Origin of the sequence: Adlercreutzia wanghongyangiae (assembly GCF_035989245.1) — a bacterium.
Taxonomy (GTDB): Bacteria; Actinomycetota; Coriobacteriia; order Coriobacteriales; family Eggerthellaceae; genus Adlercreutzia; species Adlercreutzia wanghongyangiae.
In genome coordinates, this window is the sequence record NZ_JAYMFF010000006.1 from 1 (window position 1) to 57,671 (window position 57,671).

The window sequence follows — 57,671 nt, forward strand, 5'->3', positions numbered from 1 at the left end:
CTGAGCGACTGAGTACTACCCGAAAGTCCGATCTCGAGGAATCGCAACCTACTTTTTCTTACTGCCGATCTTGTTCTCGGTGCCGGTGCGCAGGCGACCGATGTTGGCGCGGTGGGCCCAGACGACCACGCAGGCGGTGGCCAGGATGATCAGCCACGGCACCCACTGGCCCCCGTAGTAGTACAGACCGAGCAGCGGGCACACCACGGCGGCGGCGATGGAGCCCACCGACACACAGCGCGTGAGCGCGATGCCGGCGGCGAATACCGCGATCTCGACGAGGAAGCCCACGGGCCCGTAGACGAACAGAAGGCACGCGGCGGCCACGGCGATGCCCTTGCCGCCCTTGAACTTGAGCCACGGGCTGAAGATGTGGCCCAAGGTGCAGCCGGCGAAGGCCAGGACCATGGCAAGCGCCGCCGGGTTCACGCCCGCCGAGCCGAAGGCAGTCAGCAGCGCCTGGCCGTCGGCCGTGGTCGCGTCGACCTCCACACCGGCGATGGCCGGCACGAACACGTAGGCCGCCAGCGCTCCGGCGGCGATGCCCTTCCCGAAGTCGAGCACGAACACCGCCGCTCCTCCGGCCTTGCCCAGGGTGCGCATGGCGTTGGTGGTGCCGATGTTGCCGCTCCCCTCGTCGCGCAGATCCTTCTTGAAGGCCAGCTTCGACACGATGACGCCCCAGGGAATGGAGCCCAAGAGGAACGAGACGACGAAGGCAAGCGCCAGCCAACCGATAACCGCGGCCATGGGCTAGTCCTTCTTCTTGAACTTCAGGCGGATGGGCGTGCCCGTAAGCGGGAAGGTCTCGCGCATGCGGTTCTCCAGGTAGCGCTCGTAGTTGTCGTCCACCACGTCGGGGCGGTTCACGAAGAATGTGAAATGCGGCGGGCAGGTGCCGGTTTGCGTGAGGTACTTCATACGCAGGATGGCCTTGCCCTTCGATACCGTGTGCCCCGTCTCGCGGATACCGGCGAGCCAGGTGTTCAGCTGGTTGGTGGGGATGGTGCGGCTGTAGTTCTCGTACACCTCGTCGATGGCACCCCAGATGCGGTCGACGCGCTTGCCGGTGAGCGCCGAGATGGCCACCACCGGCGCGTAGCCCACGAACGTCATGCGGTCCTCGATGCGCTCGCGAATCTTCTCCTTGGCCTCGGGGCCCTCCACGATGTCCCACTTGTTCAGCACGATCACCATGGCACACCCACGCTCGGCGGCGTATCCCGCCACGCGCTGGTCCTCGTTGGTAAGGCCCAGGGTGCCGTCGATGACGAGCAGGGCCACATCGGCTCGGTCGATGGCACGCATGGCGCGCACGAAGCCGTAGTACTCCACGTCCTCGTCGATCTGGCTCTTGCGGCGCAGGCCAGCGGTGTCCACGATGCGGTACATCTGACCCTCGTGCTCCACCAGGGTGTCGATGGCGTCGCGGGTGGTGCCGGCCACATCGGACACGATGGAGCGGTCGTTGTTGGTGAGCTTGTTGGTGAGCGAGCTCTTTCCCGCATTCGGCCGGCCGATGATGGCCACGTTGATGGCCTGCACCTCTTCCTCGGGCTCGTACTCAACCTTGCGCAGCTCGGCCACCACCTCGTCCAGCAGGTCGCCCGTGCCGTTGCCGTGCTGGGCGCTCACCGGCCACGGGTCACCCAGACCTAAGGCGTAGAACTCCCACACCTCGTCCATGCGAGCCGGATTGTCCATTTTGTTCACCGCCAGGAACACCGGCTTGTTCGACTTCTGCAGGATGCGCGCCACTTCCTCGTCGTCGGTGTTGATGCCGGTCTTGCCGTCCACCAAAAAGATGATGACGTCGGCCTCGCGCGCGCCCTCGAAGGCCTGGGAGCGGATGGAGCCCTGGAAAGCGTCGTCGCCGCCCATCTCGATGCCGCCGGTGTCGATGAGCATGAACTCGACGCCGTTCCAGTCGGCCTTGTGGTAGCTGCGGTCGCGGGTGACGCCGCGCATCTCGTGCACGATGGCCTCGCCCGTTTGGGCGATGCGGTTGACCAACGTCGACTTGCCCACGTTCGGGCGGCCGACGATGGCGACAATAGGCAGTGCCATGATGGTTCCTCTTCTATTACGCGCGGCGGGGCGGCCGCGCTCGCGGGCCCTTGCGGGCTATGAAACGTCTTCGCGCTCGGCCAGCGCGATGATCTCGGGCAGGTAGTCGAGCGGGTTACAGGATACCACGTGAACGGGCGCTCCGACCGCGTTTTCGATATCCTGCACGGTCATGTCATCCAGCGTCACGCCGTTATCGTTCAAGATGACGCTCGGAATGAGGAACAGTTGGCCGCAGCTCTCCGCGTCGCGGGGGCGGGGCGGAGGCACGTGCTCAAGCAATGGCTCGCTCGGCGAAACAGTCCACTGGACTGTTTCGTTCGCTGCGCAACCTGCGCGCGAGCCCCCGCCCCGCCCTCGCGCAAGCGTGTCGCCCACTGTTTCAGATGCCGCGGAACTCGCTTGGTCAGAGCACCCCGCACCTGCCCCCTGCCCAACCTTCGTCGAGTGGCCCTCTTCCTCGCTGGGGGCGGGTTCCGTCCCTACCGCATTCCGAATGGCAGCGGCGATGTCGCAGGCGCACAGCAGGCCGGTGACGTTCACGTTGCCGCCGAAGTAGTCGTTGCGCACCGTGAGGGGCACCAGGCGACCGGCCAGGGGGCTCTCCTCGATCATGGCGTCCAGAAAGGGCTGCATGGCCTCTCCGATGATGTAGCGGGCCACGAGGTTGCGGGAGGCCAGCTCCTCGGCGGCGCGGGCGGCCAGGCCGCTCTCGCAGGCCTCGGCGAACTCGTCCACGTAGGAGCGCACGATGCCGATGCCGTCCTCGAACATGTCGTAGTCGCCGTAATCGCTCGCCGGCGGAATGCGCTCGGGGGTTTCCGCGCCGTAGGCGTTCACGTAGAACTCGTCGGCGGCGAAGACCCAGGGCGTCCCCCGCTCGGCGCGGGCGCGCTTCTGGAAGGGGGCGATCACCTCGATGACACCGCGGGCGGACTCGGGGCTCGTGAAACTCTCGTGCAGGGCCGTCTGGTGCTTGGTGAAGCCCAACGGTACGATGCCGATGCCGCTGATATTCGGGCGCGCCCAGGCCCATTCCAAGGTCTCGCGCAGGGCGTGGCCGTCGTTGACGCCCGGCATGAGCACGATCTGCGCATGGGCCTTGATGCCCGCAGCCAGCAGGCGCTCGAGGGCCGCCAGGCCGTGGTCGGCATGACGGCCGATTATGCGGCGGCGCAGATTCGGCTCGCTCGCGTGCAGGCTCACGCGCAAGGGGCTGATGTGCTGCTCGACGATACGGGCCTCGTCTTCCGGCTTCAGGTTCGTGAGCGTGACGAAGGTACCCGACAGAAAGCTCAGGCGGAAGTCGTCGTCGCGCAGCACGAGTGAGGGACGCACGCCCTCGGGCAGCTGGCGCATGAAGCAGAACACGCAGGCGTTGCGGCAGAGCTTCACCGCATCGAACAGCACGCCGTCGAACGCGAAGCCCCAGTCCTCCCCCGGCTCGCGCTCGAGCTCCACTTCCCCGGCCTCGCCGTCCAGATCGATGTAGCCCACGGCAATGACGTCGTCGGAGGCGAGCCAGCGCCAGTCGATGATGTCGCGCAGGGGATGCCCGTCCACGGTCGTGAGATAGCAGCCGGGCGCGAAGCCCGCGTCGTCGGCGGGGCTTTCCGGCTCCACGGCGATAATGCGCGCCACCGGGCCCTCCCAGGCCGCAGCCGCCGCATCGGCCGGCGTTGCCGGAGTCGCACAAAATTGCGGCGGCTCGGCGGCCGAGGCGGTTTCCTCGGGTTGGGAGGGGCGACTGAAGTCGCCCCCTACGGAATCGGTCACGGCGATTGACGCATGGGGGACGACGGAATCGGTCCCAGCGATTGACGCATGGGGGACGACGGAATCGGTCACGGCGATTGACGCATGGGGGACAAAACCCGTAGGGGGCGACTTCAGTCGCCCCTCTTCAGCCGCGTGCCTCGCAGCCTCGCGCTCAATATCTTTTCCGGGGTAGGTGGCCACCGTGCGTTCCTACAGCGTGCGCAGAAACGCCTCCACCGAGGCGATCTGGTTCTCGGGCGTGGATGCGCCGGCAGTAAGCCCCAAGCGCTTGCAACCCGCGAAGGCAGCAGCGTCCAGCTCGTCGGCGCTTTCGATATGGAAGGTGCGCGGGCACGCGTCGGCGCATACCTCGGCCAGCCGCGTGGTGTTCGACGAGTTGCGGCCGCCGATGACCACCATGGCATCCACGCCCGCGGCCAGCTCGGCGGCGGCCTCCTGACGCTGGCGCGTGGCCGAGCAGATGGTGTTCCTCACGATGGGATCGAGCCCCGCCTCGCGCAGGGCGCCCACCACAGCCTCCAGGTTCTCGCGGCGCTGGGTGGTCTGGGCCACCACGCCCACCGGGTCGTACAGGCCCGCGGGAATCTCGTCGGGACCGGCCACCACGTCCACCTTGCCGCCGGCCTGACGGGCCCAGGCGGTCAGGCCCTCCACCTCCGGATGCCCCGCCTCGCCGAGCACGATGACGCGGCAGCCTTCTCGCGCGAGCTCGGCGGCGGCCGCCTGGGCGCGGGACACATGCGGGCAGGTGGCGTCCACTACCGCGAAGCCACGCCCGCGCACGGCATCAAGCACCTCGGGCGTCACTCCGTGGGAGCGGATGACCACGGCCGGGGCGGCCGATACGCCCTCGACGGCGCCTTCCGCAGCGGCCTCCCACGCGATGTCGTCCACCGAGCCCACGGCCTCGGCGCCCCGGGCGGCCAGGTCGGCCACCACCTGCGGATTATGGATGAGCGGCCCCAGCGTGTAGGCGCGGTTTCCGCCCTCGATGACCTCGTCGGCCATATCGAGCGCCCGCTGCACCCCGTAGCACGCCCCGGCCCGCTTCGCGCGAATCACTTCCACGGCTACTCCTTCCCCGCCTTGGCGGCCTTAGCTGCGGCCTTGGCCTCCTTCTCGGCCCGGGCCTCGCGGGCGGCGGCTGCCAGCTCCTCGCTCGTGTGGCGTGGGATGGGATGCTCGGCGAACACCGGCGCGTAGTCGCGCGTCTCGGGGAACAGCGCGGCCATATCCACGTTCTCGGGGACCGTGTTGTAGAACAACGCGAAGCATTCGCGCATGGCGTACCAGGTGCAGGCCTCCACGCGCTCGTCCTTCGGCAAAAAGTCGAAGTCGCCGACGAGGATGGGATCGCCGTAGTCCACGGTCACCTTCGGCAAGCGCACGCCCCGGCCCTTCTGCTTGATGCGCTCAACCCCGCGCACGGTCATGGGCAAAATGGGCACCTTCGCCATGCGGGCGATCACCGACACGCCGGCGTGGATGGAGGGCACCCGGTCGGTCTTGCCGCGGCGCGTGCCCTCGGGCAAAATGCCCACGAGCTCGTCGTTTTTCAGCATGCGCACGGCGCGCTTGATGGAGGCCATGTCGGCCGTGTCGCGCTTCACGGGGAAGGCGCCCACCCGCGAGAGGATCTGGCCCAGAAGGCCGCCGGCGTTGTCGAAGAGCGAGTCGCGACCCATGAGGCGCACCCACTGCTTCGGACGCGCGGCCAGGTACATGAACACCACGTCGAAAAACGACGTGTGGTTGCAGATGACGAGCGCGCCGGTGGCATCCTGGAAGGCACGCAGCTTGTCGCGGTTGTCCACGCGGTAGCGGAACAGCAGCTTGCACAAACCGCCGATGACGATCCACGCCAGGTTGCCGAACCAATGGGGAATCTCATGGGAGCGGTCGCGGCCGCCCAGGTCCATGTCCCACATGTCGGAGTATTTCAAGAACATGCTTTTGGCCTTCCATTACGTGCGTTTGGTCTTTGCATCTCGCCGAGGTCGGACCATCGGGTAGCACTCAGTCGCTCAAACAGTCCTCGCTCGGCGAAACAGCCCACTGGGCTGTTTCGTTCGCTGCGGAACTCGCTTGGTGAGCACCACCCGATGCTCCTCTACGCATTGCCAAAGTTGAATCAGGAAGAACTACGAGCAAGTTCGCATATCTGCTCGATGACTTCCTCGATGTAGTGGCTCGTGGAATCGATCTGCACGGCATCGTCGGCCGCACGCAGCGGCGCGGTGGCGCGCGACGAGTCGGCCTCGTCACGGCGGCGCAGGTCGGCCAGCACCTCGTCGTAGTCGATGGAGCCGATACCGCGGTCCACATTCTGGCGCACGCGGCGATGGGCGCGCTCCTCGTCGGAAGCCGTGAGGAACACCTTCACGGCCGCATCCGGGAACACCACAGTGCCGATGTCGCGCCCCTCCACCACGTAGTTGCCGCCGTTGCCGATTCTCCGCTGCTGGTCGAGCAGGGCGGCGCGCACCGAGGGCGCGGCCGACACGGGGCTCACGGCGCGGTCGATCTCGGCAGTGCGAATGGCGTCGGTCACTTCCGCGTCCCCAATGAACACACGGCGCGGAACCGGATCGCCCGCCACATGGCCGAAGGCGATGTCGTAGCTGCGAGCCACCTCACCCAAGGCCGCGTCGTCATCCAGCGCGACGCCGTTTTGCAGCGCCTGCCAGGCGATAGCGCGGTACATAGCCCCCGTGTCCAGGCAGGAGAAGCCGAGCTCCTTGGCCACGGCCTTGGCCACGGTGGACTTGCCGGCCCCCGAGGGCCCGTCGATGGCAATGATCATTACTTCACCAGCTCCTTCAGATCGGCGAGGAAATCGGGGTAGCTCACGGCGACGCACGTGAAGTCGGTCACCGACACGGGCACGCGCCCGCAGGCGCCCACAAGCGCCCAGGTCATGGCCAGGCGATGGTCGCCATGGGAATTGAATACGAGGCCCTCGGGCACTGTAAGGTCCGGATTGCCCTCGATGAACAGGTCGTCGCCCTCTTCCCAGGCGTCCACCCCCAGCTGGGCCAGGCCCTCGATGATGGCGGCCAGACGATCGGATTCCTTCACGCGAAGCTCGCCCACCTCGTGGAACACCGTGATGCCGCGGGCATGGGCGGCCACAAGCGCCAGCACGGGAATCTCATCGATGACCGAGGCGATGTGCTGGGAGGGCACCTCGCAGCCGCGCAGGACGGGCGTGTACTGCACGCTCAGGGTGCCGCGGGGCTCCTTGCCCTCGGCACCGCGGTAGGACTCCTCGATGGAGGCGCCCATGCGCTCTAAGGTGCGCACGAACCCGATGCGGGCCGGGTTCAGCGACACGTTCTCGATACGCACCGCGCTGCCGGGAATGAGCAGCGCCGCAGCGGCGATGAAGGCGGCCGAGGAGGGATCGCCGGGCACCACCACGTCGGAGGCAAGCATTTCAGCGGGGCCTTCCACGCCGGCCACGCGGGTGCCAGCTGTGGTGGGCACGTTGAACTCGGGCAGCATGAGCTCGGTGTGGTTGCGCGAGGGCGCGGGCTCGGTCACCGTGGTGGTGCCGTCGGCGAAGGTGCCGGCCAGAAGCACCGCGGTCTTCAGCTGGGCCGAGGCCATGGGGCTCGCGTACTCGATGGGGCGCAGACGCCGCGTGCCGTGCACCGTGATGGGCAGCGTCTCGGGCGTCTCGGGCTCGAAGGAGGCGCCCATCTTCGCAAGCGGCGCCACGATGCGGCGCATGGGGCGCTTCTGCAGGCTGGCATCGCCAGTGATGGTAACGGAAATATCCCACGGCGCCACAATGCCCATGAGCAGGCGCGCCGTGGTGCCGGAGTTGCCGCAGTCGATGGGAGCGTCGGGCTGACGCGGGCCTTCCGCGCCCCAGCCGGTCACCGTGCCCGCCAGCGTGCCGTCGGCCTGCCGGCGCAAATCCACCGAGGCGCCCAGGGCCTCTACGGCGCGAATGGAGGCGCGCACGTCCTCAGAATCGAGCACCCCCTCCACATGGGAGGTGCCGGCGGCCATGGCGGAAAACAGCACCGCGCGGTGCGAGATGGACTTGTCGCCGGGCACATGGCAGGCGCCCGAGAGCGCGCCGCCCAGAGGCTCGATGACGGTGTAGGGAGGCAGGTTCTCAGTCGACATGAGCGTACTCCTTCGGCATAATCGGACTAAATGATACGGAGAAACCGGCGTTGATCAGCTGCAGGGACAGCTGCCCCACGTCGCCCTCGTCCGTTAGGATGAGCGACAGCACGGCGTTGCCCTCGCTGATGTGGTCGATGTCAATGGATTGTATATTGCACCCCACCGACGAGGCAATGGTGCACACCTCGGCCACCACGCCCGTGCGGTTCACCATGGGAATGCGCACCTCCAGAAGCTTCTCGGTGGAGGGCACCCAGGCCGCGGGAAGCGCCCGGCGCGCCTCGGCGGCCTCGGCGAGCAGGCGGGTGAAGGTGTCGCGGTCGCCGGCGGCGAGCGCGGCGGCGAACGACTCCAGAATGGCGGCCATCTCGGCCAGGCCCTCCCCCAGCGCCTCGGCGTTGTCGAAGGCGATGCCGCACCACAGCTTCGGGGACCCGGCGGCGATGCGCGTGGTGTCCTTGAAGCCGCCGGCCGCGAGCCGCATGATGGAACCGGTATCGTCGGCATGGGCGCTTGCCAGCTGCATGAGCGAGGAGGCCACCATATGGGGCACGTGGCTCACAATGGCCACGGCCGCGTCGTGCTCCTCGCGGTGCAGCGACACCACGCGAGCCTCCAGGCCGCGCACGAACTCGTGGAGGTGCTGGAAGTCCTCGGGAGCGGTGCGCTCGTCGGGACAGAGAATCCAGTTCGCGCCCTCGAACAGGTCGGTGCGGGCGCCGGCGATGCCGTTCTGCTCGGAGCCGGCCATGGGATGCCCCGGCACGTAGCGGGCCGGGGCCGGCAGCAGGGCTTCGGCCGCGGCCAGGATATGGCCCTTGGTGGAGATGGTGTCGGTGACCACGCCCGCGTAGCCCCAGTCGCGCAAACGGCCGAGATAGTCGTCCACCGCGGCCACGGGCGTGGCGATGACCACGAGCTCGCACTCGTCCTCCACGAAGGCACGGAAGGCGGGGTCGTCGGGGCCGCAGGCGACGGCGCACCAGCCGCGGTCTGCGGCCGTGGCGCAGGTGGCGGCGTCGGTATCCACCCCGAAGACGCGCACGTCGGGCATCTTGTCGGCAAGCGCCGCCGCCAGCGACGCCCCGATAAGCCCCAAGCCGATAACGGCCACGGAGGAGAAGGGCGCAGCAGCGCGGTCGGCAGCCACGGGATCGGCGCCCGCGGCCGCGCTCAGTTCAGCAGAATCAGTCATGGAAGTGCCGGTTCCTCAATCGATCAGGTACAAGTCGCACCCCATTGTATACGAACGCGCCCCTTCCCAGGCCCGAGCACCCGACAGCGGCGCATTTTCCGCACGTCTCTAGGCATCTGCCGCCAGATCATCGGACCAGAGAATCTCCCGATAGACGATACCGCGGGCGTCCAGCTCGTCGAAGAGTTGCTGCGGCGTGATAGCCTTCACAGAGGAGCGCTCGAAATCCTTCACATTGCGCGTGACGATGTAATCGGCCCCCGCCTTTTTAGCACATCGAGCGACGAGGCAGTCCTCGAAATCGTTCCACTTTTGAGCCAGAGCTGTCGACACATCTTCGGGCAAGACCCCTACAACTTGCAGAAACGACAGATCCTCCTCGATCATGCGCTGCGCCTCGCGACTGCCGAAATCCTTGCGCAGCAGGTAGAAGAGATCGGTGACCATGCTCGCCGAGATGAACGTGCGCGCTTCGCCAACGATACCGAGCAGGCAGGTGCGCCGCGAGAGCTCGTAGAACGGCTCGCGCCGACCGATGTGGTCCAGAACGATGTTGGTGTCAAGCATCAAGTCCATAGCGGCTCCTCAAACGCTCGTCCCGCAACTCGTCATCGGTAAGTGCGAGGGGCTTTTTCGTATGGCAGCGATCGAAGGCGGCGATGCGCCGAGCGATTTCCTCCTGCGACGAAGCATGCGCGTCGCCGAAAGGAAGCGCGTCATTGCGCACAGCGAAATCGAACAGTTCCCGCACGGCTTTCGAAGGCGTGGTGCCGAGCCGCTCCATAACGGCGGAACCCTGCGATTTGACAGCGGGATCCAGACGAACCGTAAGCACGGCGTCCATAGCTCCCTCCTTTCAGTATGACATGTCATACATTATAGCAGAGGTGCTCCTCCCGAACAATGCAGAACGCCTCGCGATGATCGGGAGAACCCGTTGGGAGAGGAGGTGCGCCGTTACTTCCCCACCGCGAACTTCCGCAGATCGACGCCCAACTCCTCGGCGCGCTCACACAGCTCGTGGCCGCCCATGGCATCCACCTCCCCCAGATCGGCCACGGCCGGCCACAGACCGCTCATCATGGCCGTGCCGTAGTAGTCGCGCAGATACTCGCGCAACGCATCAACGTCGATCGTTGCCATGGACACCTCCCGGAAAAAAATTCCACCCCACTTCTAAGACGCATCTTGAAGAGCGCCGCACCATTCGGCGAGCTGCCTATCACTCATGCGCAGACCCAGCTGCTCGGCCCCACCGGCAACGAACGCGTTCAAGTCCTCCAAGTACTCGCAGAAGTCGCCCGTATTCACCTTGCAAAGACCGTTGATGTATTCCATGAGCTTGCGGAAGCCGTACCAGAAGGCCTCGGTGTGGAAAGCGAAATTGTCATCGAGCATGCCGTAGAAGGGCTTCGCGTTGAACTCTTTCATGCGCTCGATGGCGCGGGCCGGGGCGTCACCGCCCTCGTCCTCCTCGAAGGTCACCGGAATATCCCGCCCATCTGGTTCTTCTCCCCCAAGACCGGAAAGCAGATCGGCGCGCCAGTCGTCGAGCCAGCCCATGGACCACCACGGGTCGTAGGAGCAACCCCCGAAGGCGCCGTCGGCAGCGAAGGCGGCAAACAGGCCGTGATCCTGTACCACGCGCTTGAACGTCTCGAACGAGATGCGCACCAGCGCGGAGAGCGCAGACAGCTCATCCGGCGAGTATTCGAACTCCAGCGTTGTGGAGCCATTGAAGGAGGGAAGCCCAGATAGATCGATGGAAGCACCCGCCACCTGCTGGGCATTGCGCGCCTCCTCCGCGGCGACGGCCCCGTCGAGCTCGTCCCCAAGGGAGCGCTTCTCATCCTCGAACTCGCTCTCGGAAACGAGCAGCCCGACGGCCCCGTCCTCGGTAATGGGGACAGCGGCGAAGGCACGGTCGAGCAGACGGTCCAAATCGGACGCCCCTCCCCCTTCTGTCGGAACACCACCCGAGACCGCCGCCCCCTCAGCAGCTCCCAGCGCCTCCTCCATAAGCGGCACGGGCGCTTCTCCCGCCCGCAGCGCAATGCGCGCGGCAATGGTCCCGGCGGCCTCGCGAAAGGCTGCGTCCACATCGAGTTTCGGGGCGAGGTTAAGGATGCGATCGGCCAAATCGAGCGTCTGCTCGAGACGCCCAAACAGCTGGTCGCGATCTTCCATGCGCAGAAACGCCCGATAGCGCTGGCGATAGTTAATGGCCTGAGGCATTCGGGGGTCGCGCGCGAGCTGTCCAAGGACATCCTGCTCGACATCTTGACACATGCATTCAACGGCCCGAGCAGCCCGCCAAGCGCGCCGCTCCCGCTCGCGCTGAGCCCGCGACTTCACCGCGTCGAGCACTGCCACCAGCTCGCGGGCGCGCTGCTGCCGAAGGTCCTGCTCTGCACAGGCCTCTCGAGCCGCCGCATCGCGCTCGACCAGCGCCTCCACCAGCGCCCCCGACTCTACTGCGCGCTCCACATGCTCGTTCTCAGCCATCATGCCCCCTTAAAGCTCCAAGGCCTTCTTGGCCGCGGACACCGCATCCCCGTCTGGATAGAAATCGGGGCTGACGGCACCGATCAGCTCCGAGGAAATGTCCTGTAGGTCGCGTATGGAGCTCATGGGCAGAAGGATGCGCCGCGCTCCGGCGTTGCGGGCCACACGCAGGATGTCTTCCAAATCGCGCAGGTCGCCCATGGTGCCCGACATGCGCAACACGCCCGGAATCACAAGCGCCGGGGCCACAGGTCGGTTCGCCGCCGCCGAGCACAGCCCGACGAACTCAGCCAAGGACACCTCGTCGGAAGGCCCCTTTCCCTGCAGATCATTGAAAAACAGCAGATAGTCCTTGACACCGATATGCATGCCCGGCGCCACGCGGGCCGCATTGTTTTCGAAATAGTTGAACGCCGCCTTGAAGGCCTCCTGCACCGCCCTGGAGCGGCCCAGCCCCTCGGTCTGCAATTTGAACTCACCGGCCACTGCCCGGTTCTCCAGCTTGTAGATAGCGCACTCGCCCGTGACCACCGAATGACCGATGGCAAACACGTGACCCGGCAGAAGGGGCGCATCGGGAACGAGCGAGTCGTCAGACTGCTCCGGAACCGGCACCACACGCACGTCGGCGGGATCGTCCGCGTCGTAGTAGCCCAGGGCCACATCGATGAATTCCACGCCAGCCATGATCTTCAGCTGTTCCTTCACGCGTCGCCGCCCCTCGATGGCGTACTCGAGAATCCAGCGCACGTCGTCTTTGGTCATCTCGCCGTCGGGAAACAGCAGCTTCGCCAGTCCGCTAAAGGTCTTGCGCACGGCTATCTCATCGCGCTTGTTGAAGTCGGAGTTCAACCGGAAGTAGCGGTCGATGAGATGCGTGAAGTCCTTACGGCGCATCTCCTTGCAAAATTCGCTCAAGCAGTCAGTAATCAGCCCGTAATGCTCCGTCAGCAGGTTCGAGCGCATCTTGGGAATCTCCCAACCGGGCAGGTAGTAGTGGATGCGATCGAAAAAGGCGCTATCGTCGTTGAACTCCGGAGGAAAGGGATCGAACAGATGCGTGGTCTTCAGCACGTTCTGCACCGAATCGTTGATGTTGCCCTCCATGACGATGGAGGCGTCAGCGTTGAGCGTATCGCGCCCGCGGGCGTAGCTACCCGAAGCCATGTAGTCCTTCATAATCTGGACGGCATTGGCGTCCTTGAAGTTCATGCCCGCCACCTCGTCGAAGGTAACGCAGTCCCAAAGCCCCACAAGCCCCAGCCGGCTCTCGCCGCGGGCATTCATGCGCCCGAACAGGTTCGCCGTGGTGGTCTGGCCGCCGGACAGCAGAATGGCATAGGGGGAAATCTCTTTGTAGATGTGCGATTTGCCCGTGCCGCGCGGCCCCAGTTCGCAAAGGTTGTAGTTGCGCTCGATAAGGGGCACCATGCGCTCGAGAAAGTGCATGCGCTCCTTCTCGGTTAGGGCCGTGGGCTCATAGCCGGCCGAGCGCAGCAGCAGCTCCTGCCATTGCTCGGTAGTGAAGTGCCGTCGCTGGTCGATCATCGAATCCAGATCGAGATTGGGCATCTGGATGGGATTCAGGCTAATCACGCTGAAGGGCGAATCCTGCGCCCCGCGGCTCTTCTCCTTCTTCTTAGGCGTCGGCTCGTCGAAGATGTCGGCGAAGTCATCGTCCACCGGATGGGTGTACTGAATGCGCATAATGCACCAAATGCCGCCTTGGAGGATTTTCGTGAACTGACGCACATACTCCGCAGGCATGACGAAAGGCTCGATGCGCAGGTTGGTGAAGGAGGCAACGTAGTTGTCGTTGCGTTCGTCCAAGCGCGCAGACACTTTGTCGATGACGGTGTAGGAGCCCAGTTCGCGTATCTTGGACTTGATGACCTCGGACTCATCGGGGCGCACGTAGTTGTTCAGGAGAATGCCCCGAATGCGCTCCAACCCCGCCTCCACCGCCACCGGATCGCTGGTGGAGCAATACATGCCGAGCAGGTATTCCAGCACGAAAGTAGGCACGTTGGCGCCGCGCTTCATGAGGGCCGTCAGGTCTTTGCGCACGATCTTGCCAGGGAAATGATCCACGGCCAGCCGATCCACCTCGTCGGTCTCGAAGAGACCATCGACCGCAGCAACGGCGGACACCTCGTCCATGGCCTCGTTGATGGAGTCGTCAGAGTCGCACGGCCCGTCACCGATTGCCTCGACGGAAGGCGCGACCGCGTCCCTATCACTTGCGGGCGCATCCGGCGCCTCGGCGATGGGATCGGCGAATACCGCGTCGTCGTCCCAGGCCTCGGCTGCCGAGTCGACCGACGACGATGGGGCAAAAAAGTTCTCTTCGTTCTCTCTCACCGTATCCTCCTAGAATCCGAAATCGTCCATCGGCGCGAAGGCGATATCCACCTGGTACTCCTCTTTCCAGGCCATCTCACCCGTATCCTGGTTGCGCGCCACCAGGTAGAAAGGCTCGCCGGGGCCGTAGGAGCGGCCCTCTCGCAGGGCGAAGCGCACCTCCACGATGCGGGCCCGCTCATCAGCGTCGGCCCGATCGGCCACCGCGCGGCGCACATCGCTCACGGGATTGCCCGAGCCATCCGTAAGCACTAACTCGTACGTAGCGGGGGCGACTTTTCCGCTCACCGGCTCGGGCTGGTACAGCCGTACGCCGAAGAGCATCGACGTGATGCGCCGGTTGGTGTCCAGCAACCTCACTTCGGCGGCCACGGCGTTGTCGATGTTCTTCGAACGAGAGCCGCCGTAACGAACGCGAAGCACAGGCACGCAGAGCTCCTGCAAACTGGCGCCCCCATGGGCATAGCGGCCCACGCCCCCCGGGCGGTTGATGCGCACGAAGCCGCGCGGCGCGAGCCCCACGAGCCCCTCTCCCCCCACGGGGTTCAGGGACACCCTCAGAAGCAGGTCGTCTGCCACCCCCGATGGAGCGACGACGTAGCGCTCGCCCACTGCGATGGCCTCATCCCGCAAACCTGCCTGAGAATATTTGTCAGTGGCAGGCGCCGCCTCGCGCGTGTACAGGAATCCATGGTCGGCCGTCACCACAATGCGCGTGGCCTTGAACTGATTGGTGGCGATGCGCACCAGCCCGCAGATGTCGTCGACGGCACGCTGGCACGCGCCGAACACATCGTGCTCAGTCGAGGCGTCCTCGCCGGTGGCGTCCACCGTGTTGTGGTAGAGGTAGATCACTTCCGCATCGCGGACGAGCTCGCGCTGTTCGGCCGACTTCATAGCCAGCACGTCCGCGGCCCGGAAAGCCCTCGAGGCCGGACGCCGCGCCTGCAGCACCGCCTGGCGCTGCTCGGTCGTCGCCGTGGGCGCACCGTCGGCCAACACCGCCAAACCCCGCGCCGCGTCCACCGACAGGGACCGGTGGGGCAGCAGCGCCGCCATGCCAAAGCTCGTGATGGAGGGGAAGGCGCCCTGCACGGCATCGACCGCGCACGACACCCGCTGGCTGCGCTCCAGCACGTCAGCCAGCTCGTGCGCCACCTCGTAGCGCAAGGCGTCGCTCACGATGACCACGACGCGCTTGGCGCCGGCCAGCTCGTTTTCCACCACCTCATCGTAGAAGCGATGCTGGCGGGCAACGCCTTCCACGTAACCCTCGCGATCCCAGTCGGCCTCAGCCGCGGTCGCCCAGCACTCGTTGGCGGAAACGAGGAACCCGTTGGCGTACTGCCGCTCCGCCCAATCGGACAGGGAGTCTGCCGCTTCAGAAAGATCGGGCGCGCCGTGGCGCGCGCAGCGGCGGTGCGCCTCGCAAAAACGGCGGTAGGCGCCGTCCATCTGCCACCAATCCGCAGCGTAGGCATTCCATGCGGCAGCCGCGGAAGACGCATGGTAGCCCTCGCCATGGGCACGCAGGAAGTCCTGCATGGCGCACGCCGCCTCCATCATATCGAAATAGCTGGCCAGATCGCCGTAGTCGGACAATCCGCGCCGCACGCCCGCGGCTTCGCGTACCTCGGCGCGCCGGTCGGCCCCCTGGGCGAGCGACGTCGCCAATTCGCGCACGATGGCATGGCCGACGGCGGGAAACACGTCGGAGGCGATAAAGGCTGCCGCCGGTGCAGCGGCGAAGCGCATCTCCAGGTTAAGATCGCCCTGCACGCGCTCGGCCGCCTCAGTCAAAACCGCCCGCTCTTCCTCGGAAGCCTCGGCCCAATCGTGCACAATGCCCAGGCAAAACTGGCTATGAGCCGCCGAGTATCGGCCCTCTAGCCCCACAAGCAGGTCCTCGGAAACCGTAGCCGCAAAGGCCGACAACAGCAGATGCTCCATCAGGGCTCGCCCGTCGCCAATATCCCCGCCGAACCCTGTGACCCTCTCCACGCAGCGCCGCATCGCCTCGGCGGCTCCATAACGCTCGAGGCGCTCGAGCATGCGCTCCGAGCACCCCTCATCTTCGGCCAAGACGGCCAGAGCATAGGCTCGCACGATGGCCTGGGCAGTCGGAGGGATCTTCCCCAATGCCGCGGCCAGCACACCCGCGCGCACATCGGTCGCGCTTTGGGCCTGCGGCATAACAGCCACAAAGGCCGCTACGCGATCTTTGGCCGCGAAAAAGGGGCGCAGCTCGGCAAGGGCGCCGCGCACCTCGGAGGTGTCGACGGCTCCCACCGTTTGCACGAGCAGCGACAGCCCATCGGCCTGAAAATGCTCAGCGTACAACTCCACGTCGGCGAACAGATCCCCCGTCAAATCGCTGCCGGCCCGACAGCGGTACAGGGCGAAATCGCTCTCGGTATCCTCGCGCGAGAGCATGCGCTTGGCCGAGAACAGCGAACCATCCTGAATCTTCAGGAACCGCAGGGGCCGCACTCCCTGATCAAATCGCCCAGCCTCGGCATCGGCCGTCAAGCCATCGAACGCTTCCTCGAATTCCCCATCCGCATCGTGCCAAATCACGATGCGCCGACGAGCCGCCCCGAAAAGCGGCTCAGCGAATCGCGCCAGAAAGCGCTCCCTCACATCAATTTCGGTCACAAACTTCTCCTCGTGCATTTCACGGTATCTCACCGCATCCCATCGTAGAAAGCGCCGCTAGTCGACGGTCGACCGCGCGTTTCTCTTCAAGATCTTGATAAGGGCTTTATTGCGATGCCGGATTTCCTCATACGCCCTCTTCGCTTCCTTGAGCTCGCCCTTCAACCGCTGCTTTTCCAGCGAGCATCGGCTCAGCTCATTCTCAAGACGCAATATCTCGGCACTCGCCTCGCTCATGATGGGATCGTCAGCCGCCTCGAGCAAATGGCGCTTTGCACATTCGCCGAATGCCTTCCTATCCGCCTTCTTCATGAGGGAGAATCGCATCTGGCTCCATGTGTAGAATCGCTTGGCTCGCGTATCGTCATCAGTGCCCGGCGCGCTTTCCTTGTACACCTGCACCAACCCTGATTCGAGAAGTTCGGGCAGGATAACCTTGCGAAGGGCCTTCGCGCCACCTTCAACATCGACAATCGAGCTGAGCTCGTCGACACTCACACCACCGCCAACCAAGCCGATAGCCTCGAAGACAGCTTTCTGGTCGCCCACAAGCATGGCTTCCCGGTCTGCGAGAGCCTGAAGTCGCAGGGCGCGCTCCGCCTCTTCCCGCTCAGCGCCCTCGTGCAGAAACTCCTCATGCGTGCAGACATCCTCGCGCGTCACTTCCCCGCACGGCGGCTCCTCGCACACGGCCGTCTCCTCACACACGGCCGCCTCCTCACACGATAGCTCGCACGCACCGGTCTCGACTTCGGATAACGCAATCTCTGGGCAGGCAGCCACCTCCAGCACCATCGGATTGTCCTGAGCGCCGAGCACAGGCTTATCCACCCCACCGAGATACCGATCGGCGTCAAAGTTGCGTGCCGCACCGAACATGATTTTGAACGGCTCTCCTCGCACCGATCTCAATATCTGGCGCCAATCCCACAGAAGGCGGGCTACCAAATTGAAGAACTGCGGTATGCCTATGGCAAGACGGGTATCGAAAACAACGCTGTAGGTATCATCCTTCACCGAGACAACCTGAAAAGCGGCGCCGCATGCGGCCAAATTCGCGAACGTGATGCCCGTCAGAGGGCCATCGGGTAAAGCCTGGCAAACACCTGGCGCAATGCGATCGCGCGGGACAACAAAGGCCCCATCTTCCTCCAACTGCCTCATAAAGGCGAGGAAATACTCCACGACCTCGTTAATATCGTCGAAATCGGTGGTGTAGTGATTCCAGAACGGCATGAGTTCATCGACCTGGGCTGCGTTAATCTGAATGCCCGTTATCTCGTGATGCTCTCCGTTCCAGACAATTTCCCCTTCGTTAAAAAACACCCAGTTGCCCGAAAGCAGCGTCAGCATGAGCGCCGGAAAATCAAGGGTCACCACGTTATCCGAGAAACTTTCAGTTTCATCGTCATCCCCGTCTCGACGGGCAGCGTTCTCCTCCTCCATCTCCTGACGTCGCGGGTTTTCCCCGCTGAACCAGCGCATAATTTCGTCGTGGATATCAAGCGGGCCTTCCCCTATCGGCCTCCCGTACTGCTGGATGTCGAGCACCTTCCCATGCTCGTTCTCGCCAATACTCAGAAAGAAGATAACGTACGAATCCACCATATCAAAGGGCCGAGGCGAATAAAGCGCGCCCTTGAACGATAAATTCCCGTGGTAAGCGAGCACCTTGAGAAACAGGATGACGTCGCTCAGGCCGCTCAAGGGCAAACCCGTCACTTCAACTCTCTCTGATATCTCGGTAAAAGGCAGGCTGTCCAAGTTGGTAAAATCCTCAAGAAAGGAATATTCCTCAGGATAAGGCTCACCCGCGTCAAGAAGCCTCTGGACCTTGGACAGAAAATTGCTGGCCGAGTTGAAAGCCTTTTCGTCCCCCTCAAACGTAAGGTCGAGAGTCTGAGCGAAAAGAACGTTGGGGTCGAAATCCATGATCCTATCCTTTCCCTTACTTGATCTTCGCCAGCACATCTTGGAACTTGGCGTAGTTCACCTTCACACCGTCATCCAGATCTATCTCGATCATCTGGTCGGCCAGATGGTGCACCTTCTCCTCGAAAGCAGTGGTCTCGTCCAGCTGGTCGCGCAGCTTCTTCAGCGATTTGCCGATGCGCGTCTTCTCGGCGCCCGATGCCTCATGCTCGGCGTCTTCCAGATGAGCGATCTGCGTGCGGTAGCGCTCCTGCTGCTCGTGCACGTAGTCGGTGCGCAGGCGCGCCAGCAGGTCGGGTCGGTAGCGGTGCATGTACACAAGCGCCTTGAAGCCGTTCTTCTTGCCGGAATCAAACAGCCAGTAGATGGGTCGCTTCTTGTAGGTTTGACAGTGGTCGCGGAAGAAATCCTTCACGAAGTAGTCGCGAATCACCTGGCGCGGGCTGCCCTTGCCGCCGAGCGCATCGGCCACATAGCGCAGGTTCTCCTCCAGCGTCTCGTCGCCGTAGGTCACGCGCACCCATTCCACGAAGTTGCCCACAATGTCGTCGTCGAAGTACTCGTCGTCGGTGATGGGCAGCACGTTGTCCGCATCGGGCGTGAAAGTGGGGTCGGGCACTTGGGCGAGGTAATCGTCCAGCGTGTCGCCCTGGTTCGCCAGAATGAGGCCGTCCTTGTCAAGCGAGTAGCGCCCGAGCATGCAACCCACGGCGTAACTGATAAGCGAGACGATCTCGTCGCGGCGGGTGCGCACGTACTTGTTACCCTTGAACGACTCGGGAATTTCCTCGGCCGTATCGAAGATGCGCGCCACCGAGACGTATTTGTCCTCCACCTCGATGGGCACCTCCCCCACCATGTTGTAAATCTCCGCGAAGATGCGGTTCAGCTCCTCTTCGTTGGCCTTCAGCTGGTCGAAGCGCGCATTAGCCTCAGCCTTCCAGGCCTCGTACTTGTCCGCAATGAGCGTAGCCACTAAGCGGCCCTCCTTTCTTTCAACGCACTGGCCATTCTCGATAACGCCACAGCATCATGTGAATTTTTACTTGCGCAAACATCTACCGCTGTGGTAAAAACAACGTGGTGGTTCTTTCGGGAACTACCTCCAAGAGCCGGGGGCAATCCCCCGGCATTTTTTATCGCAGGCCCCAGCATCCAGCATATTTGGCTCGATCTTTCAGCACACCCCTCACGCAGCTGACGGCCACGCCCATCGCGTAGCACTGTCGGAGGACGAACATGGGAGACCTTTCTGTATTCATAGATGAATCGGGGGACACGGGAAGCGTATCTCGCTACTATCTTGTGACCCTCGTAATGCATGATCAGCGCGATTCCGTTGAAATGCGCGACAAGGCCTACAGGACCCATCTCGCAAACAGCAACCTCCCCGATCTCCCTTTTCATTTTTCTCCGCTCATGAACGGCCATGGCTCTTATGCGGTCGAAAGCCTGGATGTCCGCAAAGCCCTGCTTGCCAAATTTCGAAGATTTGCAGAAGATCTCCCTTTCAAATACCGCACTTTCTCCTACGAAAAGAGTCACTTCGAATCTCCTGAAAGCCTCCAGGAGAAACTCTCCCAAGAATTGACGGGGTATTTGCAGATTAACCTGGCCTACTTTCAAACCTTTAGTCAGATTAAGATCTACTACGATAACGGGCAGAGCATTGTCACCCACGCCATCCGCCGGGCTTTCGTAAAGGCACTGGGAGACAAAGCCGTCATCTTTCGGCTGGTCGACCCGAAATCGTTTCGCCTCTTCCAGCTCGCCGATTACCTGTGCGGTCTTGAACTCGCAGCCCTTAAATACGACCAAAAGCAGCAAACCGCAACTGACGGTATTTTCTTCGGCGGAAGCACCGCATTCAAAAAGAACTACCTGAAGAAGATGCGCAAAAAGCGATTGGAATAAGCTGAAACGGAGATGCCGGCGATCAGGGCCGTGCCCGCAGCACGGGGTTCGCGCCCCGAAACAAAGCCTGACCGCAAGCGCTAGTTTACTTGCGGTCAGCAGAAACATAAACGGCGCTGCCCGCAACTTCGAACACGGGCATCCGCTGGCCGCTATTGTAGCAGTACGGAAATCCACACCGTAAGACAACACGCAAGAGCCGGAGCCCACGAAAATGCGGCCAAACTCTTCCTCGTTAGCCCTCAACCAATCGAAGCGAGCATTGGCCTCGGGCATCCAGGCTTCAGATTTGTCTAAGATTGGCACTAGCAAGATGATGATTCCTTTTCAATATTAATAGTATTGTTTATATAAATAACAAATTATCCTTTTCGTTTTGCAGAGCGGTAGAAAGCCGAGTTGCTCAGTGCCTGCCGCAGCCTTTCAGGACAACCGATAGCCTCAAGCGTTGTCTTTATTGCTTCCTGGGCAATTTCTTTTGGACTCAACCTTTTTGCCTGATCCAAAACTCTCTTTGACTCAACTTCTACCTTCGAGGCATTAATCAGCGATTCCATTAGTCTGGGCAAAGAATCGATATACCCTTCACGTATGCCAGCTAGGGCGTCAATTGAGACATAATTGGTGAAATCCAACGATGAGTGTTCGCCCATCGAGCGCTGAAGGATCAGTATTTCAATCTCGCCGCTATATCGCCATTTCAAACGAGCTTCAAGCTGTTTTTTGAGCCCGACAAAACACTGATCGCTATACCACCAGCTCCTTCCACACACGCTACATACCTCATATGCGTCCTCATACTCGTTGGAGAAGCAGCCTTCGCTAAAACCAGCTGCAAAAATAGAGCAAGCTTCGGCGGAATCGAAATGATAGTAATTAAACTTCTGTATAAGGCTATCAGCCATCTCGTCACTTGGCTTCACGAGCAGAAGAAGAATCGCACGTCTATCCCTCCGCCCCCTCAAGCTGCTTTCTATTCCATTTATATCAAAAATCGGGAACATGCGTCCTCCTACACCATTGAATGATGGGCAAAGCTCCAAGACGTCTCACGGGACTCCTGGTCAGCCATGGCGCTCCGCAAGCATACTTCGCAGCAACTTGAAGCAACAGGCAATTCTCCCGCCATAATTGGCAGCTTCGCCACATCACCAACTTGAAAAGAAATCGTTCCAGCCAAAATGGAAAGCAACTGTTCAGCGGAAGAGCTGTTTAAAAATGCCAATAAATCATTGATTTCCAACGTCTGAGGAAAAAGACTCATTCCGTTTACGTCGAATATGCTGCCCGGCGGTCTATACCTGAATGCCGCCCTACTTCCAGTTAAGCTCCAAGTAATCGAAGGAAGAAAGTAATACGATAGATTTTGTGGACGGGATTTTAGATTGCCGTATTTATCAATGTTATTCTTTATCGCCTCTCCATCATTTTCCCAGTTAACAATATAATCAAAGTTTCCAAACCATTTTCGGGCAGACCCTCCTTTGTTGTAGGGATACCACTTCATACCTGATTTGACCGCTTCTTCCGCCGAAGTGCAATTGAACAACTCTTTGGCTAGTGACACCTCCCACCAACAACGCATGAAACAATCGTTATTTCCTGTTGCGAGCCCTTGCCTAGGAACTGCAAAGCTGTGCAACGGCAACCCGTCTCTAAAAATTTGATGCGTTTTCTCGCTCGCCCAGTAGGCTATGGGGGTGCCGGGGATGGATTTGAAGGCGTCAGTGCTTCGGCGGTAGAACCAGCCGCAGGCTGGGTTGGCGATGGCCTCTCGGATGGATTCCTCTTTGGCAGTCTCTCCATCGAAGTCGACCAGGCGCAGATAGCTTGCGGGTGCATTGGCGGAGCTTCCGCCGAAAACCGTGGCCGTAGTGGCAACAACTTCACCGCCGATGGCATCGAACGCGCGTGTGCCCAGATGAGCCATGGAAGCGATGGATCGCTCCTTCAATATCTTCTCACGTAGAGCCTCGAAGCTACCGAGGAACATCCAGCTCTGCATGGTAACCATGGCGGAGTAACCGCAGGGCTTCGCAAGGGTGAAGCCGCGCTCGATGAAACAGGTGCACAGGTCACGCTTGCTGTCGGGATAGTGTTTCTTCGTCCAATTCGCAAGCCACTTGTCCATGTTTGAGGAGCCCATATAGGGTGGGTTCGCGATGACGGCATCGTAGGCCTCGATAAGAGGCTTGCAGTTGGCGAGCATCTGGGCGACGGCAGCGTGGGGGCGGTACGCCAGAAGGTCTCCGCCGGCCTCGCAGGCGTCCAGCTCGTCGTCGGCGCGCTTCAAGGCGGCAATGTCCTCGGGCTCGGGCACAAACAGACTGCCGCACTCTCCCATGTGGGCCATGGCATCTAGCAGCGCCGTGCGCTCGGCCAGATAGGGCACCTCTTCCAACTCGTCGGCATCTAGCTCAGCCGGACGCAGGCACACGATGTTCGCGCTCACCTTATCGGCACGGCGCAGGAAGCGGGAATCCCATTCGCAGGCGGTCATAGCCAAGGCGAACGAGGCCATCTGCGCGGCGCGCGGGTCAATCTCGCAGCCAGTCAAGTTGTTCTGCAAGACAAGACGCGGGATGTCGCGGCGCACATGCCCCGCCTCCTCGTACATGGCGGCCAACAGTCGGAAGGCGTAAACGAGAATATGGCCGGAGCCACAGGCGGGGTCGATGACCTTGAGGGATTCGGGGCTTGAGACGGGATGGGAGGGACGGCTGAAGCCGTCCCCTACGGGATCTCCCTGAGCGGAAACATCTGAGGAATCTTCCACACCCAAATCGTCGGGAATGTAGTAGGGCATCTGCTCAACCAGGCGACTCTCGGGACGCGACTGCACCCACAAGCGTCCAAGTGAATTCTCGGTCAGGTAGCGGACGATCCAATCGGGGGTGAACAGCTGGGTGGCCGGCGCGATGGCGCCCGCATCGGCCTTCTTGCCCTTCTTGAAGCTGGCGAACACCTCGTCCTTACGCTCGCTCACGTAGTACTGGTACATCCAGCCGACGATTTCCACACCCTCGCGCCAGTCCTCTTCGGGAATATCGTCCACCAAGCGCTGCACGACGCTGCCCTGGCGCAGCAGCCCCTCGGGCAGCAGCAACTCCATGGCGGCACCTACCGGCTCGAACACATCGGGCAGGCAGGCCGCCAACTCGCGACACTGGGCAAGGAACAGGCAGCGGAACAGCGCCTCGTCGTCGGAGGCCTGCAGAAGCTCGCTTACCTGGGCTGTATCGAGCCCCTCGATGGGCACATCCAGCGCCTCGCGCAGCACCTGCGGCGCGAAGGAGCCGTCGGCGGCCGACAGCATGCGCACATGGCTCGGCAGCCGATCGCTCAGCTCCATGAAGCGAATGGCAATAAGACGGTTGAACCAGGTGTAGGCGGCTTGGTCAACGAGGCTCTTGTAGGCCTCCTCGTACCCAGGGGCGTCAGCAACCCCCAACCGGCGAATGAGGTCGGCGCGCTGGCGGCGCTCGTCAACCGACAGGGGACGCCCCTCGATAGCGTCGGCGCTTGCCGGGTCGTAGCCGTCCTCGCGAATGCCGTAGCGGCGCGCCTGCAGGGCCACCTGGGCCATCAGCTCGCGGCGAGCCCAGATGCAGAAGTTCTTGATGGCGGTATCTTGCACGGTAACCCCTTCCTTAGCGCACGCTGATGGAATCGTTGTCGGCCAAGGCTTCGGCGAGCTTCTTGCGGATGGACTCCACATAGGCATCGATGTCGGCCTCGGAGGTGAGGCGCGTGGCCCGGCACAGATCACGCCGCTCGATGGTCTTGGTGCGCGGGCGGCGAGGCTCGGGATGAGAGGCATCCTTGGGTTGGGAGGAACGGCCGAAGTCGCCCCCTCCGGAGGAGCCTGAGGAGGGAGTTCCCGGAACGGGCTTCTTTACCGTCACGTCATCCTGCTTGCGAACGCGCATCGCCTCCTCGCGGGCGGCGGCTTCGCGAGCTTCCTCTATGGCGCGATCGATGGAGGCGAGCTTGCTGTTGCGCCAGACATCCAGCTGAGTGGCGAAAGCATCCAGCTGCGATCGGGTATCGACGGCAAGGGTCTGGCTCTTCTTCGAGGCCAGCTCCCGCTCGATGGCGTCCATAAAGCCGGCGGGCAAATCGGCATTGGCGGCATAGTCGCAGATCTCAGCCATGGTCGCCTCCATGGTGTCCAGCAAGTCCGACCGACCCACGCGCACCACCTCGTCATGGGCACGGCGCACGGCATCGCCCAAGGCGGGCAGCTCGCTCACGCGGCTGTAGGGCGTGCTATTGCCCAGAATGGCCGCCATCTCCTCCAGGGCCCGCTGCGCCTCGGCGGAGTCGATGAGGTAGACGCCCTCCCCCGCCATGGCCTCGCGCAGTTTGACGGCGTCATCGAACAGGCGCTGCTGGTTCGGGAAGAATCCCAACACCGGCTCGGCATCCTCCGACCAGTCGAGCAGGTCGTCCTCGGCATCGGTGAACGCCTTCAGGAAGGCCACCTCGTCGGCCTGGCTCTTCAAAATCTCGCTGGCCAGATGCAGGCCCCGCTCCACAGCAGCTCGGCCCGGATACTCGCGCCGCTCGTACTCGTTGGTGAGCAGATTGCGCGTGCGCTCGTGCTGCCCTTCCAAGTACTCACGCACCGCGCGAGTAAGACCATCGATGTCGTCGGGCACGGCGGAGGTGCCGGGCAACTCGCGCAGCAAGGCGCGGGCACGGCTCATAAGCGCGTTGGAGGGCAGCTCGCGCTTCTTGATCTCCAGGCTATCGGCGCCCTTGCCCGCCAGGTTCTCGGCGATGCGCTTGCGCTCGGCCGGCTCCTGCGGGTTCAGCACCTTCCCGGCAACGCGCGCCTGGGCCCGTCCCTCGGAAAGCAGACGTGCCACCACGGCCGCCACGTCGGCCTCGCGCCAGCCGAAGGGCCTGCCGCCGAACTTGCGCTGCAGCTCGCCCATGGTCGTGTTCACATGCAAGCGGTTTTGGTTCTCCAGGAACTTCTCCACCTCTTCCACGGCAAGCGCATTGGCGCCATCGGTGCCCGCAAGCGCTCCCTGGGCCGTTCCAGTCAGCACGGCAATGACATCCGCCGCCCCGCCGGCCGGCTCCGTGACGTAGCCGGCCTTGGTGAACACCGAGCTCACCAGCTCGTCCAAAGCTCCGTCGAGCGTGGCCTTCACCGAGCGGCCGCCCAGCGTGCGGCGGTCTACCACGCGTCCGTTCACGGCCACCCGCGCCTCGGCCACGGCCTCTTCCAAGTACTGCTGGGCCTCCTTCTTGTTACGGGCGGCCTCGGCCTGCTTGCCTTTTATGATGTCCTGCCTACTGGCCGGCAACGCAGGCACGTTCTGGGTATTCACGTACTTCTTGATACGGGCGGCGTTCAGCAACGCCTCGTAGTAGCGGTCATCGCCCTCGGGAAGCACCACAAGCGCCTGGTCGGTTGACCTCAGCGCCAGAGTGCCGTCATCGGCCTGGGAAAGCTCGGGCCAGCCCACCGTGACGATGTTCAGCTTCATGCCGCCCTGGGCCGCGCCGTGGATGGTGTCGTCCACATAGCGGTCGAAGGGGAAATCGTTGGCGCCCTTGCGATACTTGCGCGAGGTGTACAGGCTGTCGAAGATAAGGCGCTTAATCTCCTCGGTGATGGCAGCGCCATCTACGTTGGTGGCAGAAATCTCGCGCGCCACGTCCTGCTCCTCGTCGGTGAGGAAGTGATAGGCATCCCCGTTGCGGGCCACGTAGTTCTCGTACACCAAACGGTCGAGCGAGCTCTTCACCATATCGCGCAGCACGACTTTATCCACGGCCATGTCGTCCACCATGAGAATGGCTATGTTGCCCACCGTGGGCTTGATATCCTTGATGTAGCGGATGAGATAGAGGGTTTTCAGCACTTCCACATCGGCGGGCACCAGCCCCGCATCGCCCTCGGCAGCCCGGGCGGCCCGTTCGATCACCTGGCGAATGCCATGCTCGAGGAAGGTAGCAATGGTATCGTAGAAGCGCCACAGGGGCACGAGCGCCGTGTTCGACGCGTCCTGCACCTTCTGAGCCGCCTCTTGGAAGCCCGAGAGCATGCTGCGCTCGCCACCTGAGAGGTGCTTGCCGGAATTGCCGTGCTTGCGAATCTCGGCCAGCACGCTCGGCATGATCTTGAACTGGTAATCGGCAAAGGGATAGGTTTCCACGAAGTCAGCCGGACCCGTATAACCACGCAGGTCGGACTGGCTCTCCTCGAAGGTGAACAGGTTCTTCAGCACGGCGGACTGCTCGTCGTACTCAGCGGAAAGCAGAGCGCGGGCGGCGTCGGTTTTCTCCAGCACGCGGCGCTTGATTACCTCGTCGACGCTGGAGGACGACAGCGAGAGCCGCGTGTTGAAGCGGCCCTGAATCTTCGAGAAGTCGTTGCCGGCCACCTTGGTGACCTCATCGATGGCCTCTTGGCTCGTGACCATAACCCACACCCGGCCCGCGCTCTTGGCGCCCAGCTCCTCCACGAGGGTCTGCAGGTTCAGCATGAGGTTCACGTCGCTGCCGATGAACTGGCCCACCTCGTCCACCATGAACAGCAGGCGGAACTCGCCGCCGCATTCTTCGGCGCGCCGCGCCGCGTAAGACGCGATCTCGTCGGTGAGGCGGTCGGGCGAGATAGCCGCCGTCTCGGTGCCGTCGAACCAGTGCTGGGCAGCCTCGCGGCTCATGCCGAGCACCTCCTGCATCACTTCGACAACATCGTCCTCGAAGAGCAGGTAGTTCGATCGATCCTCCAGCCAGTCTCCTCCGCTCACACGGGCGAAGGCGGCGCGGAACGCCTCGGTTTTGCCCCGCGAGTCCACGAACTGCTCCAGGCGCGCCAGCTTCAAGTCCTCCCCGTAAAAGCCCATGTTCTCGTAGAACACGCGGGCAAAGGCCAGAAGCAGCGCCGTCTTCGCCTCAGCCCCACCCTTCCAGTGGCCGCCCTTGGCGTCGATGTTGAACAGAATGGACTCGGTAGGCACCTCAGCGGCGCGGCGCATGCGCGAGTACACCATGGGGTCGGCAATCTTCCCGTCGAAGTAATCAATAGCGGGAACACCACCCACCTCGCGGTTGGCGAGCAGGTAGCTGAGCATCTTCAGGAAGTGCGATTTACCGCTGCCGAAGAAGCCGGAGATCCACACGCCCACTTTGTCCGTAGGCACGTCGATGGCGCGATCGTAAGCCTCGAAGAAATCGGCGAAGTGGCGCTGCAGCTCGTTGGTAACCACGTACTCGGAAAGCTCCTGCACAATGGAGGCCTCGTCGTCCTGGGCCACTTTGATGACGCCATTGATGGAGCGGTTGATGTCTTTGGCAAACAAGTTCTTGATCTGCACGGGCTTACTTCCTTCCTCAATGTTCCCCATAGGTTTTAAGCGCCCCTAGACCAAGCTGAAGGCGCGGTAGTAGTTGCCGTCTTCCAGCCCGCGGTTTCCCGCGCCCGCGAACAGGCGCATAGACGCGCCGTCGTAGCAGCCGGGATAGGCCACCACCAGTGGAATGTCGGCAAACAGATGCTGGATGTTGTCGAGCAGGGCATGGGTGCGCAAAAGCGGATACACCTCGCCCACCCCCGTGATGAGCAGGACATCGCCCAGCTCGTGGGGGCCGTAGTCGAGCGCCTTTGCGAAGGCATCGGTGGAGGCGGTCTTGCGCAGCTGGTCGAGCAGCGCCGCGGTGCCCCGCTTGGCCTCCATACGCGGAATAGCGTCGCTCACGCGGCGCTCATCGCAGATGCCGAGCAAAAGATCGTAGAGATTGCGCTCCACCAAACGGCAAGGCAGCACGCCCGCCTCGCTCTCGCGAGAAAGGCGGCCGACAAGATCGCGGACCTCAAGCTCCAAGGCCGGGTCGTAGCAGAACAGATAGATGCCCACCTCGTTGCCGAGCCCGCGGTTCGCGAGGAAATCGGGGTCGGCCAGGCGGGATCGCAGAACGGCCTCGCGCTGGGCAAGCTCGCTGCGGGCCTGATCAAGAGCGGATGCGGCAGGGGCCATAGGCTACAGCACCTCCATCACATTGAAGGCGGGCAGCCACTGCTGATCGCCGTTGCGGTATATAGCGTCTTCAAGATAAGAATCTATTACGAAGGGCAGCAGTTCCTCGCTGCGCGGTGCGGGCACGTACCCCGCCTCGTACAGCGTCTCCACCAGCACGCCGCCGATGCGCCGCACCGTGCTCTCGCTCCACGGAGCGGCCTCAGCGTGATCGGCCTGGTAGCGTGTGAGGAATCCGTTGATATCGGCACGAGTGATGGAGTAGTCAAGCGTGCGGAAACGCAGGGCTATCTCCTCGTTCATGAATGCGGCCATAAGCGGGTAGACGCGCATCATGGCGTACAGGTTGATCTGCGCCGAGCGCTCCTTCGGGCCGCGAGCCGCCAGGCCCACCAGCCTCTCGTCGTTAAGCGATTCCAGGCGCAGCAGCATCGTGCGGGCGACGCGGGCGGCCTCGCGCGTCGTGGGATACTGGAAGATGTTGTCGTCGACGGCGCAGCGGACGATCTCGTCGTCGGGAACGCCGTCAAAACGAAGGCTGGCGACAATGCGCAACTCGCGCAACATGAAGTGCTCCCGCGAAAGCGACCCGTCCTTGCGCTTGCCATCCCGAGCCGTCATGCAATCCCCCTCGCCAGGCGCCTTCTCCTCCCAAGGGGATTCTGGCGGTGGATTTCAGAAAAAAGCTGCAAGGCAAGGTGTGCGGCAAAAACAACTTCGCTGAAACGGCATAATGCCACAAAATCGCAGGTGGAAGCCCTTTTCCTTATACGACCGATGTGGATGGCAATGCTCTGATGGTGGACCGCGAAGACGGCCGCCAGGCACAAGAAAAAGTGTCGGCCGACACTTTGCGCTAACTCATGCAGCGGGAAATGCTCAGAAACGAGCACCCCCCCCCGCAGCATAGACTCGGGGACAGGCACGATGCTCCTTAATGACAGCGCGTTCACGCAGAGTGAAGCGCGATTCTCTCTCTTAGCGATAGTACCATAAAACCGGCGAGCCCCGCCCCCTACTCGTGCAGGCGGCTCTCGGCGATGCCGGCGTCGATAGCGGCGTTGCAGTCGGCGTCGATGCGGGCGGCGCACTCCTCGGGGGTGAGCTTGCCCATGAGCAAGTCGTGAATGCAGGGGTAGAACACGTCGCGCACGGCCAAAGTGTCCGGGTTGCTGCCCGTGAAATCCACCACGTTCGAGACGTTGGCGCGGAACAGGTCGTAGCAGAGGATCTCGTTGCCGTAGCGCTCGGCCACCCGCTTCGACGCGGGCATCGCCCCGGCCGCGTAGCTGAGCCAGCGGTCGCTTCCGTACACGAAGGAGACGAAATCGCGGGCCACCTGCAACTTGGCCGCGTCTCCGTTGTCGAACACCTCGAAGCCCGAGATGAACGTGGTGGCGCACCCGTCGGCATCGGGCCCGGGGAAGTTCACGAGCCCCACCGCATCGCCGTAGCGGCCGATGGAGGCGTTGTTCACCATGTAGATGGTCAGCTGTCCCGCGCGGAACAGGCTGGAGCAGTCCTCGATCTCCAGGTTCTCGGCATGGGGCGGGAACCACCCGCGGCCCACGCCCTCCTGAATCCACCGCAGGGCCGCCACGCCCTCAGGCGCAGACAGGGCGAAGTGCCCGCTCTCGTCGAAGAAGCTCGATCCCGCGCTGCGCAGCAGCGTCATGATGTGGGTGTCGCCCTGGGAGCTGGCAGCGTACATCATCATGGGGAAAGTGCCCTGGGGCAGCTTGGCGGCCAGGGTGTCCAGAATATGCGTCCACTCCTCCAGCGACCACGCGGTGATCTCGCCCTCGGCGATGAAGTCGCCGAGCCCCGCTTGACGGAAGAGCTCCTTGTTGTAGGCGAGCACGTTCTGGCGCGCCAGGTACGGCATGAGGAACACGCGGCCGTCCACGGTGCTCATCTCCCACAGGTAGTCGGACACATCGGCGCGCACATCGGGTGTGGCCACGTCGTCGAGAGGCACCACGCGGCCGGTGTGGATGTAGGTGGAGATGTTGAAGTAATCGCCGTAGAGCACATCGGGCGCCTTGGGCGTGTCGAAGGTGCCCCGCACGGCGGCATCGTACTGGTTCTGCTCGAAGACGACGACCTCCACCTCGACGGGGCACGCCTCGTAGGTGGCGGCGAAATCGTCGGCCATGGCCTGGATGACCGTCTCCACCTGCGTGATGCTGTCGTCGAACACCACGCTGTGGCCCGTACGCGGCACCTTCACCACAAGGTGCACGGCATCGGTTGCCGGCGCGCAGCCGGGAGCCGCCAGGACGCAGGCAGCCAGCGCCGTGGCGGCGCAGAAGCCGCGGCGCGAAAGCGGGCGACCCAAGGCGTGGGCGGGAGCGCCCACGTGCAGAGAGCGGGCGAGCGTCACGAGGCGCCTCCCTTCCGGATATCGTTCAGCTTCTGCAGCATGAGGCCCACGTTCAGGGGCTTCGGCAAGAAGTCGTCCATGCCGGCATCCAGAGCGCGGGCGCGGTCCTCGGCGAAAGTAGAGGCCGTGCACGCGAAGATGCGCACCGCCTTCGCGTCGGGACGCGGCAGGTCGCGGATGGCGCGGGCCGCCGCGTAGCCGTCCATCACCGGCATCTGCGCGTCCATGAAGATGGCGGCGAAATGCCCTTCGGACGACTCGTCGAAACACGCCACGGCCTCCTCGCCGTTGCCGGCCACGGTGACCGAGAAGCCCTCCTCGGTCAGGATGCTCGCGATGATGTCGGCGTTCAGCTCGTTGTCCTCGGCTACGAGGATCTGAAGCGGGGCAGCCGGGGCGGCGTCGGCGGGAGCGGCGGGGAGGTCCTTCGACTCCGCGCCTTCGGCGCTGCGCTCGGGATGGGGCGCTTCGGCATCGTCGGCGGCATCCGGAGCGGTCGTGCCCGACCCCCCGGCGCCCGGCCGGCCCGCATCCTCGCCCGAGGCCGTCCCCTCGCCCGAGGCCACCCCCTCCCCTTCCGCATCCACCGTGTCAGAGGCCACGGGCAGCGTAAGTTTCACCGTGAAGCGCGAGCCGACCCCCAGCTCGCTTTCCACCGCAATGGTGCCGCCCATCTGCTTCACCAGCAGGTAGCAGATGGACATGCCGAGCCCGGTGCCTTTCTGGGACTCGCTGTTGCTGTTGCGCTCCTGGGCGAACACGTCGAAGATGCGCTGCTGGAACTCCGGCGTCATGCCGCAGCCCGTGTCCTCCACAGTCACCGTGAGCCGGGCCGCCTGGGCGCCGGCCGGCTCCTGCACGGCATGCAGGCCGATAACGCCGCCCTCGGGCGTGAACTTCACGGCGTTCGACAAGATGTTCACGAGCACCTGGCTGACGCGCACCCCGTCGCCCAAAAGCAGCGCGGATCCCACGTTCTCGCAGCTCAGATCGAAGCGAATGCCGCGCTCGGCCATGGGCTCACGCTGCATATCGCAGACGTTCTCGATGAGCGCGGCCGCATCGAAGGGCTCGTTCGTGAGCTCCACCTTGCCGGCCTGCAGCTTCGACACATCCAAGATGTCGTTCACCAGCGACAGCAGATACTGGGCCGCGGTGCCCAGCTTCCCCACGTAGGCGCCCATGGCCTCGCGGTCGTCCATATGGCGCTCCATCAGGTGGTGCAGGCCGATGATGCCGTTTAAGGGCGTGCGTATCTCGTGGCTCATGTTCGAGAGGAACTCCGTGCGCGCGGCCACCTCGGCCCGGGCGCGCAGCGAGCGGCGCACCGAGCGGAGCAGGATGGCCACCATGATGGCCACCACCACGAGCAGCGAGCAGAGCATGCCCACGGTCATGGCGATGAAGGGGGCGAAGCGCTGATCGAACACGTCGGTGGGCACGGTCATGATGAACGACCAGCTGGTGCCCTCCACCGGCGCGAAGGACATGACGAGCCGCTGGCCCTCGGCCGTGGTGCAGTTGATGACGAAGCTCTTGCCCTCGGAGATGTTGCGGCGGACGTCCTCGATGGTCACGCCGCCCTCGATGGTGCCGGCCTCCAAGGTGTCGTAGAAGTTGTCCTCGCCGGCCAGGTCGGTGGCAGGGCTCGCGTTCACGATGTAGTAGCCCTTGTCGTTCACCACGCTGGAGACGCCCTGGTCGTGGAAGCTCTCGATGATGAGCTGGTTGGAAATGGCCGACAGATCGCTGCGGCCGAGCAGCGCCACGAAGGTATGGTCGCCGAGGCGGAAATCGTCAAGGGGAACGCCGTAGATGAGCGATTCCTTCGTGGTTTCCAGACGACCCACCTCGTCGTCGTAGAGCATGACGAAGGGCTCGCCGCTGTCGGCCAGAAGCTCGTCGTAGGCGTGCGCGTCGGGCTCCATCACCAGGTACGAGCTGCTGTAGAGCGTGCCCGCGTCGTCCATGAGGTACAGCGCGTTGAAGAGGTTGGAGGCGGCCGCCTCCAGGTTCAGCTGCTCCTGGGCCTCGTGCACGTCGGCCGCATCGTACACTTCCAGATGCTTGACCACCGCGCCCAGGCGCCCGTAGGTATCGTCGAGCGAGCCCTCGATGGTCTCCACGTCGTGACGGGATATCTCGTCCACCGTGGACATGAGGTTCTCGCTCACCGTGGCCGACAGCTGCACGAGGTACAGGCACACCGCGCCCGCGATCAGCAGCGCCGATACCACGACGATGACGATATACCTTCCGCGGCCCACGGCTCTCCTCTTCACCAGTGTTACACCTTATCAACGACAGTGTAACACCGAACCGCGGACGAAAGCCGAACTTGTTATCTGCTGATGGGAAGCGGAAAACGATCGCACCTGCCCGCAGGCTCGCCCAAGGCGCCCCCGCGGGCAGGTGCGATCGATCGGCAGCTAGTAGGCGGCCTCGATGGCCTTGATGGCGGCATAGAAGCGCTCGTTTGCCGGCGTGGGCACCCCGTGCTCGCGACCGAGGCGGTTGATGGTGCCGCTGAACAACTCCACTTCGGTAGGCCGGCGCGCCAGCACATCCTGGCGCAGCGAGGGCAGCCCCTCCGGGTTCAGATGGTCGATAATATCGAGCCAGTAGGCCACGTCGTCGTCGGTGAGCCCCACGCCCACGGCCCGGGCCACCGCGGCCACCTCGCTCATAGCCGCTATCATGGCCTCGCGCGCCTCGCCCGGGGCGTGAATGCCGCTAAAACAGCAGTCGTACACGGCGCAAGCCTGGTTCACGCCCACATTGCAGATGAGCTTGCCCCACAGCTGGTGCTGGATGTCATCGGGCACGATGAAGGGCTGGTCGATAGCGGTCAGCCACGCCGTCACCCGTGCGAGGTTCTCCTGCTGCGCCGCATCCGAAACGTCGTGCACGCCCAGGGCCATCACGCCCACGCAGCCGGCCGTCACCGTGGCGCCCACCTTCCGCGAGTCCATCTGCTGGGCCACGCACAGAAGCACGCGATCCCACCCGAAGCGCTGGCTCAGCACCTCTTCGCTCGTCACGCCGTTGAGCACCGAGATAACGGCGGTGTCGGGGCCCACGAGCGGGGCGGACTGCTCCATGGCCTCGGCCAGGGCGCCGTACTTCACCGCGAAGAGCACCACGTCGAAGGGCTTCTCGGCCGCCCGGGCCGCCGCCTCGTCGTAGGTGAGATAGGTGGCCTGAATGACCTCCCCGTTGAACACCGTGGGCTCGGCACGGTAGGTAGCCGTGCGCGCCTCGTCGGCCACGACGAACACACCCTCGGCGCCCATGGCGCGCCCAAAGCAGCCCGCGTACATGGCCCCCAGCGACCCGAACCCCACAATGGCAACTGTTTCAATGGGCTTCATAAGAGCCTCCTACATATCTTCCAAACGCCCGTGCTTCTCGTAGCGCGTGACGCGAGTGATATGGTTGTCGTCATCCACGAACACCACGCGCGGCGCGTTCTCGGGCGCGGCGAACTCTTCGGGCGTCATGCTGGCATAGGCCATGATGATCACCTTGTGACCCGGCTCCACGCAGTGGGCGGCGGCACCGTTCACGCAGATCATGCCGCTGCCCGGCTCGCCGGCGATCACATAGGTCTCGAAGCGGTTGCCGTTGTCGATGTCCACCACCTGCACCCGCTCGTATTCCAGAATGCCGGCGGCCTCGGCCAGCGCAGTGTCGATGGTGATGGAGCCCACGTAGTCGAGCTCGGCCTGCACCACGCGGGCACGGTGGATCTTCCCTTTCAGCACGTTCAGCAGCACGGCCTACTCCCCTTCCTCGTACAGGAAATTGTCGATGAGGCGCGTCGTGCCGATATAGACTGCCAGGGCCGCAAGCGCGCTCTCGCCGATGCGGTCGGTCGGCTGCATGGTGGCGCCGTCCACCACCTCCACGTAGTCGATGCGCGCGGCCGGCTCGGCTTCGATGATGCCGGTCATGAGCGCCTTCACGACCGCTGCATCGCGCTCGCCGCCGCGCACGGCCTCTTCGCCAGCGCGAATCGCCCGCGACAGTACCAGGGCCGCCTGGCGCTCCTCAGGGCTCAGGTAGACGTTGCGCGAGCTTTTCGCCAGGCCGTCGTCCTCACGCACGATGGGACAGCCGACCACCTTCACGTTCATGTTCAGGTCGGCCACCATGCGCTTGATGATAGCCAGCTGCTGGGCATCCTTCTGGCCGAAGAACGCGCGGTCGGGCTGCACGATGTTGAACAGCTTCGTCACCACGGTGCACACGCCGCGGAAGTGCCCCGGACGCGATGCCCCGCAGAGCGCGTCGGTGAGCGTCTCCATTACCACGTAAGTGTTGTAGGCCGGCCCGTACATCTCCTCCACCGAGGGATGGAACACCGCGTCCACCCCGTGGCGCTCGCAGATGGCCGCATCGCGCTCGATATCGCGCGGGTAGGCGTCGTAGTCCTCGTCGGGACCGAACTGGATGGGGTTCACGAACACCGACGCCACCACCTTGTCGCAGGCGGCGCGGGCGGCGTCCATCAGGCTCTCGTGGCCCTCGTGCAGCGACCCCATGGTAGGCACGAGCCCCACCGTGAGCCCCTCGGATTTCCACGCGGCCACCTGGGCCTTCATGGCCTCAACCGTTTCGATGATCTGCATGGCGCGCCTCCCCTACAGGTTCTCAAGCACGCCCTCGGGCGCGGCGTAGGTGTGCTCAGGCGCGGGGAAGGAACCGTCCTTCACGGCGGTATCGTAGGCGCGATAGGCCTCGCGCATCACGTCGCCCACCTCGGCGAAACGGCGCACGAACTTCGGCGTGAAGTCGTGGAACATGCCGAGCATGTCCTGGTTCACGAGCACCTGGCCGTCGCAGCCGGCACCGGCCCCGATGCCGATGGTGGGGATGGTCAGCTCGGACGACACGCGCTCGGCCAGCTCGGCGGGAATGGCCTCGAGCACCACGGCGAAAGCGCCGGCCTCTTCCACCGCATGGGCGTCTTCCAGAAGCTTGCGGGCCGAATCGGCGGTCTTGCCCTGCACCTTGAACCCGCCCAGGGCGTTGATGCCCTGAGGCGTGAGGCCGATGTGGGCGCACACGGGAATCTGGCAGTCGACGATGGCGCGAATGCAGTCGGCCACTTCCACGCCGCCTTCCAGCTTCACGGCGTTGGCGCGGGCCTCTTTCATCAGGCGGCCGGCGTTCACCACGGCATCGTAGACGCTCGTCTGGTAGGACATGAAGGGCATGTCCACGACGACGAGCGCGTTCTTCGTGCCGCGCGCCACCGCCGCGCCATGATGGATCATGTCCTCCATGGTAACCGACACGGTGTCGCCCAGGCCCAGCATCACGTTGCCGAGCGAATCGCCGACGAGGATGGAGTCGATGCCCGCCTCGTCCACCAACCGCGCGGTGGTGTAGTCGTAGGCCGTGATCATCGAGATCTTCTCGCCCTTTTGCTTCATGGACAGGAATGTGGAAACCGTAACGCTCATGAGCGCCTCCTTTGCGATCCTGCCGCCCGAGGCCTTGTCCCCGGTGCAGCGGTATCCTTCTCTGGCGCGTATTATAGCCGCCGCATCCACGGGCGCAAGGGCAAAAACCCGAGGGGTTCGATCAGAATTGCCGATACGGACGCAACCGCGACCTATGGAACCAGAAGGGCGCTAGGAAGCCAGTTTTTTCAGGGCTGCCACCTCGGCCTCGGTCAGCAGGCGCGCATCTCCGCGGGGCAAATCGCCTACTTCCAGTGGACCGAAGGCCTCGCGGTGCAGGGCGATCACCGGATGCCCCACCGCCTCCAGCATACGGCGCACCTGGCGCTTGCGGCCCTCGCACAGGCGCACTTCCACATAGCTGCCCGACGCTTCCAACGCGCCCCGCGAACGCTTGCCGCCATGGCGCTGAAGGCGCCCGCTCGCCCCCTCGCCCGATCCGATGAGGCACCGCGCGCGCCGGGCCTCCTCGCCCGCGAGCACCCGCGCGCCGGCCGGCAGCGTCGGCCCGTCGTCCAGCACGATGCCCTCGCGCAGACGACGCAGGTCGTATTCGTTCAAGCGCCCCTCCACGAGGGCCAGGTACGTCTTCTCCACATGGCGGCGCGGGTGCAGAAGCCCATAGCCCAGCTCGCCGTCGGTGGTGAACAGCAGAAGGCCCGTGGTGTCGGAATCCAGCCGGCCCACAGGGAAGAGCGCCGGGTACGCGGCCAGCTCGGAGGCCATGAGGGCGGCAGCCGTGGGACGCCCCTGAGGGTCGCTCATGGTGGTCACGTAGCCGGCGGGCTTGTGCAGCATGAAGGTGGCGCCCTCCTCGGGCAGCGCTACGGGCGCGCCGTCCACGGCCACTACGTCTGTATCAGGGTCCACCTTCGCGCCCATCTCGGTCACGACGGCCCCGTTCACGGCCACGCGTCCCGCGGCGATGAGCTCCTCCGAGTGCCGCCGCGAGGCCACCCCGGCCCGCGCCAGGAACTTCTGCAGGCGCATGCTACTCATCGTCGGTTTCGAAGGTGAGGGAGTTGAAGTCGATCTTGTCCACCACGCCGAGCGTAGAGGCGATGGCCTCGGCGAACATGGCCTCGGCCTTGGCATCGCGCCCTGCAGCGGCCTCGCGAGGCGCATCGGCGGCCGCAACGGCTCCGTCAACCTCCCCCGCCGCCTCGGCCTGCTCGGCCAGGGCCGCGGTCAGCGTTTCGGCGGCTGCGTCCAACCCCGCGTACATCTCCTCGTCGAACAGCATCGCCTCGCCGTCGGCGGCCGCCTCGTCCTCGCCCAGCAGCGCCCGGGCCATGCCGCGGGCCTGCTCGTCGCTCACGGCCACATCCTCGCGCGTGGCGCTCAGCCGCTCGGTGATCAGCCGGCGCGTCTCGTCATCGGGGGCGAAGTCGGCCAGGTCGGGCAGATCGGCCGGGCTGCGCAGGCCGAACTTCTCAAGGAAGGCGCGCGTGGTGCCGTACAGGGTGGGATTACCCGGCGTGTCGGCCGCGCCTACCTCGCGCACCAGACCCTTCTCCACCAGCGAGCTTAAGGGGCTGTCGGAATTCACACCGCGCACCGAGGCCACGCCGGCGCGGGTGACGGGCTGCGTGTAGGCCACGATGGCCAGCGTCTCCATAGCCGCCGCCGACAGCTTGCGCGTGTCCCACGACAGCACGTACTTCTCGATCAGCTCGTGGTAGGCCGGATGCGTGAACAGGCGCCAACCACCGGCCACCTCGCGCAGTTGGATGCCCGCGCCGTCGCGCTCCAGCTTGTCGCGCAGCCCGACAAGGGCCGCCTCAACCTGAGCCGGCTCGCATTCCAGCATCTCGGCCAACGCGATGGTGCCCACCGGCTCGTCGGTCACGAACAGCATGGCCTCAACCGCTCCCGGAAGCTGGCTTTCCTGCAATCCCTCGAACATCTCTTCCCTATCTCTTATCTCGCCCCGCGCGGCAGCCGCGTGGCCGCTATTGCTCGCCCACCGAGGTGAGCGCGTCGTCGCCTTCCAAATTCAGCTCGCCGGAGCCCTCGATGTAGTCGATGGCAATATCGCCGAAGGCCTCGTCCTGCACCAGGCGCACCATCACGCGCTTGTACAGCTCCAAAATGGCCAGGAACGTGACCACCACCACTTCCTTAGGCGTGTCGCTGCCCACCAGATCGGAGAACCGCAAGTGCTTGCGATTGCGGATGCGCTGGTGGATGGCGCGCACATGCACTTCCACGGGAATGGGCTTCGCGGCGATGTGCTCGCTTTCCAGCAGGAACACCTCGCGCCGTGCCAAGGCCTGGGCCGCCCGATAGGCCAGCACGTCCACCGTCACGCCCGCCAGGAAGTCGGGCATCAGCCCCAGGAAATCGGCATCGGGGCCGAAGGGGCGGGGGTGCTGCCGGCCCTCGGCGACAAACCGGCTGTGCAGCGCCGCGGCGGCGTTCTTGAACTTCTTGTAGTCCATCAGGCGCTCGACCAGGATGTCGCGGGCCTCCGACGGCGCGAGCTCCGCGAACTCGTCGTCCAGCTCGTCGCGCTCGCGCGGGATGAGGCTTTGGGCCTTGATCTCCAGCAGCGTGGACGCCACCAGCAGAAAGTCGCTCGCCACATCCAAGTCGAGGTTGTCCATGCGCGACACCTCTTCCAGGTACTGATCGGCAATCTCGGTGATGGAGATGGCGCCGATATCCACCTTCTGGCGGCTGACCAGGTACAGCAGAAGATCGAAGGGGCCCTCGAAGCTGTCGATGCGAACCTTGTAGGACATAACGCGCCCAGCCTAGTAGATGGGGAACGGGAACATCAGGTTGGCCAAGTTCCCCGCCGTCAGCCCCAGGTACCACGAGAACGGGTTGAAGTGGAACAGATAGGGGAACAGCACGATAACGATCATGAACACGGGGAAGGCGTACTGCTGGATGCGATAGTACTTCGGCAGGTACTTCGCCGGCAGCAAAATGGCGAAGATGGACGAGCCGTCCAGCGGCGGGATGGGCAGCAGGTTGAAGAACATCAGGAACAGATTCACCAGGGCGAACGTGGGCAAAAACATCAAGTAGAAGTAGGCGAACAGCTCGTTGTCGATAAGACCGCCCAGCGCCGGCGCGTACAGCGCCCATGCCACCACCGCGGCCACCGCGGCCATGGCCAGATTGGCCGCCGGACCCGCCAGGCCCACGATGACGTCGTCGCGGCGCGGGTTCTTGAAGTAGCGCGGGTTGTAGGGCACGGGCTTCGCGTAGCCGAACACGGGCATGCCCATGAACATGAGCATGGCCGGCAAGAGCACCGTGCCGAAGGGATCGATGTGCTTCAGCGGGTTCAACGACAGGCGCCCGCGGCTTTTCGCCGTGGGGTCGCCCAGCTTGTAGGCCGCGAAGCCGTGGGCCACCTCGTGCAGTACGAGGGCCGGAATGAAGCTGAGCACCGAGCAGATAATGTAAGGAATGCTAACCATAATTTCAGTAGTGTATCCCAAGCCGCGCCCGCTGAATGCGCCGCAGGCCCAAACCCACAGAAACCGCCGACGAGGGGCGAACGGCGCGCCCCGCTTCCCCGGCCTACACCAGCCCGGGGAAGCCCTGCTGGCGCAGGGCCTCGTAGGCGGCGAGGGCCACGGTGTTGGACACGTTGAGGGAATCCAGCCCCGCACGCATGGGAACGCGCACGCACGCGTCGGCGAAGCGCTCGATGATGGCCGGGTCGAGCCCGCGGCTCTCGCGGCCGAACAGCAGGAAGGCATCGGGGCCGTAGGCCACATCCGCATAGCTGTGCGCGGCAGCCCCGGTGAACAAGTGCAGCTCGTCTTCCCCGTGGGCCTCCAGAAATGCCTCCACGCAGGGCCAGCGCACGATGTCCACATCGTTCCAATAGTTGCACCCGGCCCTCTTCAGGTTCTTCTCCGTGGGCCTGAAACCCATGGGCTCCACCAGGTGCAGACGGCTACCCGTGCACGCGCACGTCCGCGCGACATTCCCCGCGTTCTGGGGAATCTCAGGTTCAACAAGAACGATGTTCAGCATTACAACCCTTTCGTAGTTGGTAGAGCAGGTTCGAGATACGGGGTGCCCTGACCGAGCGAGCTCCGCAGCGAGCGGCAAAGCAGGGTTCGGCCATCGGGTGTTCTGACCGAGCGAGTTCCGCAGCGACTGCGACAGTCCAGTGGACTGTCGCACAAAGCGAGGACTGTCTGAGCGAATCAGAATATCCGGTGGCCGAACCCGGAGGGCGACGAGGCATACCCTGTAGCCCGACTCCGAGGAGCCACCAGTTACCCCTGCTCCTGCTGACGGGCCATTTCCGCCTCCAGCTCCTCGGTGAGCGCGAACCACTCCTCCTCAGCCGCAGCCAGGCGCTGCTTCAGTTTGGCGTGCTCGGCGATGGCGTCGGAGGAGGCGTCCTCGTTCACGTAGAAATCGGGGTCGGCCATCAGCGCCAAAAGCTCCTCCATACGGGCGTTGTCGCGCTCCATCTGCTCGTCCAGCTGGGCGATGCGCTTGCGGTGGTTCTTCAGCGCGGCATAGGCGCGGTTGCGGGCCTCGGCCTCGCGGCGCTTCTGCTCCTTGGTCTTCGGCGCGCTGCCCTTGGGCGCGGTCAGCTGCACCTCGGGGCGAGCGGAGGACGCGCTCCCGGAGGCTTTGCCGGCCGAGGAGGGCCGACCAAGGTCAGCCCCTACGGAGCCACCAGTGGCACCCGTTCCCCCCGAGGCGCCAACGCGCGGGGCGCCCGAGGCACCGTCATTCCGGTCGCGGCGGCGGTTCACCGTGATCTTCGTGGGAGCAGCGCCGCCCGCCTTCCGCTTCTCGGGGGCGGTGGCGCTCCCCTTCCCGTGGATGCCCGCATCGGCCAGGGCTTCGTCTACCAGCGAAGCATCAGCGCTCGCATCGCCTTCCAACTGGCCCGACTTGTACAGGTAGTAGTCATAGTCGCCGTCGTAGTTGGTAATGCGCCCGTCCTTCACCTCCACGATGCGGTTCGCCACCCCGCGAATGAGGTGCCGGTCGTGGGTGATGAACAGGATAGTGCCCTCGAAGTGGCGCAGAGCCTGCTCCAGCACGTCGGCGCTGGAGATGTCCAGGTGGTTGGTAGGCTCGTCCAGGCACAGCAGCGGCTTGGGCGCCACCAGCATCTTCGCCAGGGCAAGTCGGCCCTTCTCGCCGCCGGACAGCACGCCCACCTTCTTGTCCACGGCGTCCCCTGTGAACAGAAACGCACCCAGCAAGCTGCGCACCTGCGAGATGGACCAGCCGGGGGCCGCGTGGTCCAGCTCCTCGAACACGGTGTTGCCCGCATGCAGTTCTTCCAGCTGGTGCTGGGCGTAGTAGGTCAAATCCACATTCACACCGTAGTCGATGGTACCCCCATCGGGCTTCTCCACCCCGGCGATCATCTTCAGAAGCGTCGACTTGCCCGCGCCGTTGGGGCCCACGAGCGCCACCTTGTCGCCACGGTACATGGTGAAGTCCACGCCGTCGTACACCGTGTGGTCGCCGTAGCGCTTCACGAGGCCGCGGGCGCGCACCACCTCGTCGCCGGTGCGCGGCGGCTGCACGAAGTTGAAGTGCACGGTCTTCTTCTCCTCGGGAATGACCGGCAGCGTCTCCTTGATCTTCTCGATGCGGCGCTCGCGCTCCTGGGCCTGCTTGGCCTTGGTGGCCTTGTAACGGAAGCGATCGACGAAGGCCTGCAGATGCGCGATCTCCTCCAACGATTTAGCGCGCTCGGCCTTGATGCGCTCTAGCCGCTCCTCGCGCGCCACCAGGTATTTCGAGTAGTTGCCCTTGTACAGGTTCACTTCCCCGTTGTCTATCTCGGCCACGCGGTCCACCATGTTGTCCATGAACGCGCGATCGTGGGACACCACGATGACGGTGCCCGCGTAGCCGCGCAGAAAGCCCTCGAGCCACTTCACCGATTCCAGGTCCAGATGGTTCGTCGGCTCGTCAAGCAGCAGCACTTCGGGGTTGCGGATGAGCAGCTTCGCCAGCGCGATGCGCATCTGCCAGCCACCGGAGAACTCGGTGGTGGAACGGGTCATGTCGCGCTCGGTGAAGCCGAGGCCGAACAGCACGCTGCGCACCTTCGACTCCAGCGAATAGCCGCCGAGCATCTCATAGGCATCGCGCGCCCGGCCCACGGCGGCCAGCTGCGCCTCGGTGGGGTTCGCCCCCAGCTCCGCTTCCAGCTTGTGCAGGCGTTGCTCGGCTTCCAGCACCTCGGTTTGCGACGAGATGACCTCCTCGAATACGGGCAAGTCGCCCATCTCGATGGCCTCCTGTTCCAGATAGCCCACGCGCGCGCCCTTGGCGAACAGCACGCGCCCCTCGTCGGGGTCGTCCTCGCCGGAGATAATATTCAAAAGCGTGGTCTTACCCGCGCCGTTAGGACCCACGAGCGCCAGCCGGTCGTATTCCTCCAACCGGAACGTCACATCATGGAACAACGTGCGCCCGCCATAGGATTTGGAGAGATGTTCAGTTTGCAGAATCATAAGCGCTTCCCGAAATTAGTCGTCGAAGGGCGACCCAAGCCGCCCCGTATTCCATCAAGGAGCGACGACGCGTCGCCCCCGCTTTTGCCAACTGCATAGTGTAACGCATCCGCGAAACGATGCGTCCCGCTATGCCTTCCGGTACTTCTGAAAACGGCTGTTGGGCTTATCGGGAACCGTTCGCACCACTAATCCGCCGTCGAGCGCGGGGGCCACGTAGTTTCTCATGACGTTCTTGCGGTCGGAAAGCCCCAGGGCCTCGGCGATCTCGCGCAACGACAGCTCCCTGTCGCCGAGAACATCGAGCAGCCTCTGCACTTGGGGGGCGACTTGGGGGGCGACTTGGGGGGGTATGCGCCTCGTTACACCCAGCTCCACCGGCTTCACCGACCCAATTGATATGCAGGTACCGGTTCTTCAGGTCGTGCTTCGCGCCGAGAAGGGCGTTCTCGAAGAACGCCTCCAAATAGCAGTTCGTCCCATGCACGTCCCGGTCGAGATTGGCGTAGTTGGCCCGAACCAATGCGTTGCGGAAGTACCAAGTCGGCCATCGCAGTTATCGCAACCTTCCCATCGCAGTCGGTTGGCTTCGAATATACCCTTAAAGGCGCTTCTTCCGCAAGGAGCTTCTCTTGGGCGAGGAGAACGACTCGCAAGAGGCCCCGACAGACACAAGTGACGCCTGCACCGAACGGCAGGCCCGCGCTTTTCCATGGAACTTGCTATAATCGTCTCATCAGAGATGAAAGCACAGTCCCCGTCGGGTAGTCGTGGGCGTGCGGTGCCGCGAAAACGCCGCATCAGCAACCTGCCTCCTTGGTTGTCCCTTCCCTGCATGGTCGCGAGCATAAAGGAGGGGCACCGTGCAGATCAGCGTGTCATCCACCTTGACCCTCTATCATGACGGTCACTTCCGGGACGGCGTCGTCGAGCGTACCGAAGACGGCAAGATGTCCGTCGCTCACATCGTCTTCGGCGCGGAGCCATCGGACGAGGAGGTGCTCCAGTTCGCGGCAACGCGCTGGCATCGCCTGGGGTTTGCCGGCAGCGTGGAAACTGAAACTCCCTCACCTTCCAAAAACCCCAAAAGACGGCAGCGGGAAGCAGCCAAGGAGCTTTCCCAGCGCGGCGTCAGCATTAAAGCCCGAATCGCGCTCTCGGAAGCCCGGGAGAGCAGAAGGCAGAATCGAAAAACGCGGAAGACCCGTGCCAGGCACGATGCCGCTGTCAAATGATTCGAGCAGCGCCACGCGAAGAAGAAGGAGAAGCGCAAGGAACATTGAGCCAAAGGGTCGCTTGCATTGCCAACGGTCGGCAGCCTTCAGGGAAAACGCTTTCGGAACGAGAAAGACGTCGCCTAGGGTCCTCCCGCCTAGGCATCTGCGAGATAGTCTCCCCGCAAGAACCTTCAACTCAGCTCCGCCTCCCTTCGTTGCCGAATTATGCGCAAGATTCGTCATGCAAATTGCGTTTGTTAGCAATGGGAGACAGGTGTAGCCGCGCCGTGCCGGCGAAAAGCGAGGCCGTTTTCTCAGCAACCTGGGAAAACTCCAACACCAGGGCTAGCGTCCGGACGCTTCGGCCGCCGAGAATGCTAACAAACGTAATTTCAGCAACAGAGCGAGGGAGTAACCCAGAAAATTAATGGCAGGACACGGAGGCAACGCAGCAAGGGGCCGGCTGTGGGGAGCCCCGATCCCAAGGAAGAACTTCTCGGACTCCTCCAGGCCGCTCGCTTACAGTCAGTGAATAAGCGAGCCAGACGCACTTTTTGAAACATAACCCGAATTCAGACGGTGAGTAAACCCTAGAGGCACACTTTATGAGCCTTAACCCTTCTTTTTGCCCTATGGCCCCAGTCCTAGAACACAAAAAGGCCCCTCCGTAGAGGGGCCTGTCAGTTATGGTGGTCGCTACAGGATTTGAACCTGTGACCCCCGCCGTGTGAAGGCGATGCTCTCCCGCTGAGCCAAGCGACCGGATGTCGCGCAATTCACTTGGTGACTTGCGACGGGTAAATATAATACACAGGTTCCAACGATTGCGCAAGGGGTAATCTTGTATACTATCCCAACATATTCACAATTCCATCGCAGAAGAGAAGGAAGCACCCTATGGCCAGTGATTTGACGAGCGATACCTTCCTCGCCTCGAAGAAGATCAGCGACGAGATCAACGCCGATTTGCCCCTGCACCCCGAGAAGTACACCATGCTCTCGGGCGACCGCCCCACCGGACGGCTGCATATGGGCCATTACTTCGGCACCATCAAGGAGCGCGTGGCGCACCAGAACCTCGGCATCGCCACCCGCATCATCATCGCCGACTACCAGGTCATCACCGACCGCGACACCACGGACAACATCGCCGACAACGTGCACAACATGGTCATCGACTATCTGGCCTGCGGCGTGGACCCGGAGAAGACCATCATCTTCACCCACTCCGCCGTACCGGCCTTAAACCAGCTCATGCTCCCCTTCCTGTCGCTGGTCACCGAGGCCGAGCTCATGCGCAACCCCACGGTGAAGGCCGAGCAGGAGGCGTCGGGCCACGCGCTTACGGGCCTGTTGCTCAGCTATCCGGTGCACCAGGCCTGCGACATTTTGTTCTGCAAGGGCAACATCGTGCCCGTGGGCAAAGACCAGCTGCCCCACATCGAGCAGACGCGCCAGATCGCGCGCCGCTTCAACGAGCGCTACGGGCGCGTGTTCCCCGAGCCCCACGGCCTTCTGACCGACGCCGTGGAGATTCCCGGGCTGGACGGCCGCAAGATGTCGAAGAGCTACGGCAACGCCATCGCCCTTTCGGCCACCGAGGAGGAGACGGCCAAGCTCATCAAGAAAAGCCAGACCGACTCCGAGCGCTTCATCACCTTCGACAAGGAGAACCGCCCCGGCGTGTCGGCGCTGCTGACCACTGCGGCGCTGACCACTGGGCGCACCGAGGAGGACATCGCCGCCGAGATTGGAAACGAGGGCGCCGGCGCCCTGAAGCGCTACGTGACCGAGTCGGTGAACGGCTACCTGGCGCCCATCCGCGAGCGCCGTCGCGAGCTGGAGGGCTCACCCGAGCTGGTGCGCGAGATCCTGCACGAGGGCAACCGCCGCGCCAACGAGATCGCCAACGCGACGCTCGATGAGGTGCGCGAGGCCATGGGCATGGTGTACTAGACCGCCCGTCCTCCCCCAAAATGGCGAAAGCCCGCGAGACGGTTCGCGGGCTTTTTTTTGCGCCGGAACCGTTGCGGGCGGCCTAAAGGCCGCCCCTACAGAGTGTTGCAGGGTATTGCAGGGTGAAGGCGAGCAGAAGCGTTGACGCTCGCAGGAAGCGTTGGCGCTTGTAGGGGCGGGCTTCAGCCTGCCCGGCCCAACCGACGACCAAACATAGTTGGAGGGAGGGCTAAAGCCCTCCCCTACAGGGGACAGCAGGAGGGTGCCCGCAGGAATCTTCCCCTACACTGTGTCGTCCAGATCCATCTGCATCAGCTGCACGTTCTCGCGCAGGCGTTTGGCGTGGGCGCGCGACAGCTGCTCGGCCTCGTAGGCCTCCTGAATCTGCTCCAGCTCGTAATGGTAGGCCGTGCGCTTCACCTCGTTGGCGCGGTTCTGCACCTTCACCACCGCCGTCACCGAGGGCACGGCGCTGCGCAGGGCCGCCAGACTGCGCTGGTATTCCACCAGCAACGCGGCGGCATCCTCGGTGGGCACCTGGCTGGATGCCACGGCGTCCTCCAAATGCTCGATGGCATAGCTGCGGGCCACGATCTGCAGCTGGCGCATCTCCTCGGTTCGCGTCGCCATGGCCGTGCCGGGCAGCTCGCGCAAAAGCGCATTCCACCCGCGGTGCGCCAAAGCCCGCAGGCGCACGCCCCCGTGGGGCGCGAGAACCCCGCCGCGGCCGTGTTCCAACAGGCTGATCATCTTCTCCAGGCGTTCCAAATAGGCGTAGCCCACCACGCCCGACACCTCGTCGTCCTCCAGAAGCTCCAGGGTGCGGTCGTATTCCCAGCCCAGGGCTCGTAGGCGCAGCTTCACGTTCGGCTCGTCCTCAATGCCGGTGGACTCCTTCAGGCGCGCCACGCGATCGTTGTACGAGCGGATGACTGCCTGGGTCTCCACACGGTTCTCGGGCGTCTGCTGGGCCGTCAGCATCTCGATGACCGAGCGCAGAATGTCCAGCGTGCAGGCGGCGTCCTGCTCCTGGCGGCGCAGCTCGTCCTCCCCCTCGTCGCGTTTAGGCGCCAGCAGCGGCACCACGAAGGTGGCCAGCAGAAGCGTGCACACGATAACGCCGCAGGCCAGGAAAATGAGCAGGTCGCGCTGGGGGAAGGGAACCTTGTAGGCCAGGTCGGGGTACACCAGCTGCACGGGAATGGAGAACATAATGGACAGCGTGATGGTGCCCTTGGCGCCCGCGAACGTGGTGATGAGCGCGCTGCGCACGTCGCGCTTGGCGAAACGTCGCCGCTCGGCCCGGCGCACATGGATGTAGTCCATGGCCGCCACCCACAGAAAGCGCGTGGCCAGAAGCAGGAACGTCAGCCCCAGCACGATGAGGATGAGCGTGCCGTTGTCGATGCGGGTGCTGTCCCACGTGTCGTGCATGGCGTTGGGCAGCTGGGTGCCCAACATCACGAACACGATGCCGTTCAGCGCATAGGTGAGCACGTGCCACACGCTGCCCGACACGATGTTCATGCGCGACACCGTGGGCCCGATAACCCCCTTGGGCGACGTGACGTTGATGAGGCCCGCCACCACCACGGCGATAACGCCGCTGACATGGCACGCCTGGGACACCAGATAGATGAGGAAGGGAATGAGCACCTCGAACAGCACGTGGAAGTTCGTGTTCTCTACCCCGATGGACCGGGCCGTCTTCACCACCCAGTTGCCCAGAAGCCCCAGCACCACACCGAACAGAAGGCCGCCGACGAACTCCACCAGAAAGTCGGAGCTGGCGTTGATAAGCGAGAACGTGCCCGTGATAACGGCGCTGATGGCGAACTGAAACGACACGATGCCCGAGGCGTCGTTCAGCAAAAGCTCGCCCTTCAGCATGCTGGCCTGGCGCTGCGGGATATCCACCTGTTTCGAAAGCGATGAGACGGCCACCGCATCGGTGGGCCCGAGGGCGGCGCCCAGGGCGAAGGCCGCGGCCAGGGGAATGGAGGGCACGATGGCGTTCAGGGCGAACCCGATGACCAGCGCCGTGGCCACCACCAATCCGATGGCCAGCGACAGCACCGGTTTGCGCTCGCGCCACAGCGCCACCTTGTCGGCGTGCTTCGCCTCGTCGTAGAGCAGCGGCGCGATGAACAGCACCAAAAACAGGTCGGGATCCAGGGTCACCTCTACATCGCCGCCAGCCACGATGGCGATAACCAGGCCGAGGGCAATTTGGATGAGGGGCAGCGACACCCGGGGAATGATCTGATCGAGCAGGGAAGACGCCAGGACGGCAGCGAGCAGCAGCAGGCTGAGGTTCAGGGCTTCCATCGATGGCATTCCTCCCGTTGGTTCGTTTTGTTCAAATGAGATATTTTAAACTATGACGGGCAGACGCACCGAAGCGCTCGCCCGTATCCAGAAAATCAACGAGCCAGGCGAATGCGGAAGTTGCGGCCGCTCTGCTCCAGGGCATAGGGGCCGGCTGCGGCCATGTACTGGCGCATCTGGGGATAACCCAAGTCGCGCACCTTGAAGTCCTTGAACTGGGCGCGCAGACGATCGGTGATGGTGGAGAGCATGATGCCCTCGTCGCCGGCCTCCGTCACCAAGTGGAGAATGTAGCCCGCCGGCGTGGACGTATCGGGCGCCGCCGCCTTCGCCGACCGCTTGGCCGTCGTCTTCCCGGCAGCCTTCGGCACGGCCGCTGTCTTCGCCTTGGACGAGGACCGCCCCTTCGCGGCGGCCTTCCCCTTCGCGCTGCCCTTCGGCTGCGATGGCTCGGAGCTCTCCTGATCGGCCGGCGTCTCCCCCGTCGCGGAAGCCTTCTTCTCAGTTGTCTTTGCCTTGGCGGTCTTGTCGGTCTTGGCGGTTTTAGCGGTCTTGGCAGTTTTGGTGGGTTTGTCGGCTTTCGCGGACTTCGAAGGCGCCTCTTCCGTCTTCGAATCGAGCACCTTCTCCGCGGCGGCCTCTTCCGAATCATCGGCCTTCGGGCCACGCTTCTCGGCCGGCGCCTCCTGATCCTTCTTTTCCTGCTTCGCCTTGCGCTCGGCGCGGGCACGGCGGCCCGGCTTCACGTCGGCCTTCTCGGCTGGTGCCGCAACGGCCTGGGCCTCCGGCGCCTCCTCCGCGGCGGCTTCCTGGGCCGCCTCGGCCGTCGGCTGGGGAAGCGCGGCCACCGGGGCGTTCTCCCCCTCGGTCAGCGCCGCGGGTTTCGCGGCCACCCGGCGCGTGCCCCGATGGCTGCGCGAACGCCGCGACGGCTTGGAAGCGCCCTCGTCTTCGGCGGCCGCCTCGGACGCCCGCTCGCCCGTACGCTCCGCCGCGCGCTCCGCCGGACGCTCCGCGGCGCGCTCGCCACCCTTGTCGTCGGGTGCATCGGACAACTCCACGGTCACCGAGCTGTGGTCCTTGGTAATGCGCACCCGCGTGAACTCCTCAAGCAGCTTCGAGAGCAGGTTGGTGCCGTAGCTGCGCACATCGAAGTCGGGGTAGCGCTTCTGCAGGCGGCTGCCGATCTCGCCCAGGCCGGTGGATTTCCCGTTGTTCTGATTGTCGGTGATGATGTCCACCACCGCCTGCTCCACCGCGTCCTTCGGCACCTCGTTGCCGCCCCCGTTGCGCTCGCGCTTGTTCTGCACCAGAAGCTCCAGCGTGGTGAACACGTCGCAGGCGCGGCGGAAGGGCACCGGGGTCTTCTTCTCTCCCATGCCGATGACCGTGCGGCCGCTCTCGCGCAGGCGGCTGGCCAGGCGCGTGAAGTCGGAATCGCTCGATACCAGGCAGAAGCCGTCCACGTTGTCGGTGTACAGAAGGTCCATGGCGTCGATGATCATGGCCGAATCGGTGGCGTTCTTGCCCTGGGTGTAGCCGAACTGCTGGATGGGCGTGATGGAGTTCTCCAACAAGGCGTCCTTCCATTTGGAATGCAGGGTGAGCGTCCAGTCGCCGTAAATGCGCTTGATGGTGACGGTGCCGTACTTCGACAGCTCGTTCAGAATAGGCTTGATGTAGCGGGACGACACGTTATCGGCATCGATGAGCAGCGCGAAGCGCTTGTCGGAGGTTTCGCTGAGGGGTTTGGGTTCCATAGGTACGTCCTTGGAGGAATCTGGGCTGGAAAGCCGGTCGTCTCGGGGAAGAGCTTATTCGGTTGGGCCTTGCGCCAGGCACGCTCTTCTTGAAAGACCCGGATATGAAAAGAACCCCGTGCGGGGTTCCTCAGATTTCAAATGGTGCTCCGTGAAGGACTCGAACCTTCGACCTTGGGATTAAGAGTCCCCTGCTCTACCAACTAAGCTAACGGAGCACATAGTGCCTGCGCAAAAGCGCTTGAATATTTTAGACCAACTCGCAGCGTTGCGCAAGACCTAAATTTTCAAGCGCGCTGGGGTGGATGATGGGACTCGAACCCACGATCTCCAGAGCCACAATCTGGCGCCTTAGCCAACTAGGCCACACCCACCATTTCGCGCAAGGATGAATTATAGGGCTCGTGGGGCAGATGCGCAAGAACTATTTTTCGCATGCCGTTCCCACGCCTCGGACGGCCGTTCCCCCGCCGGCAATATCGCGCACCACTTCCCCGCCCAGGATGAGGCCCGCCACCGACGGCACGAAGGCCACCGAGCCAGGTGCTGGCCGCACACCGCCCTTGACGCGCTCGGCATCGGGCGCGCCAGCCCGGGGCGGCTCGGTCGAGTACACCACCTTCAAGGCCGGAATGCCCCGGCGACGCAACTCGCGGCGCATGACACGCGCCAGGGGATCCACCGAGGTCTCGTAGATATCGGCCACGCGAAACGCCGTAGGATCCAGCTTGTTGCCCGCGCCCATGCTGGAGACGATGGGCGTGCCGGTCGCGCAAGCCGCTTCAACGAGTGCGATCTTCGCGCTGACCGTATCCACGGCGTCGATCACGTAGTCGTAGCTCGCGAAATCGAATTGCGGTGCCGTCTCGGGCAGGAAGAAGCACTGGTGGGTTTCCACCGCGCACGACGGATTGATGGAACGCACGCGCTCGGCAGCCACCTCCACCTTGGGGCGTCCCACCGCGTCCAGTACGGCGATAATCTGGCGGTTCAGATTCGTGGCATCCACCACATCGCTGTCGATGAGGTCCAGGGCACCCACTCCGCTGCGGGCAAGGGCCTCCACGGCATAGCCGCCCACGCCGCCCACGCCGAACACGGCCACCTGGGATGCGGCCAGCCGCGCGAGGCCCTCGTCGCCGAGCAGCAGTCGGGTTCGTGCGAAAATGTCGTCCATGATGCCTCCCTTGCCGACCGCCGCGGCACAACCTCGAGTCGCCTGCCTCGCCCTTCCGGCCCGGCATCCCCGCTTATCCCAAAGACGGGCCGAGAGTCTATTATGCCAAAACAGCGCCTTAGGGCCGCACGAGCCGCCCCTTCGGCCCGAATATCACCACATCGTACGGAAGCGACCGGAACAATTTGCCGCCATTTTCTCGCAACAAGTTCGTGTAAATCGCGTTACGGTAGACGCAAAGCGTTTTCCCGCCGAAGGAGCAGCCCATGAACATCCCGTCCCGCATCACCCGCCGCGCGAGCGCCCTATTCGCGGCCGCAGTCCTCGCCTGCGTCCTCGGCGGCTGCAGCGCAGCAGACGACACACCCACCGAGTTGGCCGATACTGGCAGCGTTGAGCAAGCTGCTCCCGCCCCCGATGCTCCCGCGAGCAGCGCGCCTGCGGAAGCCGAGACGCCCGACGCGCCCCCCGAGCCGACGGTGGAGGCGCCGACGGTCGATCTGGCCGCCATTCCCGCCTACGACGGCAATCCCTATGTTTACGTGAACGACGGCGAGCCCGTTTTCACCGACGACCAGCGCGCATCCGCACCGGGCACCGAGTTCTACGGAGAGCTGGACGACCTCGGGCGTTGCACCGGCACCTTCGCAGTCGTAGGCGCCGAGACTATGCCCACCGAGGAGCGCGGCAGCATCGGCGAGGTGAAGCCCACGGGCTGGCAGATGGCCAAATACGAGTTCGTGGACGGAAAGTACCTCTACAACCGCTGCCATCTGCTCGGTTTCCAGCTGACGGGCGAGAACGCCAACACCGCCAATCTCATCACGGGCACGCGCTACCTGAACATCGAGGGCATGCTGCCCTTCGAGAACGCCGTGGCCGACTACGTGCAGGCCACGGGCAACCACGTGCTCATGGCCGTTGTGCCGTTGTTCGAAGGCGACGAGCTGGTGGCCCGCGGCGTATGCATGATGGCGGAGTCGGTGGAAGACGGCGGCGACGGCGTGAGCTTCAACGTGTTCTGCTACAACGTGCAGCCGGGCGTGACCATCGATTACGCCACCGGCGACAACCACCTCGACGGCACCATCGAGGGCACTCCCCTGCCCGACGTGTCGGGTGCTCCCGAAGCGTCCGCCGGCAACGCAGCCGCATCGTCGGCCGATGCGAGCGCCGATACCGGCAAGGGCACCGCAGAATACGTGCTGAACACCAACTCGAAGAAGTTCCATGTACCCAGCTGCTCGTCGGTGAAGCAGATGAAGGATGCCAACCGCCAGGACGTGAAGGACACCCGCGAGAACATCGTCAACCAGGGCTACGACCCCTGCAAGCGCTGCAACCCGTAGGAACCCGAAAGCCACGAGCCTTCACAGCCCGCGCCTCTCGCATTCACGGGCGACCTGAAGGTCGCCCCTACGGGGTCCTCGGGTGCATCAAAGCGCTTCGCCGCCCCAGCGACCGCCAGCCTTTCCGCAGGGGCGGGCTTCAGCCCGCCCGCAAGTTCCGTAGGGGCGGGCTTCAGCCCGCCCGCAAGCGGAGCCCCCCCGAACGCAAAAAGACCCCGCTGTAACAGCGGGGTCTTCTCATTTCGTGGTAGGGCCGCCCGGATTCGAACCGAGAACCAAGGGATTATGAGTCCCCTGCTCCACCGTTGAGCTACAGCCCCATGAAGTGCGCCAGCTATTCTAGCGCAAGTGCGCCGTGCTCGCCAAACCTACATCTTCACCGGAGCGGAAACGCCCAGCAAATTCAGGCTCAGCGCCAGCACGATGCGGGTGGCATCGCACAGGGCCAGACGGGCCGTCTGCACGTCGGCGTCGTCGGTGAGCACGTGGCAGTTGGTGTAGAACTGATGGAACAGCGCCGCCAGGTCCTGGGCGTAGTGCGTCAGGCGGAACGGCGCGCGGTCGCGGGCCGCCAGCGCGATGAGATTGCCGAAGTCGGCCATCTTGCGCATGAGGGCAAGCTCGGAGGGATGCGTCAGCGGCGAGAGGTCGCAGTTCTCGGGAACGATCTTCTTCGCCAGCACGTCCATGGCCACCTCGCCGGTCTCGGCGGCCGCGGCGTCGGCCGGGTCGGCCGCCTTGCGCAGGATGGAGCAGATGCGCGCGTGGGCGTACTGCACATAGTACACCGGGTTCGAGGCGTCCTTCTTCTTCGCCACCTCGATGTCGAAGTCGATGGGCTGGTCGGCCGAGCGCGACAGCATCAGGTAGCGCGTGGCGTCCACACCCACCTCCTCGATGAGCTCCTCGAAGGTGACCATCTCGCCGGTGCGCTTGGACATGCGCACGGCCTTACCGTCGCGGAACAGGTTCACCAACTGCCCCAGCTGCACCTCCAGCGCGCCCGGCCAGCCCCAGGCCTCCAGCATGCACTCGCAGCGCTTGATGTAGCCGTGGTGATCGGCGCCCCACAGATCGATCAGGTGATCGAAGCCGCGCATCATCTTGTCGTAGTGGTAGGCCACGTCCGACATGAAGTAGGTGGCCTCGCCGTCGCCCTTGATGAGCACGCGGTCCTTGTCGTCGCCCAGATCGGTGGAGCGGAACCACAGGGCGCCGTCCTTCTCGTACAGATAGCCCTTCTCGCGCATGGCGTCCAGCGAGCGGGACACAGCACTCTGGCCGTTCTCGTCCTCGACGTACAGCGAGCGCTCGGAGAACCACTTGTCGAAGGTGGTGCCGAAACCGGCGAGCACGGCCTTCTGGTTGGCGAGGGTCTGCTCGTAGGCCATCTCGCGGAAGGCATCCACGCGCTCCTCGTCGGACACGTTCAGCCACTTGTCGCCGTCGCGGTCGATGATCTCCTGGGCGATGTCCTTCACATAGGCGCCGCCGTAGCAGGCCTCGGGCATCTCCACGTCGCGGCCGAGCAGCTGCTGGTAGCGCACGCTCACGGAGTTGCCGAACACGTCCATCTGGTTGCCGTGGTCGTTGATGTAGTACTCCTCGTACACGTCGTAGCCGCCGTGGCGCATGACGCGCGCCATGGCATCGCCCAGCGACGCCCAGCGGCCGTGGCCCACGTGGAAGGGACCGGTGGGGTTAGCCGACACGTATTCCAAGTTCACGTAGCGCTCGCCCTCGGGGATGGTACCGCGACCGAAGTTCTCGGCCTCCTCGCGCACCTCGCGTACCACGTCCTGCAGCACCGCATCCGACAGGCGGATGTTGATGAAGCCCGGACCGGCGATCTCCACGGCGGCGATCATGTCGTTGGCGGGAATGTGGTCCACGATGATCTGGGCCACCTCGCGGGGGTTCTTGCGGGCGAGCTTCGCGCAGCGCATGGCGACGGTGGAGGCCCAGTCGCCGTTGGCCTCGTCGCGCGGTCGCTCCAGGGCGGCTTCCGGGGTCTCCGTCAGCTCCAGGGAGCCGTCGGCACGGGCCGCCTCCAAAGCGGCGTCGATGATCGCTTCGAGGGATTCACGAATTTCCATTGCTCTTTCTTCCTCTTCTGTGAGCCAGCTTTCTTCTCGCTGGCAGGCTGTGCCGTACCTGCCCGCGTCTATAAGCCGCCATAATACCATGAAACCGCAGGAAAACACAGAAGTACCCGAGCGCGATGCCCGGGTACTTCTGCGAACGGAGGCGCCGATAAAACTGCGCATCCGCACAAAATGTCAGGCCGCGATGCCTAGGACAGAATCACCATGGCCGCGGTCAGGATGACGATGCATACGACGCCCAAGACCACGAACAGCTTGGCGCCGAACTTCAGCCAGGTGGAGTACTCCACCTTGGCCAGGGCCAGACCGCCCATGATGGCGCCGGAGGTCGGGGTGAACAGGTTCACAAGACCGTTGCCGGCGGAGTAGATCATGACCATGGTCTCGACCGAGAAGTTCAGCTGATGCGCCAGGCCGCCGAGAATCGGGATGGACACGGTGGCCATGCCCGACGACGACGGAATGAGGAACGACAGCACGATGTAGAGCAAAAACGACAGGGGCGCGAAGACGATCGCCGACATGCCCGTGAGGGCCGCCGCGGCGTTGTTCAGGATCCACATGTCCAGGCCGGTCTTGGCCATGAGCACGGTGATGGAGCGGGCCAGCGCGATGATCAGCACGACCGACATCATGTCGGCGGCGCCGTTGATGAAGGCCTTCACGAAGCGGCTCTCGGACACGCCGCCGATGATGCCGATGACCAGCGCCATCAGCAGGAACCAGGTGGAGGCCTCGTCGAAGTACCAGCTGCCCAGCGGCACACCCGTGAGGAAGCTCGACCACGCGGGGGTCACTTCCTCCTCGGACACCGAGGTGGCCTCGATCGGCTCGGCCAGAACCGTCGTGGTGCCGTTGGCCTCGTCATAGGCGGCCGTGAGCTCGTCGCCGGTGACGACCGTGGTCACTTCCTCGGTGGTGGCGCCAGCGTCGAAGATGGTCACGCCCAGGTCGGCCCAGGGAATGAACGACACGATCATGATGACGAAGGTGAGTGCGAACACGATGAGCGACCACTTCTGGCGGCCGGTCATCTTCGGGTTGGCGGCGGCGTCGTTGTCGGCGCCCTCGGTCTCGGACTCCTTCATACCCCACTCGTCCATCATGGCCTGCTGCTCCTGCAGCGACAGGAAGGTGGAGCCCTTGTCGTCCTTCACCTTCTTGGCGTAGCGCATGACGAACACGATGGATATGGCCAGGGTGATGATCCACAGGATCAGGCCGAGCACGATGATGATGGCCTGGTTCACCGCGATGCCGATGCCGGAAAGCGCGTCAACGGCCACGCCCACGGCAAACGGGTTCACCGTGGAGCCCAGAACACCGCAGCCGGCGCCCAGAAGCACCACGGCCGCGCCGGTCAGGCTGTCGAAGCCCGCGGCCACCATGGTTGCGGCCAACAGCAGGTAGAACGGAACCGTCTCCTCGCACATGCCGTAGGTGGTACCGCCGATGGAGAAGATGAACATCAGAATGGGAATGAGCACCAGCTCGTTGCCCTTCAGCTTGTGAACAAGGGCCGCAATGCCGGCATCCAGCGCGCCGGTCTCGGTGATAATGCCGAGAAATCCGCCCAAGATCATAACGAACAGGCACACGCCGATGGCGTCCTGGAAGCCGAACACGGGGGCCGTAAGCACCTGGGACAAGGTGGCGCCCTGTACGCCTTCCACGCCGCATGCGGACATGATGACAGTGATAACAGCGAGAACTACCAGGATGATCAGCAAGATGGTAAACGACGAGAGCGGCGCCCTCTTCTTCTTGCCCTTCTCAGCAGCTGCCATGGTTATCCCTCCTTTGTCGAGTGTCTGACAGAAACACCAGGGGCCGTGCGGCTATCCCTCCCGATTCCGCACGGCCCCGAGGCATCAAAGTATGTGCTGCGCGTATGCGGTTACTGCAGCGTGGCGTACATGACGGCCTTGATGGTGTGCATGCGGTTCTCGGCCTCGTCGAACACCTTCGACTGCTTCGACTCGAACACCGCGTCCTCCACTTCCATCTCGGTCACGCCGAAGCGCTTCGCGATGTCGGCGCCGGTGGTGGTGTTGGTGTCGTGGAAGGCCGGCAGGCAGTGCAGGAAGATGGCGGTGGGCTTGGCCATGGCCATGATCTCGGTGGTCACGCGGTAGGGCGACAGCTGCTTGATGCGCTGCTCCCACACCTCGTCGGGCTCGCCCATGGACACCCACACGTCGGTGTAGATGACGTCGGCGTCGGTGGCAGCTTCCTTCACGTCCTCGGTGCACTTCACAGTGCAGCCGTTCTCAGCGGCGATCTGCTCGCAGGTCTTGATGAGGTCCTCGTCCATCCAGCAGTCCTTCGGACCGCAGCCGACGAAGTTCATGCCCAGCTTCGCGCACATGACCATGAGCGAGCGGCCCATGTTGTTCTTCAGGTCGCCGAAGAACACGAACTTCAGGCCCTTGATGTCGTAGTTGAAGTTCTCCTGCACGGTCAGCGCGTCGGCGAGCATCTGGGTGGGATGCCACATGTCGGTCAGGCCGTTCCACACCGGCACGCCGGCCTTGTCGGCGAGCTCTTCCACATCGGCCTGGTCGAAGCCGCGGAACTCGATGCCGTCGTAGAAGCGGCCGAGCACGCGGGCGGTGTCCTCGATGGACTCCTTCTTGCCCATCTGGGAGCTGCCGGGATCCAGGTAGGTCACGCCCATGCCGAGGTCCATGGCGCCGACCTCGAAGGCGCAGCGGGTGCGCGTGGAGGTCTTCTGGAACAGCAGAACGATGTTCTTGCCCTCCAGGTAGCGGTGCGGGGTGCCGGTGCGCTTGAGGTCCTTGAAGTTCTTGGAGAGCTTCAGCAGGTAGTCGATCTGATCGGTAGTGAAATCGAGAAGGCGCAGGTAGGACTGGCCAGAAAGATTCACGGGCATAGTATTTCCTTTCGGTAGGG

The 57,671-nt window shown here is 63.8% G+C and carries 44 protein-coding genes and 4 tRNA genes; 4 read left to right on the forward strand and 44 right to left on the reverse strand.

The window, feature by feature from the left end; genetic code table 11:
• Window positions 1-48: 48 nt before the first annotated feature.
• The 16 genes from VIN30_RS03675 to VIN30_RS03750 all read right to left on the reverse strand — a co-directional run bounded on the left by VIN30_RS03675 (window position 49) and on the right by VIN30_RS03750 (window position 19,610).
• Window positions 49-750 (reverse strand): glycerol-3-phosphate acyltransferase, encoded by a 702-nt coding sequence (locus tag VIN30_RS03675; RefSeq protein WP_338209370.1) that lies wholly within the window; start codon window positions 748-750, stop codon window positions 49-51.
• A gap of 3 nt (window positions 751-753) precedes the next feature.
• Window positions 754-2,067 (reverse strand): ribosome biogenesis GTPase Der, encoded by a 1,314-nt coding sequence (gene der, locus VIN30_RS03680; RefSeq protein ID WP_326423799.1) that lies wholly within the window; start codon window positions 2,065-2,067, stop codon window positions 754-756.
• Between the two features lie 57 nt (window positions 2,068-2,124).
• Window positions 2,125-4,026, reverse strand: a complete 1,902-nt coding sequence (locus VIN30_RS03685) for a DUF512 domain-containing protein (RefSeq protein ID WP_338209373.1) — start codon at window positions 4,024-4,026, stop codon at window positions 2,125-2,127.
• Between the two features lie 9 nt (window positions 4,027-4,035).
• The gene (gene ispH / locus VIN30_RS03690) at window positions 4,036-4,914 is read right to left on the reverse strand and encodes a 4-hydroxy-3-methylbut-2-enyl diphosphate reductase (RefSeq protein ID WP_338209374.1); all 879 of its coding nucleotides are present in this window, start codon (window positions 4,912-4,914) and stop codon (window positions 4,036-4,038) included.
• A gap of 2 nt (window positions 4,915-4,916) precedes the next feature.
• The gene (locus VIN30_RS03695) at window positions 4,917-5,795 is read right to left on the reverse strand and encodes a lysophospholipid acyltransferase family protein (RefSeq protein ID WP_338209376.1); all 879 of its coding nucleotides are present in this window, start codon (window positions 5,793-5,795) and stop codon (window positions 4,917-4,919) included.
• A gap of 182 nt (window positions 5,796-5,977) precedes the next feature.
• The gene (gene cmk / locus VIN30_RS03700; RefSeq protein ID WP_338209378.1) at window positions 5,978-6,649 is read right to left on the reverse strand and encodes a (d)CMP kinase; all 672 of its coding nucleotides are present in this window, start codon (window positions 6,647-6,649) and stop codon (window positions 5,978-5,980) included.
• Window positions 6,649-7,983 carry a 3-phosphoshikimate 1-carboxyvinyltransferase gene (gene aroA / locus VIN30_RS03705; protein WP_338209380.1) on the reverse strand — a complete coding sequence of 445 codons (1,335 nt, stop codon included), beginning with the start codon at window positions 7,981-7,983 and terminating at the stop codon, window positions 6,649-6,651. Before aroA ends, cmk begins: the two co-directional genes overlap by 1 nt.
• A complete protein-coding gene (locus tag VIN30_RS03710; protein ID WP_338209382.1) occupies window positions 7,973-9,181 on the reverse strand; it encodes a prephenate dehydrogenase in 1,209 nt (402 codons plus the stop codon). Before VIN30_RS03710 ends, aroA begins: the two co-directional genes overlap by 11 nt.
• A gap of 108 nt (window positions 9,182-9,289) precedes the next feature.
• Window positions 9,290-9,757 (reverse strand): PIN domain-containing protein, encoded by a 468-nt coding sequence (locus tag VIN30_RS03715; protein WP_338209384.1) that lies wholly within the window; start codon window positions 9,755-9,757, stop codon window positions 9,290-9,292.
• Window positions 9,741-10,025, reverse strand: a complete 285-nt coding sequence (locus tag VIN30_RS03720) for a type II toxin-antitoxin system RelB/DinJ family antitoxin (protein WP_326423809.1) — start codon at window positions 10,023-10,025, stop codon at window positions 9,741-9,743. The genes VIN30_RS03715 and VIN30_RS03720 overlap by 17 nt, the downstream gene beginning before the upstream one ends.
• 113 nt (window positions 10,026-10,138) lie before the next feature.
• Window positions 10,139-10,324, reverse strand: a complete 186-nt coding sequence (locus tag VIN30_RS03725) for a hypothetical protein (protein WP_338209387.1) — start codon at window positions 10,322-10,324, stop codon at window positions 10,139-10,141.
• A 33-nt stretch (window positions 10,325-10,357) separates the two neighbouring features.
• Window positions 10,358-11,686: a hypothetical protein gene (locus VIN30_RS03730; RefSeq protein WP_338209389.1), complete on the reverse strand. Its 1,329-nt coding sequence runs from the start codon at window positions 11,684-11,686 to the stop codon at window positions 10,358-10,360.
• A gap of 9 nt (window positions 11,687-11,695) precedes the next feature.
• Window positions 11,696-14,047: a protease Lon-related BREX system protein BrxL gene (gene brxL / locus VIN30_RS03735; protein WP_338209391.1), complete on the reverse strand. Its 2,352-nt coding sequence runs from the start codon at window positions 14,045-14,047 to the stop codon at window positions 11,696-11,698.
• 9 nt (window positions 14,048-14,056) lie between these two features.
• Window positions 14,057-16,702, reverse strand: coding sequence for a BREX-1 system phosphatase PglZ type A (pglZ, locus tag VIN30_RS03740; RefSeq protein ID WP_338209393.1), 2,646 nt, complete (start codon window positions 16,700-16,702; stop codon window positions 14,057-14,059).
• A gap of 57 nt (window positions 16,703-16,759) precedes the next feature.
• Window positions 16,760-18,634 carry a hypothetical protein gene (locus VIN30_RS03745; RefSeq protein WP_338209395.1) on the reverse strand — a complete coding sequence of 625 codons (1,875 nt, stop codon included), beginning with the start codon at window positions 18,632-18,634 and terminating at the stop codon, window positions 16,760-16,762.
• 16 nt (window positions 18,635-18,650) lie between these two features.
• A complete protein-coding gene (locus VIN30_RS03750; RefSeq protein WP_338209396.1) occupies window positions 18,651-19,610 on the reverse strand; it encodes a BREX-1 system adenine-specific DNA-methyltransferase PglX in 960 nt (319 codons plus the stop codon).
• 263 nt (window positions 19,611-19,873) lie between these two features.
• On the opposite strand from VIN30_RS03750, the gene VIN30_RS03755 reads away from it, so the two are divergent.
• A complete protein-coding gene (locus VIN30_RS03755; RefSeq protein WP_326423821.1) occupies window positions 19,874-20,548 on the forward strand; it encodes a DUF3800 domain-containing protein in 675 nt (224 codons plus the stop codon).
• Between the two features lie 362 nt (window positions 20,549-20,910).
• On the opposite strand, the gene VIN30_RS03760 is transcribed toward VIN30_RS03755, so the two are convergent.
• From VIN30_RS03760 to VIN30_RS03845, 18 genes are all read right to left on the reverse strand, one after another.
• A complete protein-coding gene (locus VIN30_RS03760) occupies window positions 20,911-21,552 on the reverse strand; it encodes a hypothetical protein (protein ID WP_338209399.1) in 642 nt (213 codons plus the stop codon).
• Between the two features lie 8 nt (window positions 21,553-21,560).
• Window positions 21,561-24,185 carry a BREX-1 system adenine-specific DNA-methyltransferase PglX gene (gene pglX / locus VIN30_RS03765; protein ID WP_338209401.1) on the reverse strand — a complete coding sequence of 875 codons (2,625 nt, stop codon included), beginning with the start codon at window positions 24,183-24,185 and terminating at the stop codon, window positions 21,561-21,563.
• 13 nt (window positions 24,186-24,198) lie between these two features.
• On the reverse strand, window positions 24,199-27,888 hold the full coding sequence (brxC, locus tag VIN30_RS03770) for a BREX system P-loop protein BrxC (protein ID WP_338209403.1): 3,690 nt from the start codon (window positions 27,886-27,888) through the stop codon (window positions 24,199-24,201).
• Between the two features lie 45 nt (window positions 27,889-27,933).
• Window positions 27,934-28,548, reverse strand: coding sequence for a DUF1788 domain-containing protein (locus VIN30_RS03775; protein WP_338209405.1), 615 nt, complete (start codon window positions 28,546-28,548; stop codon window positions 27,934-27,936).
• Window positions 28,549-28,551: 3 nt separating this feature from the next.
• Complete coding sequence (locus VIN30_RS03780; protein ID WP_338209407.1) at window positions 28,552-29,169, reverse strand: DUF1819 family protein; 618 nt, start codon at window positions 29,167-29,169, stop codon at window positions 28,552-28,554.
• A 394-nt stretch (window positions 29,170-29,563) separates the two neighbouring features.
• Window positions 29,564-30,931: an ABC transporter substrate-binding protein gene (locus VIN30_RS03785; RefSeq protein ID WP_338209409.1), complete on the reverse strand. Its 1,368-nt coding sequence runs from the start codon at window positions 30,929-30,931 to the stop codon at window positions 29,564-29,566.
• Window positions 30,928-33,198: a hybrid sensor histidine kinase/response regulator gene (locus VIN30_RS03790; protein ID WP_338209410.1), complete on the reverse strand. Its 2,271-nt coding sequence runs from the start codon at window positions 33,196-33,198 to the stop codon at window positions 30,928-30,930. Before VIN30_RS03790 ends, VIN30_RS03785 begins: the two co-directional genes overlap by 4 nt.
• Before the next feature lie 162 nt (window positions 33,199-33,360).
• Window positions 33,361-34,302, reverse strand: coding sequence for a ketopantoate reductase family protein (locus tag VIN30_RS03795; protein WP_326423832.1), 942 nt, complete (start codon window positions 34,300-34,302; stop codon window positions 33,361-33,363).
• A gap of 9 nt (window positions 34,303-34,311) precedes the next feature.
• Window positions 34,312-34,707 (reverse strand): aspartate 1-decarboxylase, encoded by a 396-nt coding sequence (panD, locus tag VIN30_RS03800; protein WP_326423833.1) that lies wholly within the window; start codon window positions 34,705-34,707, stop codon window positions 34,312-34,314.
• A 3-nt stretch (window positions 34,708-34,710) separates the two neighbouring features.
• Entirely contained in the window at window positions 34,711-35,562 is an 852-nt protein-coding gene (panC, locus tag VIN30_RS03805; RefSeq protein WP_326423835.1) for a pantoate--beta-alanine ligase, read from the reverse strand.
• 12 nt (window positions 35,563-35,574) lie between these two features.
• Window positions 35,575-36,399, reverse strand: coding sequence for a 3-methyl-2-oxobutanoate hydroxymethyltransferase (panB, locus tag VIN30_RS03810; RefSeq protein ID WP_326423836.1), 825 nt, complete (start codon window positions 36,397-36,399; stop codon window positions 35,575-35,577).
• Between the two features lie 171 nt (window positions 36,400-36,570).
• Window positions 36,571-37,389 (reverse strand): pseudouridine synthase, encoded by an 819-nt coding sequence (locus VIN30_RS03815; RefSeq protein WP_326423838.1) that lies wholly within the window; start codon window positions 37,387-37,389, stop codon window positions 36,571-36,573.
• 1 nt (window position 37,390) lies between these two features.
• The gene (scpB, locus tag VIN30_RS03820) at window positions 37,391-38,305 is read right to left on the reverse strand and encodes an SMC-Scp complex subunit ScpB (RefSeq protein ID WP_338209414.1); all 915 of its coding nucleotides are present in this window, start codon (window positions 38,303-38,305) and stop codon (window positions 37,391-37,393) included.
• 46 nt (window positions 38,306-38,351) lie between these two features.
• Window positions 38,352-39,143: a segregation and condensation protein A gene (locus VIN30_RS03825; protein ID WP_338209416.1), complete on the reverse strand. Its 792-nt coding sequence runs from the start codon at window positions 39,141-39,143 to the stop codon at window positions 38,352-38,354.
• A 12-nt stretch (window positions 39,144-39,155) separates the two neighbouring features.
• Window positions 39,156-39,833, reverse strand: a complete 678-nt coding sequence (locus VIN30_RS03830) for a site-2 protease family protein (protein WP_326423858.1) — start codon at window positions 39,831-39,833, stop codon at window positions 39,156-39,158.
• A gap of 103 nt (window positions 39,834-39,936) precedes the next feature.
• Window positions 39,937-40,398 (reverse strand): tRNA (cytidine(34)-2'-O)-methyltransferase, encoded by a 462-nt coding sequence (locus VIN30_RS03835; RefSeq protein WP_338209418.1) that lies wholly within the window; start codon window positions 40,396-40,398, stop codon window positions 39,937-39,939.
• A gap of 248 nt (window positions 40,399-40,646) precedes the next feature.
• Window positions 40,647-42,866: an ABC-F family ATP-binding cassette domain-containing protein gene (locus tag VIN30_RS03840; protein WP_338209419.1), complete on the reverse strand. Its 2,220-nt coding sequence runs from the start codon at window positions 42,864-42,866 to the stop codon at window positions 40,647-40,649.
• A 129-nt stretch (window positions 42,867-42,995) separates the two neighbouring features.
• Complete coding sequence (locus VIN30_RS03845; protein ID WP_338209420.1) at window positions 42,996-43,184, reverse strand: Fic family protein; 189 nt, start codon at window positions 43,182-43,184, stop codon at window positions 42,996-42,998.
• Between the two features lie 545 nt (window positions 43,185-43,729).
• Here VIN30_RS03845 and VIN30_RS03850 point away from each other — a divergent pair.
• Complete coding sequence (locus tag VIN30_RS03850; protein WP_338209422.1) at window positions 43,730-44,101, forward strand: YjdF family protein; 372 nt, start codon at window positions 43,730-43,732, stop codon at window positions 44,099-44,101.
• Window positions 44,102-44,770: 669 nt separating this feature from the next.
• Here VIN30_RS03850 and VIN30_RS03855 read toward each other — a convergent pair.
• Window positions 44,771-44,845 (reverse strand) — tRNA-Val (locus VIN30_RS03855).
• 135 nt (window positions 44,846-44,980) lie between these two features.
• Between VIN30_RS03855 and trpS the strand changes: the two genes are divergently transcribed.
• Window positions 44,981-46,039 (forward strand): tryptophan--tRNA ligase, encoded by a 1,059-nt coding sequence (gene trpS, locus VIN30_RS03860; protein ID WP_338209424.1) that lies wholly within the window; start codon window positions 44,981-44,983, stop codon window positions 46,037-46,039.
• Window positions 46,040-46,321: 282 nt separating this feature from the next.
• Here the strand turns inward: trpS and VIN30_RS03865 are convergent, their stop codons facing one another.
• The 5 genes from VIN30_RS03865 to VIN30_RS03885 form a co-directional block, all read right to left on the reverse strand.
• Window positions 46,322-48,367: a cation:proton antiporter gene (locus tag VIN30_RS03865; RefSeq protein WP_338209426.1), complete on the reverse strand. Its 2,046-nt coding sequence runs from the start codon at window positions 48,365-48,367 to the stop codon at window positions 46,322-46,324.
• A 95-nt stretch (window positions 48,368-48,462) separates the two neighbouring features.
• Window positions 48,463-50,127: an NYN domain-containing protein gene (locus VIN30_RS03870; RefSeq protein ID WP_338209428.1), complete on the reverse strand. Its 1,665-nt coding sequence runs from the start codon at window positions 50,125-50,127 to the stop codon at window positions 48,463-48,465.
• Between the two features lie 142 nt (window positions 50,128-50,269).
• A tRNA-Lys gene (locus tag VIN30_RS03875) sits at window positions 50,270-50,345 on the reverse strand.
• 79 nt (window positions 50,346-50,424) lie between these two features.
• A tRNA-His gene (locus tag VIN30_RS03880) sits at window positions 50,425-50,501 on the reverse strand.
• A 50-nt stretch (window positions 50,502-50,551) separates the two neighbouring features.
• A complete protein-coding gene (locus VIN30_RS03885) occupies window positions 50,552-51,304 on the reverse strand; it encodes a tRNA threonylcarbamoyladenosine dehydratase (protein ID WP_338209430.1) in 753 nt (250 codons plus the stop codon).
• A 266-nt stretch (window positions 51,305-51,570) separates the two neighbouring features.
• Here VIN30_RS03885 and VIN30_RS03890 point away from each other — a divergent pair, with 266 nt between their 5' ends.
• Complete coding sequence (locus VIN30_RS03890; RefSeq protein ID WP_338209432.1) at window positions 51,571-52,653, forward strand: DNA/RNA non-specific endonuclease; 1,083 nt, start codon at window positions 51,571-51,573, stop codon at window positions 52,651-52,653.
• 245 nt (window positions 52,654-52,898) lie between these two features.
• Here VIN30_RS03890 and VIN30_RS03895 read toward each other — a convergent pair.
• The 4 genes from VIN30_RS03895 to argF all read right to left on the reverse strand — a co-directional run bounded on the left by VIN30_RS03895 (window position 52,899) and on the right by argF (window position 57,651).
• Window positions 52,899-52,973, reverse strand: a tRNA-Ile gene (locus tag VIN30_RS03895).
• Window positions 52,974-53,021: 48 nt separating this feature from the next.
• A complete protein-coding gene (gene argS, locus VIN30_RS03900; RefSeq protein ID WP_338209434.1) occupies window positions 53,022-54,749 on the reverse strand; it encodes an arginine--tRNA ligase in 1,728 nt (575 codons plus the stop codon).
• A 197-nt stretch (window positions 54,750-54,946) separates the two neighbouring features.
• The gene (locus VIN30_RS03905) at window positions 54,947-56,545 is read right to left on the reverse strand and encodes a YfcC family protein (RefSeq protein ID WP_338209436.1); all 1,599 of its coding nucleotides are present in this window, start codon (window positions 56,543-56,545) and stop codon (window positions 54,947-54,949) included.
• A 110-nt stretch (window positions 56,546-56,655) separates the two neighbouring features.
• Complete coding sequence (gene argF, locus VIN30_RS03910; RefSeq protein ID WP_326423861.1) at window positions 56,656-57,651, reverse strand: ornithine carbamoyltransferase; 996 nt, start codon at window positions 57,649-57,651, stop codon at window positions 56,656-56,658.
• Window positions 57,652-57,671 lie beyond the last annotated feature (20 nt).

Excerpts from the sequence above, each read along its gene's own strand:
- VIN30_RS03885 (WP_338209430.1), bottom strand. The coding sequence starts at position 51,304 with ATGGACGACATTTTCGCACGAACCCGACTGCTGCTCGGCGACGAGGGC.
- VIN30_RS03710 (WP_338209382.1), bottom strand. The coding sequence starts at position 9,181 with ATGACTGATTCTGCTGAACTGAGCGCGGCCGCGGGCGCCGATCCCGTG.
- panC (WP_326423835.1), bottom strand. The coding sequence starts at position 35,562 with ATGCAGATCATCGAAACGGTTGAGGCCATGAAGGCCCAGGTGGCCGCG.
- VIN30_RS03795 (WP_326423832.1), bottom strand. The coding sequence starts at position 34,302 with ATGAAGCCCATTGAAACAGTTGCCATTGTGGGGTTCGGGTCGCTGGGG.
- VIN30_RS03720 (WP_326423809.1), bottom strand. The coding sequence starts at position 10,025 with ATGGACGCCGTGCTTACGGTTCGTCTGGATCCCGCTGTCAAATCGCAG.
- VIN30_RS03760 (WP_338209399.1), bottom strand. The coding sequence starts at position 21,552 with ATGTTCCCGATTTTTGATATAAATGGAATAGAAAGCAGCTTGAGGGGG.
- panB (WP_326423836.1), bottom strand. The coding sequence starts at position 36,399 with ATGAGCGTTACGGTTTCCACATTCCTGTCCATGAAGCAAAAGGGCGAG.
- VIN30_RS03830 (WP_326423858.1), bottom strand. The coding sequence starts at position 39,833 with ATGGTTAGCATTCCTTACATTATCTGCTCGGTGCTCAGCTTCATTCCG.
- VIN30_RS03815 (WP_326423838.1), bottom strand. The coding sequence starts at position 37,389 with ATGCGCCTGCAGAAGTTCCTGGCGCGGGCCGGGGTGGCCTCGCGGCGG.
- der (WP_326423799.1), bottom strand. The coding sequence starts at position 2,067 with ATGGCACTGCCTATTGTCGCCATCGTCGGCCGCCCGAACGTGGGCAAG.
- VIN30_RS03865 (WP_338209426.1), bottom strand. The coding sequence starts at position 48,367 with ATGGAAGCCCTGAACCTCAGCCTGCTGCTGCTCGCTGCCGTCCTGGCG.
- VIN30_RS03905 (WP_338209436.1), bottom strand. The coding sequence starts at position 56,545 with ATGGCAGCTGCTGAGAAGGGCAAGAAGAAGAGGGCGCCGCTCTCGTCG.
- VIN30_RS03775 (WP_338209405.1), bottom strand. The coding sequence starts at position 28,548 with ATGGCCCCTGCCGCATCCGCTCTTGATCAGGCCCGCAGCGAGCTTGCC.
- scpB (WP_338209414.1), bottom strand. The coding sequence starts at position 38,305 with ATGTTCGAGGGATTGCAGGAAAGCCAGCTTCCGGGAGCGGTTGAGGCC.
- VIN30_RS03715 (WP_338209384.1), bottom strand. The coding sequence starts at position 9,757 with ATGGACTTGATGCTTGACACCAACATCGTTCTGGACCACATCGGTCGG.
- VIN30_RS03725 (WP_338209387.1), bottom strand. The coding sequence starts at position 10,324 with ATGGCAACGATCGACGTTGATGCGTTGCGCGAGTATCTGCGCGACTAC.
- VIN30_RS03870 (WP_338209428.1), bottom strand. The coding sequence starts at position 50,127 with ATGGAACCCAAACCCCTCAGCGAAACCTCCGACAAGCGCTTCGCGCTG.
- aroA (WP_338209380.1), bottom strand. The coding sequence starts at position 7,983 with ATGTCGACTGAGAACCTGCCTCCCTACACCGTCATCGAGCCTCTGGGC.
- VIN30_RS03825 (WP_338209416.1), bottom strand. The coding sequence starts at position 39,143 with ATGTCCTACAAGGTTCGCATCGACAGCTTCGAGGGCCCCTTCGATCTT.
- argF (WP_326423861.1), bottom strand. The coding sequence starts at position 57,651 with ATGCCCGTGAATCTTTCTGGCCAGTCCTACCTGCGCCTTCTCGATTTC.
- VIN30_RS03675 (WP_338209370.1), bottom strand. The coding sequence starts at position 750 with ATGGCCGCGGTTATCGGTTGGCTGGCGCTTGCCTTCGTCGTCTCGTTC.
- VIN30_RS03745 (WP_338209395.1), bottom strand. The coding sequence starts at position 18,634 with ATGGATTTCGACCCCAACGTTCTTTTCGCTCAGACTCTCGACCTTACG.
- VIN30_RS03695 (WP_338209376.1), bottom strand. The coding sequence starts at position 5,795 with ATGTTCTTGAAATACTCCGACATGTGGGACATGGACCTGGGCGGCCGC.
- cmk (WP_338209378.1), bottom strand. The coding sequence starts at position 6,649 with ATGATCATTGCCATCGACGGGCCCTCGGGGGCCGGCAAGTCCACCGTG.
- VIN30_RS03755 (WP_326423821.1), top strand. The coding sequence starts at position 19,874 with ATGGGAGACCTTTCTGTATTCATAGATGAATCGGGGGACACGGGAAGC.
- VIN30_RS03780 (WP_338209407.1), bottom strand. The coding sequence starts at position 29,169 with ATGACGGCTCGGGATGGCAAGCGCAAGGACGGGTCGCTTTCGCGGGAG.
- trpS (WP_338209424.1), top strand. The coding sequence starts at position 44,981 with ATGGCCAGTGATTTGACGAGCGATACCTTCCTCGCCTCGAAGAAGATC.
- VIN30_RS03835 (WP_338209418.1), bottom strand. The coding sequence starts at position 40,398 with ATGCTGAACATCGTTCTTGTTGAACCTGAGATTCCCCAGAACGCGGGG.
- VIN30_RS03730 (WP_338209389.1), bottom strand. The coding sequence starts at position 11,686 with ATGGCTGAGAACGAGCATGTGGAGCGCGCAGTAGAGTCGGGGGCGCTG.
- VIN30_RS03840 (WP_338209419.1), bottom strand. The coding sequence starts at position 42,866 with ATGATTCTGCAAACTGAACATCTCTCCAAATCCTATGGCGGGCGCACG.
- VIN30_RS03890 (WP_338209432.1), top strand. The coding sequence starts at position 51,571 with ATGAACATCCCGTCCCGCATCACCCGCCGCGCGAGCGCCCTATTCGCG.
- argS (WP_338209434.1), bottom strand. The coding sequence starts at position 54,749 with ATGGAAATTCGTGAATCCCTCGAAGCGATCATCGACGCCGCTTTGGAG.